This window comes from Pseudomonas sp. MF6747, assembly GCF_963890955.1.
Classification (GTDB): domain Bacteria; phylum Pseudomonadota; class Gammaproteobacteria; order Pseudomonadales; family Pseudomonadaceae; genus Aquipseudomonas.
This window is the reverse complement of sequence record NZ_CAWPSZ010000018.1, coordinates 1-57,671: the sequence shown is the minus strand read 5'-3', so window position 1 is coordinate 57,671 and position 57,671 is coordinate 1. Positions and strand designations below refer to the sequence as shown.

Annotated in this window: 29 protein-coding genes and 2 pseudogenes (1 of these 31 running past the window's edge); 10 read left to right on the top strand and 21 right to left on the bottom strand. The window is 63.8% G+C overall.

All coding sequences use genetic code 11. The features are described from left to right. A protein-coding gene (locus tag AACW30_RS17795; protein WP_106580294.1) for a MurR/RpiR family transcriptional regulator crosses the window boundary here: on the top strand, nucleotides 1-21 show its final stretch. The gene continues 888 nt to the left of window position 1, outside the view; 21 of the gene's 909 nt are visible here — the last part of the coding sequence; its start codon lies beyond the left edge, outside the window; the stop codon is at nucleotides 19-21. A 150-nt stretch (nucleotides 22-171) separates the two neighbouring features. On the opposite strand, the gene AACW30_RS17790 is transcribed toward AACW30_RS17795, so the two are convergent. From AACW30_RS17790 to pdxR, 5 genes are all read right to left on the bottom strand, one after another. After that, complete coding sequence (locus tag AACW30_RS17790) at nucleotides 172-3,282, bottom strand: efflux RND transporter permease subunit (RefSeq protein WP_200625529.1); 3,111 nt, start codon at nucleotides 3,280-3,282, stop codon at nucleotides 172-174. After that, nucleotides 3,279-4,505 (bottom strand): efflux RND transporter periplasmic adaptor subunit, encoded by a 1,227-nt coding sequence (locus AACW30_RS17785; RefSeq protein ID WP_200625528.1) that lies wholly within the window; start codon nucleotides 4,503-4,505, stop codon nucleotides 3,279-3,281. Before AACW30_RS17785 ends, AACW30_RS17790 begins: the two co-directional genes overlap by 4 nt. Then, entirely contained in the window at nucleotides 4,498-5,736 is a 1,239-nt protein-coding gene (locus AACW30_RS17780; protein WP_200625527.1) for a TolC family protein, read from the bottom strand. Before AACW30_RS17780 ends, AACW30_RS17785 begins: the two co-directional genes overlap by 8 nt. Before the next feature lie 96 nt (nucleotides 5,737-5,832). Further along, nucleotides 5,833-6,171 (bottom strand): hypothetical protein, encoded by a 339-nt coding sequence (locus AACW30_RS17775; protein WP_119741656.1) that lies wholly within the window; start codon nucleotides 6,169-6,171, stop codon nucleotides 5,833-5,835. 26 nt (nucleotides 6,172-6,197) lie between these two features. After that, nucleotides 6,198-7,619, bottom strand: coding sequence for a MocR-like pyridoxine biosynthesis transcription factor PdxR (gene pdxR, locus AACW30_RS17770; protein ID WP_200625526.1), 1,422 nt, complete (start codon nucleotides 7,617-7,619; stop codon nucleotides 6,198-6,200). 92 nt (nucleotides 7,620-7,711) lie between these two features. Here pdxR and AACW30_RS17765 point away from each other — a divergent pair, with 92 nt between their 5' ends. Then, on the top strand, nucleotides 7,712-8,923 hold the full coding sequence (locus tag AACW30_RS17765; RefSeq protein WP_200625525.1) for a multidrug effflux MFS transporter: 1,212 nt from the start codon (nucleotides 7,712-7,714) through the stop codon (nucleotides 8,921-8,923). A gap of 102 nt (nucleotides 8,924-9,025) precedes the next feature. Here the strand turns inward: AACW30_RS17765 and AACW30_RS17760 are convergent, their stop codons facing one another. After that, nucleotides 9,026-9,931: a hypothetical protein gene (locus tag AACW30_RS17760; protein ID WP_106580301.1), complete on the bottom strand. Its 906-nt coding sequence runs from the start codon at nucleotides 9,929-9,931 to the stop codon at nucleotides 9,026-9,028. Between the two features lie 323 nt (nucleotides 9,932-10,254). Between AACW30_RS17760 and AACW30_RS17755 the strand changes: the two genes are divergently transcribed. Both AACW30_RS17755 and AACW30_RS17750 read left to right on the top strand, forming a co-directional pair. Beyond that, entirely contained in the window at nucleotides 10,255-10,938 is a 684-nt protein-coding gene (locus AACW30_RS17755; RefSeq protein ID WP_010564812.1) for a response regulator transcription factor, read from the top strand. Beyond that, the gene (locus AACW30_RS17750; protein WP_200625524.1) at nucleotides 10,916-12,310 is read left to right on the top strand and encodes a sensor histidine kinase; all 1,395 of its coding nucleotides are present in this window, start codon (nucleotides 10,916-10,918) and stop codon (nucleotides 12,308-12,310) included. The genes AACW30_RS17755 and AACW30_RS17750 overlap by 23 nt, the downstream gene beginning before the upstream one ends. A 133-nt stretch (nucleotides 12,311-12,443) precedes the next feature. Here the strand turns inward: AACW30_RS17750 and AACW30_RS17745 are convergent, their stop codons facing one another. The 3 genes from AACW30_RS17745 to AACW30_RS17735 are packed head-to-tail and all read right to left on the bottom strand — an operon-like array spanning nucleotide 12,444 to nucleotide 14,707. Next, a complete protein-coding gene (locus AACW30_RS17745) occupies nucleotides 12,444-12,860 on the bottom strand; it encodes an SRPBCC family protein (RefSeq protein ID WP_179607490.1) in 417 nt (138 codons plus the stop codon). Nucleotides 12,861-12,889: 29 nt separating this feature from the next. Further along, entirely contained in the window at nucleotides 12,890-13,687 is a 798-nt protein-coding gene (locus AACW30_RS17740) for an SDR family NAD(P)-dependent oxidoreductase (RefSeq protein ID WP_106580304.1), read from the bottom strand. A gap of 15 nt (nucleotides 13,688-13,702) precedes the next feature. Then, nucleotides 13,703-14,707 (bottom strand): aldo/keto reductase, encoded by a 1,005-nt coding sequence (locus AACW30_RS17735; RefSeq protein ID WP_200625523.1) that lies wholly within the window; start codon nucleotides 14,705-14,707, stop codon nucleotides 13,703-13,705. A gap of 113 nt (nucleotides 14,708-14,820) precedes the next feature. Here AACW30_RS17735 and AACW30_RS17730 point away from each other — a divergent pair. Further along, nucleotides 14,821-15,714: pseudogene (locus tag AACW30_RS17730) on the top strand (LysR substrate-binding domain-containing protein). 105 nt (nucleotides 15,715-15,819) lie between these two features. Here the strand turns inward: AACW30_RS17730 and AACW30_RS17725 are convergent. From AACW30_RS17725 to AACW30_RS17715, 3 genes are read right to left on the bottom strand one after another with little or no spacing between them, the layout of a single operon-like run. Then, complete coding sequence (locus AACW30_RS17725) at nucleotides 15,820-17,115, bottom strand: NAD(P)/FAD-dependent oxidoreductase (protein ID WP_200625522.1); 1,296 nt, start codon at nucleotides 17,113-17,115, stop codon at nucleotides 15,820-15,822. Then, entirely contained in the window at nucleotides 17,112-18,200 is a 1,089-nt protein-coding gene (locus AACW30_RS17720) for a polyamine ABC transporter substrate-binding protein (RefSeq protein WP_200625521.1), read from the bottom strand. The genes AACW30_RS17725 and AACW30_RS17720 overlap by 4 nt, the downstream gene beginning before the upstream one ends. A gap of 23 nt (nucleotides 18,201-18,223) precedes the next feature. Further along, on the bottom strand, nucleotides 18,224-19,582 hold the full coding sequence (locus tag AACW30_RS17715; RefSeq protein ID WP_119741642.1) for a glutamine synthetase family protein: 1,359 nt from the start codon (nucleotides 19,580-19,582) through the stop codon (nucleotides 18,224-18,226). A gap of 139 nt (nucleotides 19,583-19,721) precedes the next feature. On the opposite strand from AACW30_RS17715, the gene AACW30_RS17710 reads away from it, so the two are divergent. Both AACW30_RS17710 and AACW30_RS17705 read left to right on the top strand, forming a co-directional pair. After that, the gene (locus AACW30_RS17710) at nucleotides 19,722-20,618 is read left to right on the top strand and encodes a helix-turn-helix domain-containing protein (protein WP_200625520.1); all 897 of its coding nucleotides are present in this window, start codon (nucleotides 19,722-19,724) and stop codon (nucleotides 20,616-20,618) included. 97 nt (nucleotides 20,619-20,715) lie between these two features. Next, nucleotides 20,716-22,875: a TonB-dependent siderophore receptor gene (locus AACW30_RS17705; RefSeq protein ID WP_200625519.1), complete on the top strand. Its 2,160-nt coding sequence runs from the start codon at nucleotides 20,716-20,718 to the stop codon at nucleotides 22,873-22,875. Here AACW30_RS17705 and AACW30_RS17700 read toward each other — a convergent pair. Further along, entirely contained in the window at nucleotides 22,865-23,995 is a 1,131-nt protein-coding gene (locus AACW30_RS17700; protein ID WP_200625518.1) for an MFS transporter, read from the bottom strand. The two genes, AACW30_RS17705 and AACW30_RS17700, sit on opposite strands and share 11 nt — an antisense overlap. A 97-nt stretch (nucleotides 23,996-24,092) precedes the next feature. Between AACW30_RS17700 and AACW30_RS17695 the strand changes: the two genes are divergently transcribed. Continuing rightward, nucleotides 24,093-24,863, top strand: coding sequence for an AraC family transcriptional regulator (locus AACW30_RS17695; RefSeq protein ID WP_200625517.1), 771 nt, complete (start codon nucleotides 24,093-24,095; stop codon nucleotides 24,861-24,863). Nucleotides 24,864-24,867: 4 nt separating this feature from the next. On the opposite strand, the gene AACW30_RS17690 is transcribed toward AACW30_RS17695, so the two are convergent. Together AACW30_RS17690 and AACW30_RS17685 are read right to left on the bottom strand one after the other, a co-directional pair. Continuing rightward, complete coding sequence (locus tag AACW30_RS17690; RefSeq protein WP_106580314.1) at nucleotides 24,868-25,305, bottom strand: carboxymuconolactone decarboxylase family protein; 438 nt, start codon at nucleotides 25,303-25,305, stop codon at nucleotides 24,868-24,870. A 121-nt stretch (nucleotides 25,306-25,426) separates the two neighbouring features. Then, nucleotides 25,427-25,897 (bottom strand): Lrp/AsnC family transcriptional regulator, encoded by a 471-nt coding sequence (locus tag AACW30_RS17685; RefSeq protein ID WP_106580315.1) that lies wholly within the window; start codon nucleotides 25,895-25,897, stop codon nucleotides 25,427-25,429. 123 nt (nucleotides 25,898-26,020) lie between these two features. On the opposite strand from AACW30_RS17685, the gene AACW30_RS17680 reads away from it, so the two are divergent. Both AACW30_RS17680 and AACW30_RS17675 read left to right on the top strand, forming a co-directional pair. Next, nucleotides 26,021-27,268 carry a methionine gamma-lyase gene (locus tag AACW30_RS17680; protein ID WP_200625516.1) on the top strand — a complete coding sequence of 416 codons (1,248 nt, stop codon included), beginning with the start codon at nucleotides 26,021-26,023 and terminating at the stop codon, nucleotides 27,266-27,268. 232 nt (nucleotides 27,269-27,500) lie between these two features. Next, nucleotides 27,501-28,178, top strand: coding sequence for a response regulator transcription factor (locus AACW30_RS17675; protein ID WP_119741634.1), 678 nt, complete (start codon nucleotides 27,501-27,503; stop codon nucleotides 28,176-28,178). 56 nt (nucleotides 28,179-28,234) lie between these two features. Here the strand turns inward: AACW30_RS17675 and AACW30_RS17670 are convergent, their stop codons facing one another. From AACW30_RS17670 to AACW30_RS17645, 6 genes and pseudogenes are all read right to left on the bottom strand, one after another. Continuing rightward, nucleotides 28,235-30,193, bottom strand: coding sequence for a MacB family efflux pump subunit (locus tag AACW30_RS17670; protein WP_106580317.1), 1,959 nt, complete (start codon nucleotides 30,191-30,193; stop codon nucleotides 28,235-28,237). 3 nt (nucleotides 30,194-30,196) lie between these two features. Then, complete coding sequence (gene macA, locus AACW30_RS17665; RefSeq protein WP_106580318.1) at nucleotides 30,197-31,348, bottom strand: macrolide transporter subunit MacA; 1,152 nt, start codon at nucleotides 31,346-31,348, stop codon at nucleotides 30,197-30,199. Between the two features lie 156 nt (nucleotides 31,349-31,504). Then, nucleotides 31,505-42,829 (bottom strand): annotated as a pseudogene (locus AACW30_RS17660) (amino acid adenylation domain-containing protein). After that, complete coding sequence (locus AACW30_RS17655) at nucleotides 42,826-55,731, bottom strand: non-ribosomal peptide synthetase (RefSeq protein WP_200625515.1); 12,906 nt, start codon at nucleotides 55,729-55,731, stop codon at nucleotides 42,826-42,828. Before AACW30_RS17655 ends, AACW30_RS17660 begins: the two are co-directional and overlap by 4 nt. Before the next feature lie 214 nt (nucleotides 55,732-55,945). Continuing rightward, a complete protein-coding gene (locus AACW30_RS17650) occupies nucleotides 55,946-56,548 on the bottom strand; it encodes a vWA domain-containing protein (RefSeq protein ID WP_234452745.1) in 603 nt (200 codons plus the stop codon). Nucleotides 56,549-56,601: 53 nt separating this feature from the next. After that, nucleotides 56,602-57,600: an ATP-binding protein gene (locus AACW30_RS17645; protein WP_200625513.1), complete on the bottom strand. Its 999-nt coding sequence runs from the start codon at nucleotides 57,598-57,600 to the stop codon at nucleotides 56,602-56,604. Between the last annotated feature and the right edge of the window lie 71 nt (nucleotides 57,601-57,671).

The window sequence follows — 57,671 nt, the reverse complement described above, 5'->3', positions numbered from 1 at the left end:
CAGGTGGGGTTCGACGACTGATCTTCTGGCACGGCAGGTTCCCTGTGGGCGCCGGCTTGTGTGGGAGCGGGCTTGCTCGCGAATACGGTGTGTCAGTATCAGATAGGTTGACTGACACACCGCTTTCGCGAGCAAGTCCGCCCCCACATAAAGCCAGTTCCTGTCGTTTGGTTAGTGTTTGGCTTTGCACCGGCGCATCAGGTGGTAGGCCGCGGGGATGACGAACAGGGAGAGCAACGGCGCGGTGAGCATGCCGCCGATCATTGGCGCGGCGATGCGGCTCATGACTTCGCTGCCAGTGCCGTCGCCCAATAGAATCGGGAGCAAGCCGGCAATGATGACCGCCACGGTCATGGCTTTGGGGCGCACTCGCAGTACGGCGCCTTCGGTGATGGCTGCCAGCAGGTCACCGTCCTTGCGCTCGGCCCAGGCGTTTTTCAGGTAGAGCAGCATGATCACGCCGAACTCCGCCGACACGCCCGCCAACGCGATAAAGCCCACGCCCGTGGCCACCGACAGGTTGAAGCCCAGCCCGTACAGCAACCATACGCCGCCGGTGAGTGCGAACGGCAACGTCCCGAGAATCAACAGCGCCTCATCCGTACGACGGAAGGTCAGGTAGAGCAGCACAAAAATGATCAGCACAGTCGCCGGCACGACCAGTTTCAGACGTTGATTGGCGCGTTCAAGAAATTCGAACTGCCCCGAATAACTGAGGCTCATGCCCGGCTGCAACTGCACTTGCCGGTTGATCGCCTCACGCAGATCCTTCACCACCGACGCCAGGTCACGGTCGCGCACGTCGATGTAGACCCAGCCGGAAGGCCGCGCGTTTTCACTTTTGAGCATTGGCGGCCCGTCACTGATTTTGAGCCTGGCCACCGTGCCAAGCGTGATCTGACTGCCTTGCGGCGTGTAGATCGGCAGGGTTTCCAAGGCCGTTACCGAGTCGCGCCATTCCCGCGGATACCGCAGGCTGATGGGGAAACGCGCCAGGCCTTCCACGGTCTCGCCAATGGTTTCGCCGCCAATCGCCCCTGACACGATCGACTGCACATCGGCAATGTTCAGCCCGTACTGCGCGGCGGCGCCACGGTCGATGTCCACGTCGATGTAGCGCCCGCCAGTCAGCCTTTCAGCCAGCGCCGAACTCACCCCCGGCACACCTTTGGCGACCTTCTCGACAGCCTGGGTCACGGCATCGATCTGCATCAGGCTGGAACCTGCCACCTTCACGCCAATCGGGCTTTTTACCCCGGTGGCGAGCATGTCGATGCGGTTGCGAATCGGCGCAATCCAGATATTGGTCAAGCCTGGCACCTGCACCACGCGGTCCAGCTCTTTCACCAGCTGTTGCGGGGTCATACCGGCGCGCCATTGGTCCCGGGGCTTGAACGCTACAGTGGTCTCGAACATCTCCAGCGGCGCCGGGTCGGTGGCGGTTTCGGCGCGGCCGGCCTTGCCGAACACATGGGCGACTTCCGGCACGCTTTTGATCAGGCGATCGGTGCGTTGCAGCAGTTCGCCCGCCGTCTGCGTCGACAGCCCCGGCAGCGCCGAAGGCATGTAGAGCAAGTCCCCCTCATCCAGCGGCGGCAAAAACTCGCCGCCCAGCTTCGACAGCGGCCACACCACGCTGGCGACCATCAGCAGCGCCACCAGCAAGGTCGCGCGCGGCCAGCGCAGCACCGCTTCAAGGGCCGGTTGATAGAGCTTGATCAACCCGCGATTGAGCGGGTTGCGCTGCTCGTCGGGGATGCGCCCGCGAATCCAGTAGCCCATCAATACCGGGATCAACGTCACCGACAACCCGGCCGCCGCCGCCATGGCGTAGGTCTTGGTGTAGGCCAGCGGGCCGAACAGCCGCCCTTCCTGGGCTTGCAAGGTAAACACCGGGATAAACGACAGGGTGATGATCAGCAGGCAGAAAAACAGCGCCGGCCCGACTTCTACCGCCGCCTGCGTCATCACCGTCCAATGCTCCTCACCTTTGAGGTCGCGTCCGGGATTGGCGTGGTGCCAGGCTTCGATTTTCTTGTGGGCGTTTTCGATCATCACCACGGCCGCATCCACCATCGCGCCGATGGCTATCGCGATACCGCCCAGGGACATGATGTTGGCGTTGATCCCTTGGAAGCGCATGACGATAAACGCGATCAACACGCCCACCGGCAACGAGATGATCGCTACCAGCGAGGAGCGCAGGTGCCACAGGAATATCCCGCACACCAGCGCCACCACCAGGAATTCCTCGAGCAGTTTGTGGCTGAGGTTATCCACGGCGCGGTCGATCAGTGTGCTGCGGTCGTAGGTGGTGACGATCTCTACGCCAGGCGGCAGGCTGCTTTTCAACTGCTCCAGCTTGGTTTTCACCGCAGCAATGGCCTCACGAGCATTTTTACCGCTGCGCAGGATCACCACGCCGCCGACCGCCTCGCCTTCGCCGTCGAGTTCACTGATACCCCGACGCAGGTCCGGGCCGAGTTGAATCGTGGCCACATCGCCGAGGGTCACCGGCACATTGTTGCGGTCGAGACGCAGTGGAATGGCGCGAAAATCATTGAGCGTTTTCAGGTAACCGGACGCGCGCACCATGTATTCGGATTCACCCAGGTTCAGCACCGAGCCACCGGTTTCCTGGTTGGCATTGCCGACAGCGTCCGCCACTTGGGCCTGGGTGATGCCGCGACTGGCCATGGCCAGCGGGTCAAGCTGCACCTGGTATTGCTTGACCTGGCCGCCAATGGTCGCTACCTCCGCCACATTCGGCAGGGTCTTGAGCTCGAACTTGAGGAACCAATCCTGCAAGGCGCGCAATTGCGCCAAGTCGTGCTGGCCGGTGCGGTCAACCAGCGCGTATTGGTAGATCCAGCCAACGCCGGTGGCGTCCGGCCCCAGCGACGGCTTGGCCGACGCCGGCAGCCGTGCCTGCAATTGGCTGAGGTATTCCAACACCCGCGACCGCGCCCAATACAGGTCGGTGCCCTCGTCGAACAGCACGTACACGTAGCTGTCGCCAAAGAAGGAAAAACCACGCACGGTCCTGGCGCCCGGCACCGAGAGCATGGTGGTGGTCATCGGGTAAGTGACCTGGTTTTCCACGATCTGCGGCGCCTGGCCCGGGTACGGCGTGCGGATGATCACCTGCACATCCGAAAGGTCCGGCAACGCGTCGACCGGCGTGTTCTGCAGCGCCCAAATGCCCCATGCGGTGATGAACAGTGTGGCGAGCAACACCAGAAACCGGTTGGCCACCGACCAGCGAATCAAAAGCGCGATCATGGCCGGGCTCCCGGTTGCATGCTCATTTCAGACGTGTCGGACGCTGGCGCTATTAACCCGCGTAAACTGGCTTCAGAGTCCAGCAGAAATTGCCCGGACGCGACCACCTGCTGACCTTCCTGCAAGCCACTGCGGATTACGGTCTGGTCCTGGTTCTCGGCCCCCACCTCGACTTCCAGCGGTCGATAATGCCCGCCCTCCTCGGCCAGCATCACCAGCACACGCTTGCCGGTGCGAATCAGGGCTTCGCTGGGCACCTGCAACACCGCTTGCCCGCTGGTTTGCGCCAGGCGCACCTGGGCGGTCATGCCAGGGCGCAAGCTGCCGTCGCGGTTGGGCAGTTCGACGCGAACCTGCACGGTGCGACTGTCCAGGGCGTTGGACGGCAAGATCGCACTGAGGGTGCCGTTGATGGCCTCGCCCGGCAAACCGGCAAAGTGCGCCACCACGCGTTGCCCCACGGCTAACGCCGCGCCTTGCGCCTGCGGCACGGCGACCTGCAACCACACCTGCTCCAGGCCATTGACCCGCGCCAGGGTTTGCCCGGCTACCACGGTCATGCCGTCGCGCACCTCCAGGGTCTGCAGCGCGCCGCTCAAGGGCGTGGTGACGGTCATCACTGATTGCACCCGGCCACTGCGCTCCATCTGCGAGATCAGCCCGGCAGGCATGCCACTCAGGCGCAGACGCTGGCGGGCGGCCGCCAACAGGCCACTGTCAGCGCTGCGACGCAGCGCAAGGAACTCTTCCTGGGCGGCGGCCCACTCGGGCACCAGGATGTCTGCCAACGGCGCGCCGGCCTTGAGCACATCACCCGGCGCCCGCGCGTACACCCGCTCGACGAAACCACCGGCCCGGGCCTGCACCACTGCCACATCACGCTCGTTGAAGGCCAGAATGCCCGACACATCCAGCGAGGACGTCATCACGCCACGGGTGACTGTGGCCAGGCGCACGCCGATGGTCTGAGCCTGCCGCGGATCGATCTGCAGCGTTGGGGTATCCGCTGCGGCGCCCTCGGCGTAGCGCGGCACCAATTGCATGTCCATGAAAGGCGACTTGCCGGGCTTGTCGAACTTCTGCTGCGGGTACATCGGGTCGTACCAGTACAACGCGTGCCTGTCGTCGCTGACAGGCGCCAAGGTTGCGGGGTGCAACTGCGCCAATCCGTAGCCCGCACCCAGGCCGAGCAACAACACCGCGGCTGCGATTCGATTATTCATGCGTGGGCTCCCCGTAGGCGAAGTACAGCTGCGCGCCGACCAGGGCACGCTGCTCGATGGCATCGATCTGTTTGAAACGGGCTTGAACCAGTTCCCGGCGGGCGCTGACCACGCTGATCAAATCGCCTTTGCCCGCGCGATAACCGGCCAGGCTCAGGGCGACCTTCTCTTCGGCCAGCGGCACGAGGCTGTCCTGACTGCGTTGCACGGCGCGGTCCAGGCGCTGGTAAACCGCCAGGTCGTCATCCAGCCTCTGGGTATGTTCACGGGTGGCAGCTTCGCGTTCGGCATCCAGTTGATCGAGTTCGGCCAGCCTGGCGGCAATGCCCGGGTTCTGGCGGCGACTGGGGAAGATCGGCAGATCAACGCTCAATTGCAGGCTGACCATGTCGCCGTATTCACGGCCGCGGTGCTGGTAGTCCACCTCCCAACTCCAATCCGACGTTTTCTGCGCCTTGGCTTCCTGCAAGCGCGCTTGGGCCTCGCGCGTGCGCGGCACGAAGGCTTGCAGTTCGGGATGCTGATGCAGATTGTGGCTGTAGCCGCGGTTGTCGATGTGCCAGTTGGGCAACTGCCCGCTGGGTGCTTCGTTGGCGGCTGCGCCGACCCAGCGCTTGAGGGCGGCGCGGGCCTGGGCGCGTTGTTGGGTCAATTCGTCTTCGCGCTCGGCCAGCTCGGCGGCTTCCTGTCGGGGGATCACCGTATCGGCGGCCTGCCCGCGGCCACCGGCCAATTGCGCCCGCACACTGTCTTGCAGCAGGCGATTGTTTTGGTAGAAGTCCGCGAACAAGGCCTGCTTGCGCTCCACCGCGTAGGCGCGAATCCACGCCTGCGCCGTGGCCTGGCGCACGTTGAGGCGCTCGATTTGCCCTTCGGCCGCCGTGCGCTGCACCGTGGCATCCGCCAGCTCAACTCGGGCCTTGCGCTTGTCGCGGCTGGGCACCTGTTGCTGGAGGCCGACCATCTGATCGGTCATGTCGTCGCCATACAAGGTGCCGCGATTGGGCCCGCCGACGGGAAAATTCTGCAGGCCTACCAGCAGTTTCGGGTCGGGCAGTTCACCGGCCGGGATGGCGGCTTGCGTTGCCGCTTGCAGCCTGGCCGATTCGGCGCTCAGGGACGGCGCGTTGTTCTGCGCCAGGCGCAGGGCGTCATCCAGGGTCAACGCAGAGGCAAGCGCCGGCCATGTCAGCACGCCCACCACCAGGGCGCGTCTGTAGAGGGAATTCATCGTCAAGATTCCTGATCTGTTGCACTGCGTGCCGCTTTACGCGGCCCACAGCAAGGCCATCCCGAATACGGGATGAAGCTTGAGGTTCAACAGAAATCAGTAACGGGGTGGGCGCCAGACGCCGGACGGCGTGCGGTCGGGGATGAAATCAGAAGAGAGGCTGGCCGTCAGCGGATGGGCCAGGGTCAGCGGTGCCTTGAGCACCGGCATCGACAGTTGCAGCAGGCCGCCGGTCTTGCATTCCTGCCCCGGTTTGCAGGCTTTGCCAGGGTTGGCAGCGTCCTGGCAGCAGTCCGGGGCCATGTCCGACATCATCTGCATGTCGGACATTTTCATCGGGCACGGCTCGGTGCTCGACGGCACACCCGCCATCCCGGTCAGGGGAAGCGTGAGGCTTAACAGCATGACCAGGATTAAACGCAGAAGACGGCTCATGGGGCGCGAGTCTAGCCAAGCGCGGGTTAAGCCGCTATTAACAATTGCGTGAGCATTCGGCCGTGATAGCGAATCTGCGCCAGGGTCAGCGCGGTGTAGCCGATGATCACCGCCGGCGGCAAGCTCGCCGCGACGCAGAACTTGCCCAGTGGCTGCAAGGTCAGCCCGGCGGCGGCGGCGCGGGTGCAAAATTCGGCTTCCTCGACGCCGCTTGGCAGCCACAGCACAAAGTGCAGCCCGGCTTGCTGGCCGCTCACCGGGCATTCATCCGGCAGGCAGCCGAGCAGCACATCGCGGCGCGCCTGATAAGCCTGGCGCGAAGCCCGCAGGTGCCGCACAAACGCGCCGCTGGCGAGAAACTCCACCAGCCCCAACTGATCCGTCGCGCCCACCGAATGCCCGGTGAGTTGCAGGGTGCGCAGCAACGCGGGGCGCAACGCCTTGGGCACCACCATGAAACCCACGCGCAGGCCCGGGAACAGGTTCTTGTTGAAACTGCCGCAGTAGATCACCCGGTCGCCGGAATCCAGGGCTTTGAGCGCCGCCAGTGGTGCGCTGTTGTAGTTGTATTCACTGTCGTAGTCGTCTTCGATCACCCAGGCGTCGGCGCGGGCGGCCCAATCCAGCAGCGCCAGGCGGCGTGACACCGACAGGGTCATGCCCAGCGGCGCCTGATGCGCCGGTGTCACATAGGCCAGGCGCGCCGTGTCGGGGAGCTGCGCGGTATCAAGGCCTTCGGCTGTCACCGGGACCGGCACGACCTGCGCACCGGCCAGGCTGAACAGGCGGCGTGCCGGTGTATAACCGGGGTCTTCCACGCACGCGGTGTCACCGGGTTTGAGCAGCGTGCGCGCAATCAGGTCCAGGCCATGGCGAATACCGGTGGTGACAATGATTTCGTCCGCCTCGCAGTGCATGCCGCGATAACTGCGCACGTAGTCGGCGATCTGTTCACGCAACGCGGGCAAGCCGCCCGGGTGGGCGGCCTCCAATACCCCTGGCCCCGCAGACAGCAAGCCTCGGGAGATGCACCGCGCCCAGGTTTTGAGGTCGAACAGGCTGGCGTCCGGGCGTCGCGCGACAAAAGGGACGTGGCTTTGCACGCCCGCGTCGGGCTGATCCGGTATGGCCGCGCGGCGTGGACGTGCGCTGGGCGCCGGCGCCGCAATGAATTGCTCGGGGATCACCGCGCTGACGCGCGTGCCCGAACCCGCCACGCGCTGCACGTAACCTTCACTGTGCAAGCGCTCGAACGCCGCTTCAAGCGTGCCGCGCGACACCAGCCAGCGTTCGGCCAGGCTGCGGGTCGACGGCAAGCGGCTGCCGGCGGGCAATTGCCGATTGAGGATGGCGGCGCGCAATGCGTCGTAGGCGCCCTGCTGCTTGCCGGCGTCCAGGCTATCGGGGCGCGGCAGGTCCAGGTGGGCGGCGGCTTTTCCTCGGCTCATAGTGGTCCATTGGTTATAGGAACAAGTGGCCCTGAGGATTAAACCACATCCCCGCTAGAGTTCGAACTCGACTCCCTGCGAAGAAGCTTCCCATGACGCAACGCACCCTCTCCTCCGGGTTCTGGCTGGTGCTACTGACCGTACTCATCGGCCTGCCACGTATCACCCTGGACATGCACCTGCCAGCCCTGCCGGCCATGGCCGACGACTTCCACGCCAGCGACAGCCAGTTGCAGCTGACCCTCACGCTGTACGCCCTGGGCTCGGCCATTTCGTTGCTGGTCAGCGGCCCGTTGACCGACCGCTTCGGGCGCCGCCCGGTGCTGCTGAGCGGGTTGTGTGTGTACGCGGTCGCCACCGTGGCCTGCGCGCTGGCCGACAGTATTGGTGTGCTGATCGTCGCCCGCCTGTTCCAGGCACTGGGCGGCTGCTGCACCACGGTCATCGGCCGGGTGATCGTGCGCGATTACTTCGCCCGCGATGAACAGGCACGCCTGCTTGGCCTGATCTCCATGGCCATGGCGATTTCGCCGATGGCCGCACCGGTGCTGGGCAGCCTGATGCTGCCGTTCATCCATTGGCGCGGCCTGTTCATCGTATTGGCCGTGATCGGCGTGGCGCTGTGCCTGGTGGTGTTTCGCCGGCTGCCGGAAACCCTTCCACCGGAAGTCGCCGCCGCGCCGCCGAGCAACCTGCTGCGCCTCTACGGCCAGTTGCTGCGCGACCGTTACTTTCTGCGGTACTCCCTGGCGATCGGCTGCGTGTACAGCACGTATTTCCCATTTATCAGCGAGTCGTCGGCTCTGCTGCAACGCGGCTTTCACTTGTCTGCCACGGCCTACGCGCTGGTGTTTGCCGCGACGATCAGTGGCTACATGCTCGGCGCCAACCTGTTCCGCCGACTCGTGCTGCGCGTTGAAGCCGATCATTTGATCAATGCCGCCATCGGCTTGAATGTACTGGGTTGCGTGATGCTCGCAGGGGCCACGGTCGCCCTGCCGCAGGCCTGGCTGGCGATTGTGCTGCCGATGGTGGTGATGATGGTGTCGGTGGGGATGGTGATTCCGGCCTGCCAGCTGTCGGTGCTGCAGCCTTACGGCGCGATTGCCGGGACGGCGTCGGGGTTGTTCTTCTTTATCCAGATGTTCCTGACGGCCGTGAGCAGTTGGGCCACCGGCTGGCTCTCGGACGGCACCTCGCAACCCCTGGTGATCATGACGTCAGTGGCGAGCGCATTGCTGGTTGCAGGTTGGTGGGCCTTGCAACAAAAAGCCGCGCCTGTGGGTCAGGCGCGGCTTGGGTGAAGCGCGATCAGGATCAGTGCATGAAGATCGCGATCAGAATGATGACCGGGATAGGCACACCGAGGAACCAAAGCAGTAATGAGCGCATGTTGTTCTCCTTGATTAACGAACGTAGTTTTCAGTTTCGACGTACACCACGGCGTCACGACGACGACCGCCGAAGGTGGCAGCGAAACTGGCAAAGAAGGCACCGATCAACAGCGCAATGAAGGTCCACAGCGAGGTGTAGGCAGCCACTTTGGCGGCAGTGTCGGCAGCTTGCTTGGCTTTGACCTTGGCGTCTTCGATGGCTTTGCGGGCATCGCCGTACACCTTGTCGATACGCGCTTCGGCGTCAGCCTGGCTGAGGTTGGTGCGCTGGCTGATCAACTGAGCGAGGTAGGTACGGTCTTCAGGGGCCAGTTGGCCATCGTTGCTCAGGGTGCGAGTGAAGATGCGCGCTACAACGCCATGCACGGCGTCATCGCTGACGGCGGCTGGGCGATCATCGCGAAACAGGCTGTCGACGTAGTAGTCAAAGTCGCCGCTGTTGGCGCCTTTGGCTGCACTGCCGGCTGCCTGAGTCAGGCCACTGGCGGCGCTCGAGGCGACACCGGCGCCGGCTTTAACGCCGCCGCTGACCACACTGCTCACCGAGCCGACGACCAGTACCGCGGTCACCAGCGTAGCGACTGCCCAAGCGAGGAAACCATGGGCGGTGTCGCGAAAGTACACCTCGTCACCGTGCATGTTGGCCCACTTCACACGCAAGCGGCCGGCAATGTAGCCGCCCAGGCCCGAAGCGACGATCTGGGTGAACGCCAGCCAGACAATCGTGGAAATGCCAAGCCCCTTGGCGCTGATACCGCTGTCGGCCCACGGCGACACCGCCGAAAAGCCCAGGCCGAAGCCCAGCAGCACCAGGATAAGCGACAGTGCGGCCGCCGCAGCGGCCCCGGCGAAAATTGCCCCCCAGGAAACCCCAGAGTGCGAGCTCGATTCTTGCAGCGTGGATGACGATGTGATCATTGTTGTTTTGCTCCCGGCAGGAAAAATAGTGTTACAACTCTCAAAAGGGACAGTGCAGGCACCATGCCAGCCGGACAAAAAAATAAACTCGTTATATTTCAACAAGATACAAAAATTGAACTAACTTAAACCATGCAAGTTGCAAGAAATGATCGAAAACAGCGTGCTTTATGCAATCCCCCAACGCCCACGGCCCGTGTGGGCGCTGGCCGGCATGAAAGTTGTGTCAGTTTTGCCAAGATGAAGTTTAATTTAGGAAGCGTTCAGGCATTTCTTGGCAAAATGCCCCCACTTCTAGTGTGAATCGCTCACCAGGTAATCCTATGACCCGTATTTTGACCATCGAGGATGACGCCGTTACAGCCCGCGAGATCGTCGCCGAGCTGAGTAGCCATGGACTGGATGTAGATTGGGTGGACAACGGCCGTGAAGGCCTGGTCCGCGCTGTGAGTGGTGATTACGATCTGATCACCCTCGACCGTATGCTGCCGGAACTCGATGGCCTGGCCATCGTCACGACCCTGCGCACCATTGGGGTATCGACGCCGATCCTGATGATCAGCGCCCTCTCCGATGTCGACGAGCGGGTACGCGGCCTGCGGGCAGGCGGCGATGACTACCTGACCAAGCCGTTTGCGTCCGACGAAATGGCCGCCCGCGTCGAAGTGCTGTTGCGGCGCAAAAGCACGGTCAAGGAGTTCGAAACCGCCCTGCGCGTGGCCGACCTCGAACTGAACCTGATCAGCCGCGAAGCCAGCCGCGCCGATCAGCCGTTGAGCCTGCTGCCCACCGAATACAAACTGCTCGAATTCCTGATGCGCAATACCGGGCAGATCCTCTCGCGAATGATGATCTTCGAAGAAGTCTGGGGTTATCACTTCGACCCGGGCACCAACCTGATCGACGTGCACATCGGTCGCCTGCGCAAAAAAATCGACCCGCCGGGCCTCACGCCGCTGATCCGCACGGTACGAGGTTCCGGTTATGTCATTGCTGAACCCCTCTAAAGGCTGGCGCTCCTCCAGCAGCCGCTTGCTGGCGCTTTACAGTTCGTTGTTCGTGGCCTGGAGCTGCATCCTCATGGGGGTGCTGTATTACGAGGTCTCGGGTTACCTGGGTGACCTGTCGCGTCACTCGCTGATGCAGCGCCAGCACCTGTTTCAACGCTTCGACGGTGAAGAACTGGTGGAAGCCCTCACCACCAGCATGACCTTCGACATGAAAGGCGTGGACGCCTATGGCCTGTTCGATGAGCAGTTTCGCCCTTTGAGCGGGCCGATCCGCGCAGTGCCACCGGACCTGCCGCTGGACGGCAAGATCCACGCCCTGGCCAACTGTGTCGACTCCGACGACCCTAAATTGCCCAAGGACAGCTGCGATGCAGTGGCCACCCACACCGAAGACGGCCGCTGGCTGGTACTCGTGCGCGCCAACGGTTCACTGTTTGGCGTGACCCGGATCATCTGGCATGCGCTGCTGTGGGCACTCTCCCTGACGATTATCCCCGGTGCTGCCGGTTGGCATTTGTTACGCCGTCGCCCGCTGCGGCGCATCCGCGGCATACAGGCCAGCGCCGAGGCCATCGTCGCCGGTGACCTGACGCACCGCCTGCCGTTGTCTGACCGACGCGACGAACTGGACATGCTCGCCGCCATCGTCAACGCCATGCTCGACCGCATCGAGAAGCTGATGAACGAGGTCAAGGGCGTGTGCGACAACATCGCCCACGACCTGCGCACGCCGCTGACGCGCTTGCGCGCGCAGCTTTACCGCATCAAACAAGAGGCAGAGGAAAACTCCGTCTACGCAGTGAAACTGGACGATGCGATTGCCGAAACCGATACGCTGATGGCGCGCTTTCGCGGGCTGTTGCGCATCTCGGAACTGGAAGACCACCAGCGCCGTTCGGGTTTCCTGGTGATGGACCCGCTGCCGCTGTTGCGCGAACTGCATGACTTTTACCTGCCCCTGGCGGAAGAAGGCGAATTGCAGCTGCGCCTCGAAGTACCCGACTCGCTGCCGTGGATCACCGGCGACCGCGCACTGTTGTTCGAAGCCTTGGCCAACCTGTTGAGCAACTCGATCAAGTTCTCGCCACCCAACGGTGAGGTGATGCTGCGTGGCGTCAATGATGCCGGCAGCACGCGTATCGAAGTGCACGACTCCGGCCCGGGCATTCCGGCGGCGGAGCGCGACGCAGTGTTCCAGCGCTTCTACCGCGTGGATGAAAGCGACCAGCAAGGCGGGTTCGGGTTGGGCTTGTCGATTGTGGCGGCGATCATCAACCTGCATGGGTTCAAGTTGGAAGTCGGCAACAGCCAATGCGGGGGTGCATGCCTGCTGCTGGAGTGTCGGCAGCAATTGATGCCTGAAGCCTGAAGAAAACCCCGGTCAAAAAATGTGGGAGCGGGCTTGCTCGCGAATGCAGTGTGTCAGTCAACAGATTCATCGACTGACCCACCGCTTTCGCGAGCAAGCCCGCTCCCACATTGGGCCTGTGGGGCCTGGCAGATCAAGCCGGGAAGTTAGCCCGCAGCGCCTCAAGCCCACCGCTGTACACGCCAGCGAACAACTCCTCCACCGCCGCGTCCGTGGTCCCCGCCGCCGGGGTGAACACGCCGGACCACGTCACTTTCGCCGACGCATCGGTCAACGCCTCAACCTGCAACGTCGCCAGGTAAGCACTCACCGGAAACGGCGACTGCTCGATGGTGTAGCTGTAAGTGCGTGCCACGTTATCAAAGCTCTGCAAGCGCTCGACCACCACACCGCCGTCCGCGGTTTGCAAGTGACGCACACGCCCGCCGTCGCTCGCCTCGCTTTTGACGATAAACGGCAGCCAATCGGGCAGCGTGTTAAAGCCGCCAATCAATTGCCAGACCTGATCGGCCGAAACCGGAACCTCAATCACAGAAGAAGCTGTCGCCACAATAAATACTCCAAAAAAATGACAGGAATTCAGATCGCCATGCTGTCGACAACACCACCGTCGACGCGCAGTGCGGCGCCCGTGGTTGCAGAAGACAAGGGTGAAGCAATGTACGCCACCAGGTTGGCCACTTCATCCACATTTGCCGCGCGCTGGATGATCGACGTGGGCCGCGCATTGCGCACAAACACGTCCGCCTCTTCCCGCGCGCTGCGCCCGGACTTGGCGGTGGCGTCTTTGAGCATCTGCTCCAGGCCGTCGGTAAAGGTCGGCCCCGGCAGCACCGCATTGACCGTCACACCGGTGCCGGCCAGACGCTTCGCCAAACCATGGGAGACCGCCAGGTTGGCACTTTTGGTCACGCCGTAGTTGATCATGTCCGCCGGCGTTGCCACCCCGGACTCCGAAGACAGGAAGATCACCCGCCCCCAGCCCTGCTCAACCATGCCCGGCACATAATGGCGCGCCAGGCGCACGCCGGAGATCACATTGACCTCGTAGAAGCGCGTCCACTCGCTGTCCGGTGCGTCGAAGAAATCCACATCGTTGAAGATGCCCAGGTTGTTGACCAGGATGTCGGCGCGCGGTTCGGCAGCGAACAGTTTATCGGCACCTTCAGCTGTGCCGAGGTCCGCTACCAGCCCGCGCAGGTCAGCGTTCGGCACCGCCTGACGAATGCTCGCCAGGGCGTCGTCGACCTTGCCCGCGTCCCGCCCGATCACCACCACGGTGGCGCCGGATTGCGCCAGCGCCTGGCTGATGCCCAGGCCTATCCCCGCTGTGCTGCCGCTGACGATGGCTACTTTGCCGCTCACATCAATTTTCATGGTTGAATCCTCGGGTTAAAGCGGCAGAGGTGCGCGGGCCGAAATCAACTGTGCGTCGCGCAAGGCCTGCCAGAAGGCTGCCGGAATCTTCTCTGACAACGCCGCGACGTCTTCGGCAATCCGCCCCGGACGACTGGCACCCGGAATCACTGCGGCCACCGCCGGGTGGGCCAGGGAGAATTGCAGCGCTGCGGCTTTCACGCTCACGCCAAACGCCTGGGCAATCGCTTTGATCTGCTCGACCTTGCTGATAATCGCCGGGCTGGCCTTCTGGTATTCGAAGTGCGCACCGCCCGCCAGGATGCCCGAGCTGTAGGGCCCACCGACGACGATTTCGACGTTCTGCGCCAGTGCGGCATCCATCAGGCGTTGCAGGGCACGCTCGTGGTCCAGCAGCGTGTAGCGGCCGGCCAACAGGAAACCGTCGGGCTGCGCTTCGCTCAGGTCCAGGGTCAGCTCGCACGGCTCGACGCGGTTCACGCCCAGGCCCCAGGCCTTGATCACGCCTTCTTCACGCAAGCGGGTCAGCACTTTGAAGGCGCCGGTGCGGGCCTGGTTGAAGTAGTCCAGCCACTGGTCGCCGTAGAAATCCTGGGCGATGTCGTGAATCCACACGATGTCCAGACGGTCGGTCTGCAGGCGCTTCAGGCTGTCTTCGATGGAGCGCAGGGTGGCGTCGGCGCTGTAGTCGTTGAGCATCTTGTTCGGGCGGCCATGTTCGAACACACCGCTTTTTTCGCCGAGGTCGCGGGCGCTTTCTTCGACTTCGTCGAGAATCACCCGGCCGACTTTGGTGCTGAGCACGAAGTCATCGCGGTCGTACTGCGACAGGGCCTGGCCTAGGCGGATTTCCGACAGCCCCGAGCCGTAGAACGGCGCGGTGTCGAAGTAGCGCACGCCGCTGTTCCAGGCGGCCTCGACGGTGGCCTGGGCTTCGTCTTCGGGAATGGCGCGGAACATGTTGCCCAGCGGTGCGGTGCCAAAGCCCAGTTGGCCGGGCAGTTTGTCTTTCAAGCTCATGGTGGATCCTCAATCGGGTTCAGGGTCGCTGTGACCGTTGAGCAGATCCTAGATTGCATAGATCGGACCGTCCAAGACATACTGCGACCAACTTGAGTCCTGCGAGGTCTTACATGATTGATCTGCGCCAATTGCGCTACTTCGAAGTCGTTGCCGAAGAAGAACACGTCGGCCGCGCCGCCGAACGGTTGCACATCTCCCAGTCGCCCTTGAGCCGGCAGATCGCCCAGCTTGAAGAGCGTTTGGGGCTGACCCTGTTCGAACGCAGCCAGCAGCGCATTCGCCTGACGCGCGACGGCCAGACGTTTCTGGCCGAAACCAAGGCGCTGTTGACCCATGCCAATCGCCTGGAATCCCTGGGCAAACGCCTGGGCCGCGGTGAAGAAGGCGGTTTGTGCATCGGCTATATCGAAAACGCCATGCACGCCGGTGTGCTGCCCAACGCCTTGCGCGTGTTGAGAGACGACCGCCCCACCGTGCATATCAAGCTGTACAACTTGCCGTCGCTCGAACAACTCGAAGGCCTGCGCCAGCGCAGCCTGGATATCGCCCTGGTCAGCGAGCCACCGGCCGCCGATGACCCGGACCTGACCGCGTTGCAAGTGCTGGACGACCCCATGCTGCTGGCCCTGCCTGAGCATCATCCGCTGGCCAAACACAACGAACTGCTGCCCGAACATCTGGCCGATCAGGAATGGATTGGCGTGCAACGCAAAGCCGGCGCTAACCCTGCCGATGATTTCGTCGCGGCCTGCATTCGGGCCGGTTTTACCCCGCAAATCCCGATGGAAGCCAGCGAGCCGTTCACCGCATTGGGCCTGGTGGCCTCGGGCTAGGGCGTGGCGATGGTGCAAAAAGGCTTGAGCCGCAATGCCCCGCCCGGCGTGGTGTTGCGCGAGCTGCCGTGGATGACCTACACCACACCGTTGTGGGCGGCGTGGCATCGGGTCAACCTGCGCCCGCTGGTGGAAACCTTCCGCAAAGTGCTCACCGAACCCGAAGGCTGACAATGCCTTAAAGGTGGGAGCGGGCTTGCTCGCGAACGCGGTGGGTCAGCAGCACATGCATCGCCTGACACCCTGTTTTCGCGAGCAAGCCCGCTCCCACCCGGGTCAGCCAAACCTCTCGCGCAGGCGCAACCACAACATCCCCAGCGCCAGCAGCGGCGAGCGCAAGGCCTTGCCGCCCGGAAACGTCATGTGCGGCACCTGGCTGAAAATATCCAGGCCCTGGCTGTGGCCCGCATGAATGGCTTCGGCCAAAAGCGTTGCACACCAGTGGGTCACGTTCAGTCCATGCCCGGAATAGCCCTGGGCATAGAACACATTCGGGTGCTGCTTGAGCCGCCCGACTTGCGCAAAGCGGTTGGCGGTAATGCCGATCTTGCCGCCCCACTGGAACTCGATGGCGGTGCCCGCCAACTGCGGGAATACCTTGAGCATCTTGGGCTGCATATACGCGGCGATGTCCACCGGATCACGCCCGGAGTAATGGCACGCACCGCCGAACAACAGTCGGCGGTCGGCGGAAAGTCGGTAGTAGTCCAGCCCGACTTTCTGGTCACACAGCGCCAGGTTCTGCGGGATCAATTGCTTGGCGACTGCCTCGGACAACGGCTCGGTGGCGATAATGTAGCTGCCCGCCGGCAGTACCTTGCCGCTCAAACGCGGTTCCAGTTCATCCAGGTGCGCATTGCACGCCAGCACCAGGTGGGCGGCGCGCACCGTGCCAGCGGCGCAGCGCACTTGCACGGTGTCGCCGTGGATCAGTTCGACGACCTGGGTGCGCTCGAAAATCCGCACCCCCAGCGACTCGGCCACCTGCGCCTCGCCGAGCACCAGATTCAGCGGGTGCAGGTGGCCAGAGCCCATGTCCACCAAGCCACCGGCATAGACTGTCGAACCGACCACCTGCTGCATGTCCTGCGCTTCGACCAGCCGAGTTTCATGGGCATACCCAAACGCCGCCAGGCTCTGCTGCTCGCCCTTGAACGCAGCGAATTGCGCCGTGGTATTTGCCAGTTCGCAAAAGCCCCAGCGCAGATCGCAGTCAATGCGGTGCTGACGAATGCGCTCGCCTACCAGCGCCACCGAATCAATCCCGGCCCGCTCCAGGTAACGCACGCCCTCCTCGCCTACGTACCTGGCGAACCCCGACACGTCATGGCCGATGCCACGAATCAACTGCCCGCCATTGCGCCCGCTGGCGCCCCAGCCGATGCGCCGAGCCTCCAGCAGAATCACCGAGAGCCCGCGCTGGGACAGCTCGATGGCCGTGTTGACCCCGGTAAAACCGCCGCCGATCACGCATACATCGGCGCTCAGGTCGGTGCCCAGCGATGGACGCTCAGGCATGGCATTGGCCGAAGCACGGTAATAGGACCGGGCGTGGTCACTGGATGAAATCATTTGTTGGTCTTCACTTTGCTCCAGGCGCGGGTCATCAGGCGCATGGTCGCCGGGGTCGGCGTGGTGGAAATGTAGAGTTTGTCGAGCACTTCCTGCGACGGGTACACCTCAGGGTTGTTCACCAGTTCCGGCGCCATGAACGGCTTGGCAGCGGGGTTGGCATTGGCGTAGCCGACCGAGGCACTGACCTTGGCGATCACTTCGGGGTCGAGCAAATAGTTGATGAACGCGTGGGCTTCTTTCGGGTTGGTGGCATCGGCCGGAATCGCCAGCAAGTCGAACCACAGGTTTGAGCCTTCCTTGGGAATTGAGTAGGCGATGTTCACTCCGTTTTTGGCTTCCTTGGCGCGGTTGGCGGCCTGGAACACGTCGCCGGAATACCCGAAGGCCACGCAGATATCGCCGTTGGCCAGATCCGAGATGTACTTGGAGGAATGGAAGTACGTGATGTACGGGCGCAGTGTCAGCAGCTTGGCTTCGGCCTGTTTGTAGTCCTCGGGGTTCTCGCTGCGCGGGTCCTTGCCCATGTAATTGAGGATCGCCGGGAACAGCTCGTCCGCCGAATCGAGGAAGGCGACGCCGCACTCGTGGAGTTTTTTGATGTTCTCGGGTTCGAACAGCACCGCCCATGAATCGATATGGTCGATGCCCAGCACTTGCTTGACCTTGTCGACGTTGTAGCCGATGCCATTGGTGCCCCACAGGTAGGGCACCGAATGCGCATTGCCCGGGTCGTTTTTCTCCAGCAGCTTGAGCAGTTTGGGGTCGAGGTTCTTGAAGTTCGGCAGCTGCGAGCGGTCGAGCTTGAGGAACGCGCCGGCCTTCACCTGGCGCGCCAGGAAGTGGTTGGACGGCACCACCACGTCATAGCCGGTGCGCCCCGCCAGCAACTTGCCCTCCAGGGTTTCGTTGGAATCGAACACGTCGTAGACCACTTTGATCCCGGTCTTGGCCTGGAAATCAGCCAAGGTGGTCTCACCGATGTAGTCGGTCCAGTTATAGACGCTGACCGTCGGCGCGGCTTGGCTGGCACTGCTGAACGCGGCCACCAGGGCCAGCGGGAGAAGCTTTTTCACAAGACGCATATCGACACCCCTTTTGAGTTTTTTTAGACGCTCAACAGCAGGAACTCACGTTCCCAGGAACTGATCACCCGCTTGAAATTCTCATGTTCGGCGCGTTTGACTGCCACGTAGCCGCGCACGAACTTCTCGCCCAGGTATTGCTTGACCGTGTCGCAATCCTCCATCCGCGCCAGCGCGTCTTCGAGGGTGAACGGCAGGCGCAGGTTGCGGCGCTCGTAGGCGCGGCCTTCCACCGGGGCGCTGGGCTCGATCTTTTCGATCATGCCCAGGTAGCCGCACAACAAGCTGGCGGCAATTGCCAGGTACGGGTTGGCGTCCGCGCCCGGCAAACGGTTCTCCACGCGCATTGCCTCGGGGCTGGAAGTGGGCACGCGCAGGCCGACGGTGCGGTTTTCTTCGCCCCACTCCACGTTGACCGGCGCCGAGGTGTCCGGCAGGAAGCGGCGGAACGAATTCACGTTCGGCGCGAACATCGGCAGCAGCTTTGGGATGTACGTCTGCAACCCGCCGATGTGGTGCAAGAACAGCTGGCTCATCGTGCCGTCGGCATCGACAAACACCGGTTTGCCGGTGGCGATGTCCACCACGCTCTGGTGCAGGTGCATGGCGCTGCCGGGCTCGTCGGCTACCGGTTTGGCCATGAAGGTGGCGGCCACGTTGTGCTTGAGCGCGGCTTCTCGCAGGGTGCGTTTGAACACGGTGATCTGGTCGGCCAGATGCAGGGCATCGCCGTGGCGGAAGTTGATTTCCATCTGCGCCGGGCCGTCTTCGTGGATCAGCGTGTCGAGGTCCAGGCCCTGCAGCTCGCACCAGTCGTAGACGTCTTCGAACAGCGGATCGAATTCGTTGGCGGCGTCGATGGAAAATGACTGGCGGCCGGTTTCGGCGCGACCGGAGCGGCCCACCGGGGTTTTCAACGGCAGGTCCGGGTCCTCGCAGCGCTGGGTCAGGTAGAACTCCATTTCCGGCGCCACAATCGGCTGCCAGCCTTGCTCGGTATACAGCTGCAGCACCTTTTTCAGCACATTGCGCGGCGACAGCTCAATCGGGTTGCCCTGCTTGTCATAGGTGTCGTGGATCACAATCGCGGTGGGCTCGATAGCCCACGGCACCACGTACGTGGCGTTGGACACCGGGCGGCAGATCATGTCGATGTCGGCCGGGTCGAGCAGGTCGTAATAGATATCGTCGTCGACAAAGTCCCCGGTCACCGTTTGCAGCAACACACTTTCCGGCAGGCGCATGCCTCGCTCATGCAGGAACTTGTTGGTGGGCGCAATCTTGCCGCGTGCGATGCCAGTCAAATCACTGATCACGCATTCGACTTCGGTAATCTTGTGTTCTTTCAGCCAGGCGGACAGCTGATCGAAGGGGGCGTTCATAAGGACCTCGTCATGGGTTGGGTGCATGCGCCGGCTTGTACTCGCGGCGCATTGAGGTCTATCTTGATGCCGCCGCCCTGCGGCATCTATCCACTTTGCACCAACCACAACGCACCAATAGAGTGCGCCCAGGTTACCCATGACACAGGCAACAGCTTTGCGCGTACAGGCTTTCACTACCGGTGATGTGGCCGCTCAATGCAGTGCGACACCCGGTTGGGTGCAGCATTATCAGCAGATGTCCCCGGGGCATTTTGCCGGGCAGATCCGTTACCTCGACCTGCAAGGCGTGCAGGTGTACGAAGAGTGCATGAACACGCGCGTGGAGCAAAACTTCAACGCGCCGCCCGGTGCATTGGCGTTCTGTTTCGATGGCAGCGACAACGCGCTGTACCTGCTCAATGGCGAAAGCCGCAACACCTGGATCACCCCGGAAAACTACCGCGAAGTGGCCGTGGTGTTCGGCCCGCAGTTCGTGCAGCGCCATGGCCTGGATGTGGCCAAACTCGAAGGCCTGTTCATGGCCCCGCTGACCTGTCAGCAGAACGCGCTGTTCACCCGTTGGCTCAGCGGCACCCTGACGCGGTTGTCCGCCACACTCGACCCGATCAGCCGCGATGCCCTCACCCAGCAGTTGCTCGACGATTGCCTGTTCATCCTCGACAACGCCTGCGTGTGCCTGGACCGCGGCTCATTGCAGCGACGCAGCGAAGAACGCCTGCTGATGGCGCGCATCGGCGAGTGGGCAGCGGATGCGCCGGATGAGACCGTCAACTTGCTGGAGTTGGCGCAAATCGCCGGTGTGCCGCTGCGCCAGTTACAGCAAGGCTTCAAGACCTACACCGGAATGAGCCCGGCGCAGTGGTTGCGTCTGCGTCGCTTGAACGGGGCGCGGCGCGAGCTGTTAACCGCAGCCGACACCACCGTGGCCGAAGTCGCGATGAACTGGTCGTTCTGGCATTTGGGGCGGTTTTCGAATAGCTACCGCGCATTGTTCAAGGAACTGCCCAGTGAAACCCTGAAGCGCTCCAGCTGAAAGATGGGACGACAGAACCGTTCTCAGTAACTTGTAAAACCCCGCACTTCCCCCTAGCTTATGCGCCCCCCGTCCTGCGCTATAAGGCCCTGCCTCCATGGTTTTGCGTTTTCGTCCTGCCGTTCACTCACGTTTCGCCCTCGGCCTGCTGCTCAGCGGCGGCATCGGTAGCAGCCTGGCGGCTGAAATAGAGCTGCCGGCGGTGAACGTCCAGGGCCAGGACGAGTCCGGCTACCGCAGTGAAACCGCATCGGTCGGCGGCTTCGATGAGGCGCCGTTGCTGGACACCCCGGCCTCGATCACGGTGATCAACGCCGCGCTGATCAAGGACCAGCAAGCGCGCCTGCTCAGCGAAGTGCTGCGCAACGATGCCTCGGTCGGCGACAGCTATGCACCGATTGGTTATTACGAAAACTTCGTGGTGCGCGGCTTCTCGCTCAATGCGGCAAGCAGCTACAAGATCAATGGGCGTACCATCACTGGCGAGCAGAACGTCGCCCTCGAAAACAAACAGCAAGTGGAAGTGCTCAAGGGCCTGGCCGGTTTGCAGAGCGGCATTGCCGAGCCCAGCGGAGTGATCAACTACGTGACCAAACGCCCGCAAGACGTGCGCTCGGTCACGGTGTCCACCGACGATCGCGGCAGCGGTTACATCGCCACCGATGTCGGCGGCTGGTTCGGCAGCGAGCAGCAGTTTGGCCTGCGCGCCAACGTGGCCCATGAAGACCTCAACAGCTATGTGGAGCACGCCAATGGCCAGCGCGATTTCGTGTCCCTGGCGTTCGACTGGACTATTAGCCCCGACGCCGTGCTGCAACTGGATGCGGAATACCAGAACAAGCAACAGCGTTCGGTGCCCGGCTATCAGTTGCTGGGCGGCACCGAGGTGCCCCACGATGCCTCGCCGAAAAAACTGCTGGGGCACCAGAGTGGTTCCAAACAAGTGGGCATCGACTCGCTGAACCTCAATGGCAAGTTCGAATACCGTTTCAGCGATCAATGGAAAGGCACTCTCAGCGCCGCGCGCAGCAAGGTGGTGATTGATGACTACAGCGCGTTTGCCTGGGGCTGTTATGGCTCGACCAGCTGTAGTTCATCGAGCGTGCCCAACCATTTCAGCCCCGAAGGCAACTACGACGTCTACGACTATCGCAGCCCCGACGACACCCGCCGCGACGATGAAGTGCAGGCGGCGATGACCGGGCTGTTCGACACCGCAGGCATCGGCCATGAGCTGACCTTGGGCACCAGCGCGTTTCGCCGGGTGATCGACAAGCGCAAATCGGTCAATGAGTACATTGGCACCAGCAACATCGACACCGACTCACCGACATTCACGCCCACTGACGTGCCGCTCAATGATAGCCACCGCAACCTCGACAGCCGCCAGTACGGGCTGTTCGTCACCGACCGCATCCGTTTCAACGAGCAATGGCAAACCATTCTTGGCGGCCGTGAAGTGCGCCTGGATGAAAAAGCCTATGACGATAATGGCAACCAGGCTCGCCACACCCAGCAATACGTGTTCCTTCCTCAAGCTTCGTTGATTTACAAACCAGTGGAAAACATCTCGCTGTACACCAGCTACAGCAAAGGCCTGTCGCTGGGCGGCACGGCGCCTTGGTTCGCTGAAAACGCCGACGAAACTCTGGCTCCAACCGTGTCACGGCAAATCGAAGCCGGCGTGAAATACGACTGGCGCCGAATTAGCTTCGCCGCCGCCGTATTCCAGACTCATCAGGCCTATCAGTACGCCAAACCGGAAGATGGCAAGTTCACCTACGTGCAACAAGGCCAACAGAAAAATACCGGCCTGGAACTCTCCGCCAACGGCTGGGCCACCGACCGCCTGCAAATCGCAACCAGCGTGGCGGCGATTCGCGCGCGCGTGAGCAACAGCGGCACGCCGGAATACGAGGGCCACCAGGCAATCAACGTGCCCACGCTGCGCGCCAGCGTGTACGCCGACTACGCGTTGCCGTGGGTGAACGGTCTGGCGCTGCTCGGCGGTGTGCAATACAGCGCCAAGAAATACGCCAACCGCACCGGCAATGTTGAGGTAGGGGATTATGCAGTGGTCAATGTCGGTAGCCGCTACACCACCAAAGTCGACGGCTATGAAACCGTGTTTCGCCTGAGCGTCGACAACCTGTTCGACAAGCGTTACTGGCGCGACGCCGGCGAATACATGGGCGATGACTACCTGTTCCAGGGCGCGCCGCTGACGGCGCGCCTGAGTGCTTCGGTCAACTTCTGAACACTCGCGGCGCTGCCAGACACAGCGCCGCGAAGCCACAGATCAACAGGCTCCAGCCCAGGTTCTGGGCCCAGGCCACCAGCCCAAGCCCGGCGCCGATCATCAAGTAATACAGCAAGCCGAACACTGCGGCGGCCGTGCCAAGCCGGTCGGGATAGCGCACCAGTGCGGCACCCAGCACATTCGGGATTGCCATGCCGAATGCCAGCACCACCAACAGCATCGGCCATACAAACAGCCAGCTGCCTTGCAGCAGCACGACGAGCAAGCCCCCCAGTGCCGCCAGGCCGGCGGCGGTCAGCACCAACTGCTCACCGTTCATGCCACGCTTGAGCAATCGCTTGTTCAGCCACGCCCCAAGCCCCGAACCCAGCGCCAGCAGCACGCCGCTGTAACCGAATTGGGCAGCGGACAAACCCAGCCGCGCAAAGATAAACGGCCCCACGCTGTAATAGCCGAACAGCGCAATATTGAACGCCACCACCAGGCCGACCGAGCGCCAGATTCCTGCGTCCCTGAGCATCAGGCCCAGCGTTTCGGGCAGCGACGCCGTCGACACTGAGGCAGGACGCGTCTCGGGCAAGGCCCACAGGCACCAGCCCCACAACGTCAGCGCCGCCAGCAGCAACCCGGCCAGCATGCCGCGATAACCGAAGTACTGCACCAGCGTCGCGCCACTGAACAAACCCAGCGCAGGACTCGCAGCCAGGGCGATGCCCATTATCGAAAACACCTGGGCCAACTGCGCACCGTGGAAACGATCGCGCAGCACGGTCTGCGTCACCACCGAGCCGACCGCCGCACCGAACGCCGCCAGCGCCTGGGCCAGTAACAAGGCATTGAACGTGGTCACACTCAAGGCCAATACCGACGCCGCCACGTATAAGGCCAATCCGGCCAACATCACCGGCCGCCGCCCCCAGCGATCACACAGCCGGCCCCACACCACCACCCCGAATGCGAACGCCAGGAAATACACCGACAGGGTCTGCCCTGCCCGTTCGGGGCCCACCGTAAACGCTTCGCCGATATCACCCAGTGCCGGGCTGTAAAGGGTCTGGGCCAATTGCGGAAACATCAGCAACGCCACGGTCAGCACCAGCAGGTTTTGAACTTTCATTGACGACTCCCTCGTATGAACAACGCGAGGAGTTTAAGGACCGGCAACTGGGGTATTATCCAAACTTCGCCATTTTATCGATCAAATCGGACAACCTATGGCCTGGCTTGCCGCCGACGCGTCTTTCGACCCCGACCGCCTCCCGGCGCCGGTCATCGGCATCGCCGCGCTGCTCGGCGACCACGACTCCGGCCTGCATCGCCACCAGCGCGGGCAACTATTGTTTACCCAACAGGGTTGCACCCGCATCACCCTCGACAACCAACTGTGCCTGCTGCCGCCCTCCCGCGCGGCATGGATCCCCTGCGGTGTGCCCCATCGCGCGGTGATGCACAAAACCGTGGATTACCGTTCGGTCTACCTGAGCCCGGCATTGGCTGATCAGTTGCCCAGACAGGTGCGGGTCATCGAAGTCAGCGCCTTGCTGCGGGCGGTGCTGGAGCCCATGGCAATGGCGCCGTTCGAGACCGATTGGCACGCCGGTCGGCATGCCCACCTACTGGGGTTGTGCCTGGATGAAATCCAGCAAGCCGCCGAGCAACCGATGCTCCTGCCCTTGCCGCAGGACAAGCGCCTGGCCCCGTTGCTGGCCGATCTCGACAGGTTGCCACCAACGCTGCAAGCGCTGGAAAAACAAATTGGCGCCAGCACCAAGACCATCGGCCGGATTTTCCTGCGGGAAACCGGCCTCGGGTATCAGCAATGGCGCCAGCAGTGGCGCTTGATGCGGGTCATCGAACTGCTCGCCACCGGGCGCAGCCTGGGTTACTGCGCTTTCGCGCTGGGCTTTGCCAGTGACAGTGCGTTGATCGCCTTTTTCAAGGGCATGACCGGCACCACGCCACGTGGGTATTTCAAATCAAGCTGAAGGCTTACTTGGGCATCTTGCGAAAGCCCACGGCCAAGCGGTTCCAGCTGTTGATGGTGGCGATGGCAACGCTCAAATCGACCTGCTCCTGAGCGCTGAACTCGGCGGCCAGCGCGTTGTAGTCTTCGTCTGCGGCGTGGGTCTGGCTGATCAGGGTGAGGCTTTCGGCCCAGGCCAGGGCGGCACGCTCACGTGGGGTGAAAAACGGCGTTTCACGCCAGGCCGACACGGTGTACAAGCGGCGCTCGGTTTCGCCGCCCTTGCGGGCATCGGCGGTGTGCATGTCGAGGCAGAAGGCGCAGCCGTTGATTTGCGAGACGCGCAGGCGCACCAGTTCCAGCAGCGGGAGTTCCAGAGACAGTTTGCCGACAGCGGCTTCCAGGGCGAGCATGGCTTTCATGGCATCCGGGGAAGCGGTGTAGAAATCGGTACGGGTTTGCATGGTGATACTCCAGAACGGTGGGGATTGATGGCTAGAGTAGTCACCGTGAGTGCCTGGAGAAATATCCAATTGCGGGGAAGATTGGGTGGCCAATGTGGCGCCCGTGCGGGAAGGTAAACGATCACCCCGGCAACGGAATCACCCGCAGCCGCCTGACCGACTTGTACGAAAAACTCGAATAGATCTCCTTGACGCAAGGCAACGTTTGCAACACCTCGCGCGCAAACTCCCCGAACGACTCGAGGTCCTTGGCCACCACCTCAAGCAAAAAGTCATAACGCCCGGACACGTTATGGCACGCCACAATCTCGGGAATTTCCAACAGCCGCTGCTCAAATGCGCGGGCGATTTCCTGGGTATGACTTTCCATCATGATGCTCACAAACGCGGTCACCCCATACCCCAGCGCCTTGGGCGACAGGATCGCCTGGTAGCCGCTGATCACCCCGCTCTCTTCCAGGCTGCGCACCCTGCGCCAACACGGCGAGGTGGTCAGCGCCACCCGGTCAGCCAGCTCGGCCACCGTCAGCCGGGCATTGCCTTGCAGCGCGTTTAAAAGTGCTTTATCGGTGCGATCCAGACTCACGGGCATAATGTGCCTCTATTCATTGTTTTTATCGACGTTTCGACCCTTAACCCGCGCATTACCAGCAAACTTTGCAACGTTCATCTTTGGTTATGAGCATAGCATCGTAGGAAATAAGGAGCGTGCGACATGAACAATAAACACACTGCATTCGGCTTTTCCACTCGCGCCATCCACCACGGCTATGACCCCAAGGACCACCACGGCGCCCTGGTGCCGCCGATCTATCTGTCTGCCACGTTTGCATTCCCCACGGTCGAATACGGCGCTGCCTGCTTTGCCGGTGAAGCCAGCGGCCACTTCTATACGCGCATCTCCAACCCGACCCTGGCGCTGCTGGAGTCGCGCATGGCCACCCTGGAAAACGGCGAGGCCGCCGTGGCGTTCAGTTCCGGCATGGGCGCGATTGCCGCGACGTTCTGGACCCTGTTGCGTCCCGGCGATGAGGTGATTGTCAGCCAGACCCTCTACGGCTGCACGTTCGCCCTGCTGCACCATGGCATCGGCGAATTCGGCATCAAGGTGCGCCACGTCGACCTGACCGACCTGGCGGCCTTGCGCGCGGCGCTTTGCCCCGCGACCCGCATGATCTACTGCGAGACGCCGGCCAACCCCAACTTGCGCCTGGTGGACATTGCGGCGGTCGCCGCGCTTGCCCACCAGCAGCCCAACGTTACCGTGGTGGTCGACAACACCTACTGCACGCCCTACCTGCAACGGCCTCTGGAACTGGGCGCCGACGTGGTGGTGCACTCGGCGACCAAGTACCTCAGTGGCCATGGCGATATCACCGCCGGTATCGCCGTGAGCAACCAGGCCCTGGCGCAGCGCATTCGCCTGCAAGGCCTCAAGGACCTGACCGGCGCGGTGATGTCACCGCAGGATGCGTCGTTGCTGATGCGCGGCCTCAAGACATTGGCCCTGCGCATGGACCGCCATTGCAGCAATGCCCTGGCGGTGGCCGAGGCGCTGCAGGCACACCCGGCCGTGCAGTGGGTGACCTACCCCGGGTTGCGCTCTTTCCCACAATACGAATTGGCGGCGCGGCAGATGAAGCAGTCCGGCGGCATGATCGCCTTTGAACTCAAGGGCGGCATTGCAAGCGGACGCCGGTTCATGAACTCCCTCAACGTGTTCACCCGTGCGGTCAGCCTGGGCGATGCCGAATCACTGGCCCAGCACCCGGCCAGCATGACCCATTCCACCTACACGCCCGAAGAACGTGCGCAACACGGCATCAGCGAAGGCCTTGTGCGTTTATCGGTCGGGCTGGAGGACATCGCCGACCTCCTGGAGGATGTCCATCAAGCCCTGGCCAAGTGCACCCGCACCGTCGCACCCCGCCAGGCCTTGGTAGAAGAGCACAGCGTGAAATAAGCCTTGGGCACCCACCAACGCTTTCCTACAAACGGTGGTCGGACTGGTCTGACCATCGTTATGCGTTTTTAATCTGATTTTTTCCAGATTGGATCCCCATGCTTTCGCCAGGCTGTACTAGCATAGGTTCTCGACGGGTGCATTATCACTGCAGGTTATTCACCCTGGTTACCTTCTTAAATCCCGTCGCGATAAGGCTGAATACCTGCACTCGAAACTCATGGACGAATTGATGAACTCACACCTGTTCCCACATATAGGCAAGGTCATCGCCAGCACCGGCAGTCGCCATTTCCCACGCATGCTGCATGACCTCATCCTGACTCAACTGGCAGTGGACGCCACCCATATCACGCAATTGCGGGTCAGTGCCGAAGGCCACACCCGCCGCAGGATCAGCCCGGTCTACACCGATTCGGTAGCCGCATTGGGTGAAGAACAACCCGCCGCTCAACTGCACCTCACGCGCCGCAGGGACGATGTGCGCTATGTGCTGTCGGTGTACCGCTCGCACCAGTCAGAAAGCTTTTCGCCGCAGGAACGCAGCATGCTGCAGGACTTCTCCACGCTGCTGCTGCCCATGGTCGAAAAACACATCACCGCGATCCAGCCTTGCCGCCCGACTAGCGAACCGCTGATGCCGGAAAACCAGGGCATCGAAACCCTGCGCCGGCGCATTGAAGAACGCCTGGTGCAATCGGGCCTGACGCTTTCCAACCGCGAACTCGAAGTGTGCGTCGGCCTGCTGGCCGGGCGTACCGCACCGCAATTGGCAGAGCAACTGGCACTCAAGGTCAACACCATCGAGAGCTACCTCAAACGCGCGGCGATCAAGCTGGGCATCAGCGGGCGGCATTCGTTGTTGCGGTGGATGTACGCGACCGAGGAAGGCACGCTCACCACCCTGTGAATCACCCGAAAACCTGTGGGAGCTGGCGTGCCTGCTCCCACATTTGACCGCTGCCGTCAGTCCCTGGCCAACGCCTCAATCGGGTCCAGCCGCGCCGCATTCCTGGCCGGGACAAAGCCAAACACAATGCCGATCAGGGTCGAACACGCAAACGCGGTAATGATCGAGCCCAGGGAAAACACCATTTCCCATTCCTTCACAAACAATGAAAACAGATAGCCGATCGCAAAGGACAACGAGATCCCGATCATCCCGCCGATCAAACACACCATCACCGCCTCCACCAGAAACTGCTGGCGGATGTCCGACTGGCGCGCGCCCACGGCCATACGAATACCAATCTCGCGCGTCCGCTCGGTCACCGACACCAACATGATGTTCATCACCCCGATACCGCCCACCAGCAGCGAAATCACCGCGATCAGCGACAACAGCAGCGCCAGCGAGCGGCTGGTTTTCTGCACCGTTTGCATGATGCTGTCGAGGTTATTGGTGAAAAAATCCTTGGTGCCGTGACGTTGCAGCATGAGTTTATTGACGTTTTCTTCCACCACTTTGCTCGGCTGGCCGTCCTTGATGCGCACGGTGATGCTATCCAGATGGCGCTGGCCCAACAGACGCCCCGCCGCCGTCTCATAAGGCACCCACACGTTCAGCGCCTTGCTGGCGGCAAACATGTTTTTGTTGTCGGCCGTCACACCAATCACCGTGCACGGCAGATTGCCGACCAGGATCACCTGGCCCAACGGGTCCACATTCGGTCCGAACAAGCGATGTCGGGTGTTGTGGTCGATCACCACCACCTGGGCCTGGCGCCGCGCGTCGCTTTCGCTGAAGGCAATCCCGGCTTCCAGCTTCAATCCCTTCACTTTGAAGTAGCGGTCGCTGACGCCATTGACCTGCGCATCCAGGTCGATATTGCCAAAGCGCAGCAGCAGGTTGCGGCCCACCACCGGCGTGGCGCTGTCGACGTAATACAGCTGGTTCAACGCCTCCACGTCCGAGGGCATCAATGTTTCGATGGCGGAGGCGCGGCTGTCACCAAAACTGGTGCCGGAAAAGATATCGATGGTGTTGCTGCCAATCGCCTGGATGTCCTTGAGCACGTAACGCTTGGCGCCCTCACCAATGGCCGAGATCGACACCACCGAGGTGATGCCGATGACAATCCCGAGCATCGTCAGCAGGGTGCGCATGCGATGGGAAATCAACGCCACCCAGGCCATGTTGAATGCCTCCTTGAACAACCCAAGGCTCGCCACCAGACGCCGTGCACCGCTGCGCCGGGTCTCGATGGGCGCCTCAGCGGGCACCTCCAGGCCGACGCTGTCGTTGGCCTTGTCGCTGACAATCTCACCGTCACACACCTCGACAATGCGCTGGGCATTGGCGGCCACCTTGGGGTCGTGGGTGACGATAATCACTGTGTGCCCGGCGGCGTGCAGCTCGGCGAGGATGCGCATCACCTCCTTGCCGCTGTGGGTGTCGAGGGCGCCGGTGGGTTCGTCGGCGAGAATCACTTCACCGCCGTTCATCAACGCGCGGGCGATACTCACGCGCTGTTGCTGGCCGCCGGAAAGCTGGCTCGGCCGGTGGCTGGTATGCCCCGCCAGGCCCAGGCGGGTGAGCAAATCCCGCGCGCGGCTGTGGCGTTGCGTCTCTGGCGTGCCGGCGTAGATCGCCGGCATTTCCACGTTGTGCAAGGCGCTCAGGTGCGCGAGCAAGTGGTAGCGCTGGAAGATAAAACCGAAGTAATCGCGGCGCAGTTCCGCCAGTTGTTCATCGCCGAGCGAGCGGGTTTCGATGCCATTGATTTTGTAGCTGCCGGCGGTGGCGTAGTCCAGGCCGCCGAGGATGTTCATCAGCGTGGATTTACCCGAGCCCGAGGCGCCGATGATCGCGACCATTTCTCCGGCATGGATGGTCAAGTCGATGCCCTTGAGCGCGATGAATTCGCGCTCGCCGGCCATGAAACTGCGGGTGATGCCCTTGAGTTCCAACAGTGGCTGGGTCATGCGTCAGTTCCCCGCCGCAACAGGCGATGCGTCACCGATCACGACCTTATCGCCCTCGACCAGGCCGTCCAGAATCTGCACTTTGACGTTGTTGTTGATCCCGGTCTTCACATCCCGCGACACGGCTTTGCCCTTGGCATCCAGCACGCGCAGCGGGTAGCTGCCATCAGCGTTGCGCGAGCCGAGTGCCGCCACCGGCACCATCAGCGCGGCCTGGGCGGTGTCGAGCACGATACGCACCTGAGCGGTCATGGCGATGCGCAGGCGATGGTCAGGGTTGGGCACGTCGAACAGCGCGTTGTAGAACACCGCGGTGTTCTGCTTGGGCGTGCCGGCGGTCTGGGTTTCGAGGAAGTTCTGCGGCGCCGGTTCGGTCCCGCGCAGCTTGGCGTAGTAGCGCTTGTCGGCCTCGCCGAGGATGGTGAAATACACCTGCTGGCCCGGGCTGATGTGGATCACATCCGCCTCGGACACCTGCGCCTTGACGGTCATGGTGTCCAGGTCCGCCAGCTTGAGCAGCACCGGCGCCAGCTGGTTGGCGATCACGGTCTGGCCTTCCTGGGTGACGATGCCGACCACATCCCCGTCAATGGGCGCGACGATGCGGGTATAGGCCAGGTTGACCTTGGCGGTGTCGATCTGGATGTGCGCGCTCTTGATCTGCGCATCCAGGGACAGCAGGTTGGCTTGCTGCACCTGGAAGGTGGATTCCGCGTCTTCAAAATCCTGACGCGACACCGACTCGTCGATCTGCAAGCCTTTGTAGCGCTCGTAGACAGACTTGGCCTGCTTGAGCTGCGCCGCCGTGGCGCGGCGCTGGGCCTGCAGGTTCTCTTCATCGACCTGGGCTTTACGCAGCGTGTTTTGCAGGATCAGCGGGTCGATTTCGGCGAGCCATTGGCCTTTTTTGACCTTGTCACCGACCTTCACCTTGAGCGACTTCAACTGCCCCGAAACCTGGGCGCCGACGTCAACCTGTTTGATGCCTTCGAGCACGCCCGTGGCCAACACGGCATTTTCGATATCACCCCGTTCAGCCGTGGCGGTGAGGTATTGCGGTGTGTCGGCGGGCGCTTGCACCGTGTACACGACAAGGCCGATGGCAACCGCCAGTACCGCGAGCATTCCGAGTTTGCGAAACGTTGACTTATCCATAAATGACCATAAAAAGATGAAGAGGGTCTGAAGCGAAAACGGCCTGGCGTGGCCGCTGGATTACCTGTGGTTGCTGAGTGTCTGGCGCCCTACGCCGGGCTGATACGCCGCTGTCGCAGGCAAGCCAGCTCCCACTTTCAGATCGGTGTATGCCGCTCACGACACCACCTCCCCAATCACCACACCCTCAAGCCACCACCGCGCCAACCCCTGAACATTCGGCGTTTTAAGCAACGTAAAGTGGTTCCCCGGCCCATACCAAACTTCCAGCCCGCTGCCCTGCCGTCGCCACCCCTCAATCATCAGGCTCTGTTCGCGCTGATTGCCCGCCGCATCCAGCGAAGGGTCCTCAGCCAACACCAACCGTACCACCCCGTTGTAACGCTGATGCGGCTGATACACCGTGCGCAACGCCGCGGCATAAGTGCGCGCCGGTCCGTCCATGGCATCCACCGCAGAGCGCCCCGGCAACAGTCCAACGCCCACCATTGCCGCATGCAGCCATTGCCGCTGCGCCACTTCATCACGCCCGGCAAAGTCCACACGGTCGATACCCAACGACTTGCCGGCGGCCAGCTGCATCGCCTCGATCAATCGCAACATCGCCGCCGTGGTGGTGTAAGGGCGCCCGGCGCCGCCCGGCGCTTCGCTGTCAATCACCGTCAACGACGCCACCTCACGGCCCATTGCCTGCAACCGCAGCGCCATCTCCAACGCGATCCAGCCACCAAACGAGTGCCCCACCAAGTGCACCGGCCCTTGCGGACACTCCTGTGCAAGCGCCGCCAGATAACACTGCGCCGCCGCTTCGACCTGGCTATGCGGCACCGCCTGGCCATCGAGCCCGCGCGGCTGCAAGCCGAACAGCGGCCAGTCACGCCCCAGCGCTTCGCTCAACCCCACATACCCGGTGACGCTATCGCCCGCACCCGGCACGCAGAACACCGGCGCATACCCTGCCCGCCCACTCTGAATGCGCAGCAGCGGTTGATGCGCCCCCTGCGCCACCGGCGAACACACGGCCAACGCCTCGCTCATCGCCCGCCCCAGCGCCTGAATATGCGGCGCCTGCATCATGCTCTGGTGATCGCCTGGCACCTCCACCCGGCGCAACTGCCCAGGCGCCAACGCATCCTCCCACCCCAGCGAAACACTGCGCCGCGACAACTCGGTGGGCCGCTCTTGCGCGCTGAACAAATGCACCGCGACCGGCAACGGGAACAGGCTGTAATGCGCCAGCGCATGCCCATGCCCGACCTCCCGTTCGATAAAACTCAAGAGGTCCGCGTCCGCAGCCGCTGCCATTTGCGCGTATAGCAAACCTTGATCGCGACAGCGTTGCAGCAGACCCGCAAAGTCCAGCTGTCCAATGCCCGCCTCCAAGTATTCAAGGCTCGCCAGCTCATCCACACCTCCCTGTGCTTTCCAATACGCCGTGCACTGCAGCAACAAATGCCGTTTGAGCGCATCCGGCCCGCTCCAGCGCGCCTTGCCCTGATCGGTCATGCGCGGCACATAGCTGTCGATCAAGCCGAGGAAGGCCACCGCCTCATCCAGCCCGAGTAATTGCATCGCCACTTCATAGGCCAGCACGCCGCCAAACGACCAGCCCGCGAGCCGATAGGGCCCGTGGGGCTGGATGCCCCGAATCAACCCGACCAGGCGCGCGGCCAGGCCTTCCATGGTGTTCAGATGCGCTTCGCCAAGCGCCGCGCCCGGCAGGCCATAAATGGGATAGTCGCCGGGCAGGTGTTGGCCCAGCGCCGGGAAGTACACGTCCATGCCACTGAACTCATGCAGCAGAAACAGCGGCGGCTGCGAACCGCTGCTGCGCACGGTAATCACCGACGTCTCGCGCGCCGGCGCCTGCGTGCGCTGTTGCAGCATCGCCGCGACGCCAGCCACGCTGGCATGCTGGAACAGCTCGGCCAGGGACACCTGCAACCCGGCCTCTTCCATCAGGTTGACTAGCCGGATTGCCAGCAACGAATGCCCGCCCAGCTCGAAGAAGCTGTCATGTCGCCCAACCTGCTCCAGCTTCAAGACTTCGGCCCACAGGTTGGCCAGTTGCTGTTCCAGCGCATCGCCAGGCGCTTCGAAATCACGGCGATTCAACGCGTCCAGCGCCGGAACCGGCAAGGCTTTGCGGTCGATCTTGCCATTGGCCGTCAGTGGCAAATGCGCCAGCGGTACATAGGCCGATGGCAGCATGTAGTCCGGCAGCTGGCCTTGCAGGTGCGCCCGCACGCTGTCGAGGTCAACAGGTGCATCAGCCCAGGTGAAGTAAGCCGCCAGGCGCTTGTCACCCGGCACGTCCTCACGCGCCAGCACCACCACGTCCTGAATACCTGCAAAGGTCGCCAGGCGCGCTTCGATCTCACCCAGCTCAATGCGAAAACCACGGATTTTCACCTGGTCGTCATTGCGTCCGATGCATTCCAGCAAACCCTCCTGGGTCCAGCGACCAAGGTCACCGGTGCGGTACATCAAGGCACCGGCGTTGAAGGGGTCGTCGACAAACTTTTCAGCGGTCAACTCAGGGCGGTTCAAATACCCCCTGGCCACGCCATCGCCGCCGATGCAGATCTCACCGGTCACCCCCACCGGCACCGGCTGCAACCAGGCATCCAGCACGTGAATATGCGTGTTGGAAATCGGCCGGCCGACGGGCACGCTGTCGGCGTCATCGGCAATCGCCTGCACTTCATGGGTGGTGGCATAGGTGGTGGTTTCCGTCGGCCCGTAGCAATGCACCAAACGCAGCCCTGGCGCCTGCGCCAACAGGCTGCGGAACGCCGCCGGGTCGGCGCGCTCGCCGCCGCAGAGCAACATGCGCAAGCCGGCCAGCGCTCGCGGAATCAGCTGCACGTACTGGTTGAACAGCGCCGTGGTGACGAACAGCACAGTCGCGCCGTGCAGCGCACTGCCGAACGCGGCCGGGTCGAGCAAAGTCGCGCGGTCGATCACCTGCACCTGCCCGCCGTTGAGCAACGCGCCCCACACGTCCATGGTGCTGGCGTCGAACGCCGGGTTGGAGGCGAAGGCAATGCGGTCCGCCGCATTGAAGTCGGCGTAGCCGTTGTTGAGCACCAGCCGCGTGATACCGCGATGCGGCACCAACACGCCCTTGGGCGTACCCGTGGAGCCGGAGGTGTACATGATGTACGCCACACTGTCCGAGGCTTGTGACAGGTCCGGGTTGTGGCTCGGTTGCGGGTCAAGAGTCAGGGTGTCCAGGTCCAGACGCCGGGCGGCGTAATCGATGGACGCGTCGCTGCGGGTCAGCAGCCAGCTCGCGCCGCTGTCCTGCAGCATAAAGCCCTGGCGCTCGGCCGGCGCGTGGATATCCAGCGGCACATAGGCTGCCGCGCATTTGAGAACCGCCAGTTGGCTGACCAGCAGATCGAGCGAGCGCGGCAGCAGGATCGCCACGTTATCGGCGGGACGCACGCCCAGGCTCAGCAGGTGATGGGCCAGGCGATTGGCGCGGGTGTTCAATTGGCCGTAGCTCACTGCCTGCTCGCCATGCAACGCCGCCACCGCGTCAGGCCGCGCCTGCGCCTGGGCTTCGAACAGGCGCTGTACCGTGTGCTCGCGGGGGAATGCACGCGCGGTGGCGTTGAACACCGCCAGCTGTTGGCGTTCGGCGCTGGGCAGTATCGGCAGGCGGCTGATGGCGATTTCAAGGTTGTGCTCCAGCGCATGCGCCACGTGTTCGAGTGCCTGGTGCAGGTAGCCACACAAACGTCGGGCACCCCGCCCCATGGCATGCACGCTGAACCCGTCGCCGAGGTCATCGACACTCACTGACAGCCCGTAAGTGGTGTGTTCCTCGGCCTTGAGCAACTCGATGCCCTGCCAGGCCTGCGCCACGCCGCCGGTTTGCGCCGCGCTGTGGCGGTAGTTGAACAGCACGCTGAACAGCGGCGTCGCCACCGGCACTGCGCTGCAACGCTGGGCCAGCGCCAGCGGCGCGTGCTCATGGCCGAGCAGTTGGGTCAGGCGAGCATGAGTCGCACGCAACGCCGTACGCACCGAGTGCTCACCCAGATCGACCCGCAGCGGCAAGGTGTTGATAAACACGCCCATGGCGCGCTCGGCGCCTTCGCCGCCCTGCAGACGGCCGAGCATCACGGTACCGAACACCACACGCTCGCGCCCGCTGACCTTGCCCAGCACATGGGCCCAGGCCAGGTGCATCAGGCTGGCGGCGCTCACGCCCGCTTGACGGGCCTGGGTGCGCAGGCGCTGGCTCAACTGAGGGTCGATGGTCAGATGCGCCTTTTCATCGACACCCAGGTTTTCGACCTCGGTGGGCTCGTCGATCTCAGCGAGCATGTCGCGGAAAAACGCCTCGTGATCGTTAACCGCCAAACGGGTCTGGGCCACGTAATTGCGGTACGGCACTGCAGCGCCCAACGCCGCGTCGCGACCCAACAGAAACGCCTGCATTTCGTGCTGCAGGATGTCCAGCGCGATGTGGTCCATCACCAGGTGATGAAACAGCAAGGTCGCCACCACGCGCTGCGGTTCCTGCACGTAAACCAGGCGCATCAGCGGCGCTTGAGCCAGGTCGAGACGCGACGGCAACGGCCCTGTTTCGACGCTTAACGAGGCTTCGCGCCAAACCACCTGCACCGGTTCATGAAGGCCATCCCAATGGAATGAGGAACGCAGCACATCATGCCGCTGGATCACCGCCTGCAACGCCTGGGCAAAAGCCTGCAAGCGCACCCGGCTGTCGAACGCAAACTGCGCCTGCTGCAGGTACGCATCGCCTTCGAGTACGGCGCGGTGGTGATAGAGAATGCCGGCCTGCAACGGCGCCAGCGGGTAGATGTCCTGCACATTGGCCGCCCCGCCGGGGATGCGGGCGACAATGCGCTCGATGGCCGGCTGATCCAGCTGGATCAGGGGCAGCATGTCCGGCGTAATGTGCGTGCAGCCGGGTGCGATGCCATTGGCCGGCACCGCCACTTCACGCCCGCTGCCCAGCGCCGCCGCCAAGGCCGACAAGGTCGGCTGGCCAAACAGCACCTTCACATCCGCCGACAACCCGAGGCGGCGCATGCGCCCCATCAGGCTTACGGCCAGCAACGAGTGCCCGCCCAACTCGAAGAAGTTGTCGTGACGGCCCACACGCTCCACGTTGAGCAGCTCGGCCCACAGGCTGGCCAGGGCAATTTCGGTATCACCCTGGGGCGCCTCGTACTCGCGCACCACCACCGACTCCAGGCCTGGCTCCGGCAAGGCTTTGCGGTCGAGCTTGCCGTTGGGGCTCAGTGGCAAGGCGTCGAGATGGACGAAAATCGCCGGCACCATAAACTCCGGCAAATGGTGCAGCAGATGGCTGCGCAGCACGTCGATTTCGCAGTGCGCACCGGTGTAGTAAGCCACCAGGCGTTGCTCGCGGGCGATGACGGCCGCTTCATTGATCGACGGATACTCGGTCAGGCGGGCCTGGATCTCGCCCAGCTCGATGCGTAAACCGCGGATCTTCACTTGGTCATCATTGCGGCCCAAATATTCGATATTACCGTCCGGCAAGTAGCGCCCGACGTCACCGGTGCGGTACATGCGTCCGCGGGTAAAGGGATCATTCAGGAAGCGCTCGGCCGTCAGCTCAGGCCGATTCAGATAACCACGCGCCACTTGCACGCCACCGATGAACAACTCGCCGACCACCCCCAACGGCACCGGCTGCAACTGGCTGTCGAGCAGGTACATGCGCGTGTTGGCAATGGGTTTGCCGATTGGCGTGTTGTCCGGCGTCACTGCGCCCGCGCAATTCCACGCCGTGACATCCACCGCCGCTTCGGTCGGGCCATACAGGTTATGCAATTCACTGCCCGGCAACTGCTGCTTGAAGCGCCGCACCAGGCTGCCCGGCAGAGCTTCGCCGCTGCACATCACACGCACCAGCCCCGCCGCCTGGCGCACATCGCCATGGGCCAGGAACACATCCAGCATCGACGGCACAAAGTGCAGCGTGGTGATCTGCTCAGCCTCGATCACATCGCACAGGTACTCAGGCTCTTTATGCCCGCCAGGGTGCGCCATCACCAACCGTGCGCCCGTCAACAGCGGCCAGAAGAATTCCCACACCGACACGTCGAAGCTGAACGGGGTTTTCTGCAGCACCGAGTCCTGCGCCTTGAGGCCATATTCGTCCTGCATCCACAGCAGGCGGTTGACCACCCCGGCGTGTTCGTTGATCACGCCCTTGGGCTGGCCGGTTGAACCGGAGGTGTAGATCACATACGCCGTCACGCCCACTGCCTTCGGGTTATCCAGCGGCTGGTGCTGCCAGCAAGGGTGGTCCAGATCGACCACCGGCACCGCACCCAGCAACTCACGCGTAGAGCCTTGAGCCAACACCACTGCCGGCGCGCTGTCCTGCAGCATGTAGGCAATACGCTCCAGCGGGTAGGCCGGGTCCAATGGCACATACGCGGCGCCCGCCTTGAGGATGGCGTACAGGCCCACGACCATTTCCAGGCTGCGCTCCACGCAAATGGCCACGCGCGAATCCGGCTGCACACCCAGCGCCAGCAAGTGATGGGCCAACTGATTGGCCTGCCCATTCAACTCGGCATAAGTCAGCTGCCGTTCGCCGGCCTTGACTGCAATCGCGTCCGGGGTGCGCTTGACCTGCGCCTCGAACATCCCGTGCAGGGTCTGGTCGAGGTTGTAATTGACCTCGGTGGCGTTGAAATCAAACAGCAGGTGCTGACGCTCACGCTCATCGACCAGCGACGCATGCTCAAGCACCGCCTGGTCGTTTTCGACCATCGCCTGCAACACGCGGGTGAAGTAGCCGACGTAACGCTGCACGGTCGACTCATCAAACAGCGCCACCGCATATTCCAGCGCGCCAAGAATGCTGCCCTGCACTTCGCCAAGGTTCAGCGACAGGTCGAATTTGGCAAAGTGGCTGTTTTCGACGATGCCTTCCAGAGCCAGGTCGCCCAATGCGAGGGTCGGTGCGCTGCTGTCCTGCCAGGTCAACAGGGTTTGGAACAACGGGCTGTGGGCCAGGCTGCGCGGCGGCCGGGTGATTTCCACCACCTGTTCGAACGGCAGGTCCTGATGGGCCTGGGCTTCCAGCGTCAATGCCTTGACCCGCGCCAGCAGCGCCTCGGTGCTCAACTCGCCCGAGGTGTCGATGCGCACTGCCAGCGTGTTGACGAACAGGCCGATCAGCCCTTCAACCTCGCTGCGCGTGCGGTTGGCCACCGGCGAACCGATCACCAGATCGTGTTGCCCGGACAGCCGCGCCAGCAGCGAGGCCCAGGCACTCATCAAGGTCATGTACAGCGTGGTGCCGTGGCGTTGGCTCAAGGCCTTGAGCCCGGCGGTGAGGCGTTCATCCAGGCGCACTTCGACGCTGCTGCCGGCGTAATCCTGCTGCGCCGGGCGCGGGCGGTCGGTGGGCAACGTCAGCAAGGCTGGCGCGCCTGCCAGCGCCTGCTGCCAATAGCTGCTCTGGCGCTGCAGCACGTCGCCGCTCAGCCACAGGCGTTGCCACACGGCGAAGTCAGCGTACTGGATCGCCAGCGGGGGCAACGGGTCGGGCAGGCCGTGACTGAAGGCTTGGTACAGCGCCATCAGCTCGCGGGTCAGCACGCCCATCGACCAACCGTCGGAGACGATGTGGTGCAAAGTCAGCAACAGCACATGGTGATCGTCGGCCATCACCACCAGCCGCCCGCGCAGCAGCGGGCCGCGCTCCAGGTCGAATGGCGCCGAGGCTTCGCCGTGAATCAAGGCATCCAGCGCCTGCTGGGGTTGCGGGTGGCGGCGCAGGTCCTGCACTTGCAGCGGCAGCACGTCTTCGGCCGGCACAATCAGCACCTGGGCGTCGTCGCCGTGTTGAGCAAAGCGGCTGCGCAGGGTTTCGTGGCGCGCCACAATCCGCGCCAGCGCCCGTTGCAGCGCCTCGACATGCAACTGCCCACGCAGGCGCAGGCCGATGGGGATGTTATAGGCGGTGTTGGCGCCTTCCATCAGTGCCAGAAACCACAGGCGCTGCTGGGCGAACGACAGTGGCACGGGTTCATCGCGGCTGGCCGGGAGAATATCCGGCAACGTGCTGCGCCCCGATTGGGCCAGGACTTCGGCGACCGCCGCCAGCTCGGCATTGGCAAACAGGTCGCCAAGGATCAGCTCGACACCCAGACGCTGGCGCACCTGGGAAACCATGCGCATTGCCAGCAACGAATGCCCGCCCAATTCAAAGAAATGGTCGCGACGCCCGACGCGCGCCACGTGCAGTACATCGGCCCAGATCTGCGCCAGCACGCTTTCGATCTCGCCCTAGGGCGCCTCGTACTCGCGGGTAAACACCGCAGCCATGTCCGGCGCGGGCAAGGCCTTGCGGTCGAGTTTGCCGTTGGCGGTGAGCGGCAATGCCTCGAGCTTCACGTAGGCAACCGGGACCATGTAGTCCGGCAGCTGCGCCACCAGATGGGCGCGGATATTGCCAACCGCCAACGGCGCGAACGACGGGTTTTCAGTGAAATACGCCACCAGCCGGTCCTCACGGACCAGCACCACCGCTTCCTGAATACCCGGCAATTGGTTGAGCTGGGTTTCGATCTCGCCCAGTTCAATGCGCACGCCACGGATCTTCACCTGGTCGTCGTTACGCCCCAGGTACTCGAGATTGCCGTCCGGCAGCCAGCGCGCCAGGTCGCCGGTGCGGTACATGCGCCCAGCGTTGAACGGGTCTTGCACGAAGCGCTCGGCCGTCAGCTCAGGGCGGTTCAGGTAACCGCGCGCTACGCCTTTGCCGCCCACGTACAGCTCGCCGGCAACCCCCAGCGGCACCGGCCGTTGCTGCTCATCCAGCAAGTACACCGTGGCATTCGCAACAGGCTTGCCGATATGCAGCGGCCGGCCCGTCTCCACCTTGCCGGACGTGGCGACCACCGTGGCCTCGGTAGGCCCGTAGTTATTGATCAACTCAAAACGCTGGGTCCGCGCGAACTGGCGCAGGCGATCACCGCCGATCAGCAAGGTGCGCAAGGTCGGGTGTTCGATCTGTTGGCTGAAGGCGTACTCGGCCACCGGCGTGGGCAAAAAGCACACGTCCAACGGCTGCGCGCACCACCACGCGAGCAAGGCGTCGATGTCTTCGGTGCCGTCATGGGCCGGCGGCAGGTGCAGGGTCGCGCCGACACACAGCGCCGGCCACACTTCCCAGGCCATCGCATCAAAGCCGAAACCGGCGACACTGGCGGTGTGGCGCCCGGCACATAGGTCAAAGGCGCGGCAATGCCAGTCCACCAGGTTGGCCACGGTGTGGTGTTCGACCATCACGCCTTTGGGCAGGCCAGTGGAACCGGAGGTGTAGATCACATAGGCGAGGTTGGAGGGCGTGACATCGACCGTGGGGTTGCTCGCCGAATGATGCTGCCAGGTAAAGCGGTCCAGGTTGATCACCGGCACTGGCAGCGCGGGCAGTCGGTCCAGCAGCCCCTGCTGCGTCAGCACCGCCACCGGCGCGCTGTCGGTGAGCAAATAATTGAGGCGCTCGGCCGGGTGGGACGGGTCCACCGGCACATAGCAGGCGCCGGCCTTGAGGATCGCCAGCAACCCGGCCAGGGTATCCAGGCCACGGCGGGCGACGATCGCCACGCGGTCGTCGGGCTTGACCCCCAGCGCCAGCAGGTGATGGGCCAACAGGTTGGCTTGCTGGTTCAGCTCGGCGTAGGTCAGTTGGCGGCCTTGCTGCACGGCGGCGATGGCCTCGGGCGTGCAGGCCGCCTGAGCTTCGATACGCCCGTGCAACGTGGTGCCTTGAGGGAAGTCGGCGTGGGTCGCGTTGAACTGCTCCAGCACTTGTTGTTGTTCGGCGGCGGGCACGACCGAGACTTGATTGAGCGGTGTCTGTGGCGCCTGCTCCAGCGCAGTCACGAGGTTTTCCAGCGCGGTTTGCAGGTAGGCGCAGACGCGCTGCGGGTCCACCTGGGTGCTGGCGAGCAAGCTCAAGGCAAAGCCTTCGCCGAGGTCATCCACGCTCAGGGTCAGCGGGTAGTTGGTGCGTTCTTCGGCGCTGAGCGCCGCGATACCTTGCCAGGCCGACACGGCAGCGGCGCTGGCGGCCGGGGCACTGTGGCGGTAATTGAGCAACGCGCTGAACAGCGGCGTCGGCGCGACCACGCCGCTGCAGCGCTGGGCCAGGGCCAACGCGGCGTGTTCGTGGCGCAGCAAGGTGGTCAGCCGCGCGTGGGTGGCCTTGACCCCGGCGCGCACGTCCTCGGCGCCCACGTCCACGCGAAACGGCAGCGTGTTGATGAAAATGCCCAGTGCCCGATCGGTGTCATGGCTGCCCTGCATGCGGCCCATCAATACGGTGCCAAACACCACGTGCTCTTTACCGGCCAGTACACCCAGCACCTGTGCCCAGCCCATATGGAACAGGCTGGCGGCGCTCACCCCCAGTTGCCGGGCCTGCGCACGCAGGCGCTGGCCCAGCTGTGCTGCCAGCGGCAGGCTGACTTCGGCAATCCCGCGGGCATCGCCTTGCACGTCTTGCAGGCCAAATGGCAAGGTCGGCTCGCTGATGTCGCCGAGCATCTGGCGGAAGAAGCTTTCGTGCTCCTGCTCGCTGATCCCCAACCGCGCCTGCGCCACATAGTTGCGAAACGGCACCGCCTGGCCCAGCGCTGCGCCCTGCCCCAGCAGGCACGCCTGCATTTCATGGCACACCACTTCCAGGGCGCTGTGGTCGAGGGCCATGTGGTGAAACAGCAAGGTGGCGACGATGCGCTGATTGGCCGGATCTTCGGCACGCACCAGGCGCAGCAGCGGCGCCTTAGTCACGTCGAGGCGATAGTGGCGGGCATCGAACAACGCGTGCAACTGCGCGGCGATATCGCCGTCAGCCGGGTCCAGCGCCAACACCTGCACCGGCAGTTGCGCCTGGCGCCAGACCACTTGCGACGGTTCCTGCAACCCGTCCCAGACCACGCCGGTGCGCAGGATGTCGTGGCGGTTCATCACGCTTTGCAGGGCGTGGGCGAAGGCCTCAAAACGCGCCAGGCTGTCGAACGCAAACTGCGACTGCATCACGTACGGGTCGCCCTGCTCGGCGCTGACATGATGGAACAGAATGCCTTCCTGCAACGGCGCCAGCGGGTAGATATCCTGGATATTCGCCACGCCGCCATCAACTGTGGCGACGATGCGGTCGATCTCGTCCTGGCTCAGGGTCGACAGGGTCAGCATGGCCGGCGTGATGCGCTCGGCGCCCGCCGGGATGCCATTGGCCGGCACCGTCACTTCACCGGCCTTGGTCGGCGAATACTCACCGGCCTTGATCAACTCGATCAACGCCGGCTTGTACTCGCGCAACGCGGCAAGAATCGCCGGGTCGCTCAGCGCCTGTTTATTGCCCTGCACCGACAACTGTTCGCCCTTGAGCGCCAGTTGCACATCCTTGGTTTTCAGCGTCGCCAACAGCTCAGAAATGCTCACAGGACGATCTCCATTCGTTCGGTTATGGCGGCGTAGCCGGCCAGCGTCGGCTGTTCGAACAACGCCCGCACATCGGCTTCCAGGCCTTCCTGGCGCAGGCGTCCGATCAAGCTCACGGCCAGCAGCGAGTGCCCGCCCAGTTCAAAGAAGTTGTCATGGCGCCCGACCCGCTCGACGTTGAGCAACTCGGCCCACAGCCTGGCCAGGAGGATCTCGGTATCACCCTCTGGCGCCGCGTACTCGCGCACGATCAGCGCGTCCATGCCCGGCGCAGGCAAGGCCTTGCGGTCGAGCTTGCCGTTGGGGCTCAGCGGCAGCGCGTCAAGGTGCATGAACAGCGCGGGCACCATGAAGTCCGGCAGGTGCTGCAGCAGGTGCGCGCGCAGTTGCTCGATGTCGGTGGGTACGCCGGTGTAGTAAGCGACCAGCCGGTCTTCGCGGGCCACCACCGCAGCCTCGTTGACCTGCGCATGTTCGAGCAGTCGCGCCTGGATTTCCCCCAGCTCGATGCGCAGGCCGCGGATTTTCACCTGGTCATCGTTGCGGCCCAGGTACTCGATATTGCCGTCGGGCAAGTAGCGGCCAACGTCGCCGGTGCGGTACAGGCGCCCATGGGTGAAGGGGTCCTTGAGGAAGCGTTCGGCAGTCAGCTCGGGGCGATTCAAGTAGCCACGCGCCACTTGCACGCCGCCGATAAACAGCTCGCCGACCACGCCCAACGGCACCGGCTGCAATTGCGGATCCAGCAGGTACATGCGCGTGTTGGCAATCGGTTTGCCGATCGGCGTGTTGTCCGGCACCTCGGGACGCGCGCAGTTCCAGGCGGTCACGTCCACGGCCGCTTCGGTGGGGCCGTACAGGTTGTACAGGCCGATGCCCGGCAGTTGCTGCTTGAAGCGCCGCACCAGGCTGCCCGGCAAGGCTTCGCCGCTGCACATTACCCGCACCAGGCCGGCCGCCTGGCTGACATCGCCGTGGGCCAGGAACACATCAAGCATCGAGGGCACAAAATGCAGCGTGGTGATCTGTTCGGCCTCGATCACTTCGCACAGGTACTCAGGCTCTTTATGGCCACCCGGGCGCGCCATGACCAGGCGTGCGCCGGTGAACAGCGGCCAGAAGAACTCCCACACCGACACGTCGAAGCTGAACGGGGTTTTCTGCAGCACGCTATCACTGGCCTTGAGACCGTATGCGTCCTGCATCCACAGCAGGCGGTTGACCACCCCGGCGTGCTCGTTGATCACGCCTTTTGGCTGGCCGGTGGAGCCGGACGTGTAGATCACATAGGCCTGGTGCCGGGCGGTAAGGCCCGGCACGTGGGGGTTGCCAGCGGGTTGGTGCTGCCAGGCGGCGTGGTCCAGGTTGATCACCGGCACCTCACCCAGCAACACGCGGGTGGTGTCTTGCGCGAGCACCACCACCGGCGCGCTGTCTTGCAGCATGTAGGCCAGGCGCTCGCGAGGATAGGCCGGGTCCAACGGCACATAGCCGCCGCCGGCCTTGAGGATCGCAAACAGGCCGATGACCATGTCCAGGCCGCGCTCCACGCAGATGCCTACGCGCGAATCCGGCTGCACGCCCCTTTCAAGCAAGTGATGGGCCAGGCGGTTGGCGCGCTCGTTGAGCGCGCTGTAGGTCAGTTGCTGATCGCCGGACTTGACCGCCACGGCCTGCGGCGTGCGCTCGACCTGGGCTTCGAACAGGCCGTGCAGGGTTTGGTCGAGGTTGTAGTTGACGTCGGTGGCGTTGAATTCCACCAGCAGTTTTTGCCGTTCCTCACTGCCCACAATCGGCAGACGATTGAGCGGTTGATGCGGCGCCTGCTCGAGGGCTTCAACCAGCCCTGACAAAGCGGTCTGCATGTAAGCGCACACGCGTTGCGCGTCGATTTGCGCCAGCGCGGTGACGTCATAACCATCGCCCAGGTCATCCACGTTCAGGGTCAGCGGGTAGTTGGTGCGCCCGTCGTTGACCAGCGTCTGCATGCCTTCCCAGGCCTGCTGCGCCTCGGCCGACCGCGTGGCGGCGCCGCGATGGCGGTAGTTGAGCATTGAGCTGAACAACGGCGCCGGGGCTGCTACGCCGCTGCAGCGCTGGGCCAGCGCCAGCGACGCGTGTTCGTGCCCCAGCAGCGCGGTAAGCCGTGCATGGGTGGCCCGCACCGCAGCGCGCGCACCTTGTGCGTCGATGTCCAGGCGCAGCGGCAAGGTATTGATGAACACCCCCAGCGCGCGGTCGGCGCCCTCGCCGCCTTGCATGCGACCCACCAGCACCGTGCCGAACACCACGCTGTGGCGACCCGAGGTGGCCGCCAGTACCTGGCCCCACGCCAGGTGGAACAGGCTCGCCGTGCTTACCCCCAGCAAGCGCGCCTGGGCGCGCAGCCGGCGGTTGAGGTCAGTGTCCAGGCGCAAGCGGTGTTCTTGGATCGCGTTGCCATCGCCGCGCACATCCTGCAAGCCGAACGGCAAGGTCGGTTCATCGACGTCACCGAGCATCTGGCGAAAGAACGCTTCATGTTCCTGTTCGCTTACGCCCAGACGCGCCTGGGCCACGTAGTTGCGGTACGGCATCGGCGCCGCTGTTGGCGCGGCGTGGCCAAGCAAGTGGCCCTGCATTTCGCGCAGCACCACGTCGAATGCGGTGTGGTCGAGGGCGATGTGGTGATAGAGCAACACCACCACCACACGCTGGTTGGCCGGGTCCTGGGCGTACTTGAGGCTGATCAACGGCGCCTGGCTGAGCGTCAGGCGATAACGTCGCGCATCGAAACGCTGATGCAGGCCGGCCAGTACATCACCTTGCAGGTGCAGCTCTTCACGCGGCAGTTCAGCCTTGCGCCACACCACTTGCAGCGGTTGCGCCAGGCCTTCCCAGACCACGCCGGTGCGCAGGATGTCATGGCGGTCGATGACCTGTTGCAGCGCCTGGGCGAAGGCGTTCAGGCGCTCAATGCTGTCGAACGCCAGGTGCGATTGCAGCAGGTACGGGTCGCCCTGCTCGGCGGTGATGTGGTGGTAGAGAATGCCCTCCTGCAACGGCGCCAGCGGGTAGATATCCTGCACATTGGCAGCGCCGCCGGGAACGCGGCTGACGACGTCGTCGAGGGTTGAGGGGTCGAGTTCCACCAACGGCAACATGTCCGGGGTGATGCGCTGGCAGCCGGCGGTGATGCGGTTGGCCGGCACCTGCACTTCGCGGCCACTGCCCACGGCGGTGGCCAACGCCGCAAGGGTGGGCTGGCTGAACAGCACCCGCACGTCAGCACTGAGGCCGACCTGGCGCATGCGTTCGATCAGGCTGACCGCCAACAACGAATGGCCGCCCAATTCGAAGAAGTGGTCATGCCGGCCGACTTGCTCCACCTGCAACACCTCGGCCCAGATCCGCGCCAGGGTGGTTTCCACCGCGCCTTCCGGCGCTGCGTAATCGCGGCTCGGCAACGCGGCTTGGTCGGGTTGCGGCAAGGCCTTGCGGTCCAGCTTGCCGTTGGCGGTCAGGGGCAGCGTGTCGAGCCTGACGTAGGCTGCTGGCACCAGCGCGTCGGGCAGCTGTTGCTGCAGTTGCGCACGCACGGTTTCAATCGCCAGCGGCCAATGTTCGGTGAACCAGGCCACCAGACGCCCCTCGCGCACCAGCACCACGGCTTCGCGGATACCGTCCAGCGCGGCCAGGCGGCTTTCGATTTCGCCGAGTTCGACGCGCACACCGCGCACTTTGACCTGGTCGTCGTTACGGCCCAGGTACTCGATATTGCCGTCGGGCAGCCAGCGCACCAGATCACCGGTGCGGTACATGCGCCCAGGGTTGAACGGGTCCTGCAGGAAGCGTTCGGCGCTCATCTGCGGGCGGTTCAAATACCCCCGCGCCACGCCACGGCCGCCCACATACAGCTCACCGGCGACACCCACCGGCACCGGGCGCAACTGCGCGTCGAGCACGTACACGCTGGCATTGGCGATGGGCCGGCCGATATGCAACGCCTGCCCGGCGCGCACGCGGCCGGAGGTGGCGACCACCGTGGCCTCGGTAGGCCCGTAATTGTTGATGACCGCAAAGCGCCGCTCCTGGGTGAATTGACGCAGGCGATCACCGCCGATCAACAGGATGCGCAAGGTCGGGTGGTGCAGGTTCTGACTGAAGGCGTACTCGGCCACTGGCGTGGGCAGGAAGCTGACGTCCAGTGGCTGCGCCAGCCACCAGGCGAGCAATTCGTCGATGTTTTCATTGCCGACCTTCGCAGGCGGCACGTGCAAGGTCGCGCCTGCACAGAGTGCCGGCCAGACCTCCCAGGCCATCGCGTCAAAGCCAAACCCGGCGACGCTGCTGGTGTGGCTGCGCGCGTCCAGGCCGAAGGCCTCGCAATGCCAATGCACCAGGTTTTCCACGGTGCGGTGTTCGACCATCACGCCTTTGGGCTGGCCGGTGGAGCCGGAGGTGTAGATCACGTAAGCCAGGTGCGCCGGGGTCAGGCCGGCCAGCTGCGGGTTGCTGACGGCGTGGTGCCGCAAGCACTCGTCGAACAGGTCGACAGTGGCCTGCGTGCCCAGCAGGTCACGGGTGCTTGCCTCGGCCAAGACCGCTACCGGCGTGCTGTCCTGCAACAGGTAGGCGATACGTTCGGCGGGGTAAGCCGGGTCGATAGGGACGTAGCCGGCGCCGGCCTTGAGAATGCCCAGCAGCCCGACCAGCATCTGCGGGCCACGGCGACAGCAGATCGCGACGCGGTCGTCCGGCTGCACGCCGAGTGTCAACAGGTGGTGGGCCACCTGGTTGGCGCGTTGATTGAGCTGCTGATAGGTCAGGACTTCGCCGTCCTGCTGCACGGCAATCGCGTGAGGCTGACGTTCGACCTGGGCTTCGAAGGCGCCGTGCACGGTGTGCCCGGTCGGGAAGTCTGCGGCCGTTGCGTTGAATTCGCGCAGCAGGGTTTCGTACTCTGCCGGCGCCAGCACTGGCAATTGATTAAGCGGGGTGCTCACCGAGCGTTCCAACGCCGCCACCAACTGCTCCACGGCGCCGTGCATGTAGCCACACAAGCGCTGGGCGCCGATCTGCGGCAGTGCCAGCACGCTCAGGCCAAAGCCTGTGCCGAAGTCATCGACGCTGAGGGTCAGCGGGTAATTGCTGCGTTCCTCACCGCCCAGCAGTTGCACGCCTTCCCAGATGCCATGGCCATCGCGGGCCATTTCGCCGGGGGTGCTGTGACGGTAATTGAGCAAGGCGCTGAACAACGGCACGGCCGTCGGTACGCCGCTGCAACGCTGGGCGAGGGCCAACGACGCATGCTCGTGCCCCAGCAGCGCGCTCAAGCGGGCATGAGTCGCCTTGACGGCCGCCGCAGCAGCGCACGCCACATCGACGCGCAACGGTAAGGTGTTGATGAACATGCCCAACGCACGGTCAGCGCCCTCACCCGCCTGCATACGCCCCATCAGCACCGTGCCGAATACCACCTCCTCACGCCCGGACACCAGCCCCAGCACTTGCGCCCACGCCAGGTGCATCAGGCTGGCCGCACTCACCCCCAGCACCCGCGCCTGTTCACGCACCCGCATTGCCAACGCGGCGTCCAGCGGCTGTTCGGCTTCTTCGATAGCGCGGCCGTCGCCCTGCACGTCCTGCACGCCAAAGGGCAAGGTCGGCTCATCGACATCGGCGAGCATGTCGCAAAAGAACTGCTCGTGTTCCGCCACGCTGACACCAAGGCGCGCCTGGGCCACGTAGTTGCGAAACGGTGCAGCGTCAGGCAGTGCCTCGGCCTGGTTGAACAGGAACGCACGCATCTCCTGGCCGACCACTTCCATGGCGGTATGGTCGAGCGCCAGGTGATGGAACAACAGGATTGCCGCGACCCGATTATTCGCCGGGTCCTGGGCATAGACCATGCGCAGCAGCGGCGCCTGGGTGATGTCCAGGCGATAGTGGCGGGCATCGAAACGTTCGTGCAGTTGCTCGATGACGCCGCCCTCAGCCGGGTCCAGAACAACCTCTTGCACCACCAGCCGGGCCTCGCGCCAGACCACTTGCACCGGGCTGTCCAGACCTTCCCAGACCACGCCGGTGCGCAGGATATCGTGACGGGCCGCCACCTGTTGCAGCGCGCCCATGAAGGCGTGCAAACGCTCAAGGCTGTCAAACGCCATGCGCGACTGCAGCAGGTACGGGTCGCCCTGCTCGGCGCTGATATGGTGATAAAGAATACCTTCCTGCAGCGGCGCGAGCGGGTAGATATCCTGCACATTGGCCGCGCCACCCGGCACCGTGGCGACGATGCGCTCGATCGCTGCCTGGTCGAGTTGCACCAGGGTCAGCATCGACGGCGTTATCTGGGCGCAGCCGGCTGGAATGCCATTGGCCGGCACCTCGACCTCACGCCCGCTGCCGACTGCCGCTGCCAGCGCCGCCAGGCTTGGCTGGCTGAACAGCACACGCACATCCGCGCTCAGGCCCACCTGACGCATGCGCTCAATCAGGCTCACCGCCAGCAAGGAATGCCCGCCCAACTCGAAGAAATGGTCATGCCGGCCGACACGCTCAAGCTTGAGCACGTCCTGCCAGATCTGCGCCAGCAAGGTTTCCACCTCGCCCTCCGGCGCCTCGTAACCGCGGCTGAGCAGCGCGCTCTGATCGGGCACGGGCAGGCCCTTGCGGTCGAGCTTGCCGTTGGCGGTCAGTGGCAACAGTGCCAGCCACACGTAGGCCGACGGCACCATGTAGTCCGGCAACCGGCCTTGCAGATGAGCGCGCAGTGCCTGGATGTCCAAGGGCGCCTGGGCGGTGTAATACGCCACCAGGCGCTTGTCGCCCGGCTCGTCTTCGCGGGCCAGCACCACTGCGTCTTTTACGCCGGGAAACGCGGCCAGGCAGGTTTCGATTTCGCCCGGCTCGATACGAAAACCGCGGATCTTGACTTGCAGGTCGTTACGCCCCTGGTACAGCAAGGTAGCGTCGGCCTGCCAGCTGGCCAGGTCGCCGGTGCGGTACAGCAGGCCTTCGCCGAAGGGGTTGGGGATGAATTTTTCTGCCGTCAATTGCGGCTGGTTCAAATACCCGTTGGCCACACCGGCGCCGCCGATATACAGCTCGCCAACCACACCCAGCGGCAGCGGTTGCTGGCGCGCGTCGAGCACGTAGGCCTGGGCATTCGCGATGGGGCGACCAATCGGGATACTGCCCGCACCCGGCGCGGTGATTTCAAAGGTGGTGGAGAACGTGGTGGCCTCGGTTGGGCCATAGCCATTGAGCAGGTGCTGGGGTTTGCCGTGCTGGAGCACACGGCCGATCACCTGCGGGTCGAGCACATCGCCGCCGACGATCAGGTAGCGCAGTTGGCGGAACACCGGCAGCAACGCATCGGCGTATTGATGGAACAGGCCTGCGGTCATCCACAACACGCTGACGGCTTGCTCCTGCAACAGCGAGGCAAACGCCGCCTGGGACAGCAGCACCGCATGCTCGACCACCACCACACAACCGCCGTTGAGCAACGGCGCCCACACGTCGAGGGTGCTGGCATCGAAGGCCGGGTTAGAGGCGAATGCCACGCGGTCGCGCTCATTGAAATCGGCATAGCCGTTGTTCAGCACCAGGCGCGAGATCGCGCGGTGCGGCACTTGCACGCCTTTGGGGGCACCGGTGGAGCCGGAGGTGTACATGATGTACGCCACGCTTTGCGCCGACTGGGCCAGGTCGGGGTTGCGCGGCGACTGCGCGTCCAGGTTCAGGTCGGCCAGGGTATTGAGCACGCGGTGCGCACCGCTGTCCTGCACCATGAAAGCCTGGCGCTCGACCGGCGCATTGACGTCCAGCGGCACATACACCGCCGCGCACTTGAGGATCGCCAGTTGGCACACGAGTAAATCCAGCGAGCGCGGCAGTGCGATCGCCACGCTTTCGCCCGGCTGCACGCCCTGGCTGATCAGGTGGTGGGCCAAGCGGTTGGCACGGCGATTGAGGTCGCGATAACTCAACGACAGCGCGCCCTGCACCGCCGCCACAGCGTCGGGACGGGCCAGCGCCTGAGCTTCGAACAGTTGGTGCACCGTGAGCTGCGACGGGTAGTCACGCGCGGTGGCGTTGAACGCCACCAACAGTTGGTGGCGTTCGGCAGCCGGCAGGATCGACACGGCCTGCAAGGGTGTGGTCGGGGCTTGTTGCAGCGCGGTCACCAGATGGCTCAACGCGGTGAGCATGTAGGCGCCCACGCGCTGTACATCCAGGCTGTTCACGCCCTGCACGGTCAGGGAAAACCCGCTGCCCAGGTCATCGACGTTGAGCACCAGCGGATAGTTGCTGCGTTCTTGCGAACTGAGAATCTCGATCCCGGACGCGGCAAACGGGCTGTCTCCCGGGGCTTCGCCCGGCGCGCTGTGGCGGTAATTGAGCAGCGTGCTGAACAGCGGCAACGAACCCGGTACGCCGCTGCAACGCTGTGCCAGCGACAGCGAGGCATGCTCATGCCCAAGCAACTGCGCCAGGCGCGCGTGGGTGGCGCGCACGCCGGCTTGCACACTGACGGCGCCGAGGCTGACGCGCAGCGGCAAGGTATTGATGAACATCCCCAGCGCACGGTCGGCACCTTCGCCGCCCTGCATACGGCCCAGCAACACGGTACCGAACACCACGTCCTGCTGGCCGGAGACCTGGGCCAACACCTGGGCCCAGGCCAGGTGCACCAGGCTTGCGGTGCTCACGCCAAGTTGTCGCGCCTGTTCGCGCAGGCCGTGACTGAGCGCCGGCTCCAGTGGCACGTGCGCGTCGACGATGCCGCTGCCGTCGCCATTCACGTCCTGCAAACCGAACGCCAGCGTCGGCTCGTCGATATCGCCCAGCATGTCGCTGAAGAAGGCTTCGTGTTGCGCCTGCGTCACCCCCAAGCGCGCCTGGGCCACGTAGTTGCGGTACTGCACCGCGTCCGGCAGCTGCACGCTGGTGCCGGCGAGGCTGGCGCTCATTTCTTCGACCAGCACTTGCAAGGCGGTGTGGTCGAGCAGGATGTGGTGCAGCAGCAGAATGCCGACGTAACCGCCCTGCTGCTCGGCGTAGCCAAAGTGCATCAGTGAAGCGCGCGACAGGTCGAGGCGATAATGGCGTGGATCGAAGCGTTGTTGCAGTAGCGCCAGGGCATCAAGGCCGTGCGCGTCAATGCGCTCAACCGCCAAGGGCGCCTGACGCAGCACCACCTGCACCGGTTCATCCAGGCCTTCCCAGACAATCCCGGTGCGCAGGATGTCGTTGCGTTCAATCACGCTGTGCAGCGCCTGGATAAACGCATCCACCGCCGCCTGGTCGGCAAAGCGCAACTGCACCTGCAACACGTAGGGGTCGCCCTCGGTGGTTGCCAGGTGGTGGTAAAGAATGCCGGCCTGCAACGGCGCCAGACCGTAGATGTCCTGCACGTTGGCAATGCCGCCAGGCACGCTTTCGAGGATGTGATCGATAGCGGCCTGGTCCAGGGCCACCAGAGGCAGCATGTCCGGTGTGATGCGATCGCAGGGGTCGACGATCAGGTTGGCCGGCACCTGCACCTCCTGCTGCCCGCCCACCGCCGCGGCCAGTACAGCCAACGTGGGTTGGCCGAACAGCACGCGCACATCACAGCTCAAGTCCACTTGGCGCATGCGTTCGATCAGCTTGACCGCCAGCAGCGAGTGGCCGCCGAGTTCGAAGAAATTATCGTCGCGGCCGACCTTGTCGAGCTTCAACAACTGCTGCCAGATACTGGCGATGGCGGCTTCAACCGCACCTTGCGGGGCGGCATAGTCACGCCGCGCCAGCGCGTCGGCGTCCGGTGCGGGCAAGGCCTTGCGGTCGAGTTTGCCGTTGGTGGTCAGCGGGAATTGATCCAGCCGTACGAAGGCGCTGGGCACCATGTACTCGGCCAGGCTGAGCAGCAGGTGATCACGCAGCTCGGCAGCCCCAAGTTCACGTTCGGCGATCACGTAGGCCACCAGGCGTTTGTCGCCCGGTGCGTCTTCACGGGCAATCACCACCGCATCACGCACGCCGTCGGCGGTGACCAGGCGCGCCTGGATTTCACCCAGCTCGATACGGAAACCACGGATCTTCACCTGGTCGTCGTTGCGGCCCAGGTACTCGACACTGCCGTCGGGCAGCAGGCGGCCGAGGTCACCGGTCTTGTACATGCGCAGGCCGGTGGCCGGGTCGGCCAGGAAACGCTCGGCATTGAGCGCGTCACGGTTGAGGTAACCCCGCGCCACCCCGGCGCCGCCGACGTACAGCTCGCCAACCACACCAAACGGCAACGGCTCGCGACGCTCATCCAGCACGTACAGCTGCAGGTCGGGAATGCGCACGCCAATCGGGCTGACCCCGACCAACTGCGCGTCCGCGGCCTCCAGCGCGCGATAGGTCACGTGCACGGTGGTTTCGGTGATGCCGTACATGTTGACCAGTTGCGTACCGGCGTTGATGGCGCGGGCGTACCACGGCTTGAGCATGCCGGGCTCAAGGGCTTCGCCGCCGAAAATGACCTGACGCAAGGAGTGCGACTGGGCGCTTTGGGCCGCAATCAACTGGCGGAACGCGCTGGGCGTCTGGTTGAGAATGCTCACGCCCGCGTCGCAGATCAGCGCGTAGCACTCATCCGGCGAACGGCTGACCAGTTGCGGCACGATCAGCAATTGGCCGCCGTGCATCAGCGCGCCCCAGATTTCCCACACCGAGAAATCGAACGCGAAGGAATGGAACAGCGCCCATACATCATTGCGGTTGAAACCGAACCAGTGGTCAGTGGCGGTGAACAGCCGTGCGACCTGGCGATGTTCGATCATCACGCCTTTAGGCAGACCGGTAGAGCCTGAGGTGTAGATCACGTAGGCCAGGTTCGCCGGGCTGAGGGAGATGCGCGGGTTGACGATGGATTCGCCGCGCAGGCTGTTGAGGTCGATCTGCGCCAGCTCGCCCACCAAGTGGCGGGTGTTGGCTTGCACCAGCACGGCCAGCGGTTCGCTGTCAGCCAGGGTGTAGGCGATGCGCTCCAGCGGGTAGGCCGGGTCAATCGGCACATAACCGGCGCCGGCCTTGAGGATGCCCAACAGACCGATGATCATCTCGGGGCCACGTTCAACGCAGATCGCCACGCGGTCATCCGGGCGCACACCCTGCGCAAGCAAACGGTGGGCGACCTGGTTGGCGCGTTCATTGAGTTGGCGATAGGTCAGGCGCTGAGTGTCGAAGCGCACGGCGATGGCTTCGGGACGGGCGGCGGCATGGGTTTCGACTTGCTGATGGATCAGGGCGGTGTCGGCGTAGTGCGCGGGGCTTTGATTGAGGCGGTGCAGCAGGTGGTGGCGCTCGGTGTCAGGCAGGATGTTCAGGCCGCTCAGCGGCTGATCCGGTCGCTGCTCCAACGCATCGGCCAGGCTGTGCAGCGCGGTGTGCAGGTAAGCCGCAACACGTTGTGCGCCGATGACGGCATCGACCATCACCGTCAGTGCAAAGTCTTCGCCCAGGTCATCCACGTTGACGGTCAGCGGGTAGTTGGTGCGCTCCTGGGCGCCGAGCACCTGGATGCCTTCGGCCACGTCGATGACAGCGGCCATATCGGTAGCGGCGCTATGACGGTAATTGAGCATGGCGCTGAACAGCGGCGACGGCGCCGCCACACCACTGCAACGCTGAGCCAGGGCCAGGGACGCATGTTCGTGGTTGAGCAAAGCCGTCAGACGCGCATGGGTGGCCTTGACCCCGGCGCGCACGCCCTGCTCGCCCACATCCACGCGTAACGGCAAGGTATTGATGAACATGCCCAGGGCCCGCTCACCGCCTTCGCCGGCGCCCATACGGCCAAGCATTACCGTGCCGAACACCACCGCGTCACGACCGGACACCACGCCCAATACACGCGCCAATGCCAGGTGCATCATGCTCGCCATGCTCACGCCCAATGGTCGCGCCAGGCTGCGCAGACGCCGGCTGAGGGCGCTGTCCACGGGGATGCGTGCCTCGTCGATGCCCTGCCCATCACCTTGCACATCCTGCAAGCCGAAGGGCAAGGTCGGCTCATCGATATCGGCCAGCATTTCGCGGAAGAACGCCTCGTGCGCCTGCTCGCTGACGCCGTGGCGCACCTGGGCGATGTAGCCGCGAAACGCGACCGGCGCACCCGCCTGGGCTTGCTCGCCGGCCAGGTACAACTGGATTTCATGGCGCACCACATCAAGGGCGGTGTGGTCGAGGATGGTGTGGTGGAACAGCAGCATCGCCACCACCCGACTGTTGGCCGGGTCGTCGGCAAACACCAGGCGCAGCAGCGGCGCCTGGCCAAGGTCCATGCGGTAGGCGCGTGCGTCGTAGCGCGCGAGCAATTGGGCCAGGGCGTCGCCGCCCTTGAAGTACGCTTCTTCGCACACCAGGTTTGCCTTGCGCCACACCACTTGCAGCGGCTCGTCGAGGCGCTCCCACGCCATGGAGGTGCGCAGGATATCGTGACGGTCGATGACCCATTGCAACGCTTGCGCAAAGGCGTTCAGGCGTGCGCGGCTGTCGAACACAAACTGCGCGTGCAGCACGTAAGGGTCGCCCTGCTGCGCCGAAAGGTGATGGTAAAGCATGCCTTCCTGCAGCGGCGCCAGCGGGTAGATGTCCTGCACATTCGCCGCGCCGCCGGGGATGGCCGCGACGATACGGTCGATGGCCGGCTGGTCGAGGCTGACCAGCGGCAGCATGTCCGGGGTAATCCGGTAGGCCGGGCTCAGCCAGTCGCCGCCCTGCTCGGCCACCCACTCAAGCAAGCGCGGCTTGTGCGCGATCAGTTGATCCCACAGCGCATCATCCAGCGCTTCGTCGTCGCCCAGGATGATCAGGTCGCCTTCTTCCAGTTGCAGACGGATCGCGTGGGTGGAAATCGCTGCCAATAATTCGCTGAACTGCATGGGGGTAACCTGCCTGATAAGTCACGGTGAAGGAGAAAGTCCGTTTTCAGCTGCCGTTAGGATCGGGTGTGCTGGGCGCCTGATAAAAAGCAGGCGCAGCCGCAAGCCTGAAGAGGCTTCCGGCAGGCTTGGAAAATTAAGGGATTTGGCAGGCGGGGGGTGACATGGGAAGCGGGGACAAGCGGAAATCGGCCAGAGTTCAGTTTTATTGACGCTACAGACTGTCGATATGCCGATAGTCCAGGTTCAGCGCCAGCGCCAGCTGTGCTGCTCGCCCAAGTGTGATCGGGCCGCGCTCGATATCCACCAGCAGCCCCGGGCAATCGAGCGCTGGCAAACCGGCAATATCCTTGAGCCGGCCATCGGTGATCACCAGCAGACGCTGTCGCTCGGCGGGGTAACGCTGGCGTCGCGCCTGCAGCCAATGCCCCGCCTCGGACAGCGCCGCCAGCAACGGCGTGCCGCCACCCGCGCCGAGTTGCGCCAGCCATCCGGTCAAGCCTTTGGCGGCCTTCAAGCCCTGCACTTGCCAGGTGGGCGACGGCCCGCTGGCCGTGAGTAATGCCATGCGCGCGCGTTGGCGGTAGGCATCGTCGAACAGCTGCGCCAGCAGGCCTTTGGCGTCGCTCAACGCACCATGGCGCCGCGTGGAGGCCGAGGCATCGACGATCACCAGCCACAACTCGTGGGCCGCGCGGGTGCGCAGGTGGTAGCGCACATCCTCACGGTAGTGCGGCCGCCCGCCGAGCAAGGTGCCCGGCCAGTTGATCGTGCCGTGTTTTGCGCTGCGCGCCTTGCCGTGCCTGCCGTTGTCCAGTCGCCCCGCCTTGGGCCGGGCATCCGCCCCCGCGTCAGGACGAGGGCGAATGCCTAAGGCTTTTTTGGCCAGGCAGGGACTTCCCGGCGTGCGCCCGTGGGCAAGGCTGGCGCGGGCATGTCGCCCCACTGGCCCTGGCCGGGTGAAGAGTCGGAAGGTTTGGGAGCCTGGCCTTGATTGGGCGGGCTCGCCGGTGGGGATTGCTCTTGCCGCCGATGGCGCAAGGCAAACTCGGCCACGGCTTCGATGTCTTGCTCGGCGATGGCGCTCGCGCCACGCCAGGCGGCATGGGCGCGTGCGCCGCGCAACCACACCAGGTCCGCGCGCAGGCCGTCGACACCGGCGGCGAAACAGCGCTCGGTGATCTGCGCCAGGGATTGGTCATCCAGCTCAATGCTGGCGAGCCGCGCCCGCGCCTGCGTGCAGCGCTCACGCAAGGCGCCTTGCTGCTCGGCCCATTGGGCGCAGAACGCGGCGGGATCGCTGTCGAAATCCAGGCGCCGACGAATGATTTGCCCACGCTCGGCGGGCAGGGTTTGCCCGCTCAACGCCACGTTGAAGCCGAAGCGGTCGAGCAGTTGCGGGCGCAACTCGCCCTCCTCCGGGTTCATGGTGCCGATCAGCACGAAGCGCGCCGAATGCCGATGCGAGATGCCATCGCGCTCGATCAGGTTGGTGCCGCTGGCGGCGACGTCCAGCAGCAGGTCCACCAGGTGATCGGCGAGCAAATTGACTTCATCGACGTACAGCACACCGCCGTCGGCCTTGGCCAGTACGCCAGGGGAAAACTGCGCGCGGCCTTCGCCCAATGCGGCGTCCAGGTCCAGCGTGCCGACCAGGCGTTCTTCGGTGGCGCCCAACGGCAGAGTGACGAACTGGCCGCTGGCGAGCAGGTCCGCCAGACCACGCGCCAGCGTCGACTTGGCCATGCCGCGCGGGCCTTCGATCAGCACGCCGCCGATTTTCGGGTCGATGGCGGTCAGGCACAGCGCCAGTTTCAGTTCATCGGCGCCGACCACGGCGGACAGCGGGAAATGTGGAATGTCGGTCATGCAAGTTCTCGTTAAATTCTGCGGCACAGGCAATCCCCTGAGGTGGCCGGGCTTATCGTGGCTAGCGCTCG

Excerpts from the sequence above, each read along its gene's own strand:
- AACW30_RS17790 (WP_200625529.1), bottom strand. The coding sequence starts at position 3,282 with ATGATCGCGCTTTTGATTCGCTGGTCGGTGGCCAACCGGTTTCTGGTG.
- AACW30_RS17785 (WP_200625528.1), bottom strand. The coding sequence starts at position 4,505 with ATGAATAATCGAATCGCAGCCGCGGTGTTGTTGCTCGGCCTGGGTGCG.
- AACW30_RS17780 (WP_200625527.1), bottom strand. The coding sequence starts at position 5,736 with ATGAATTCCCTCTACAGACGCGCCCTGGTGGTGGGCGTGCTGACATGG.
- AACW30_RS17775 (WP_119741656.1), bottom strand. The coding sequence starts at position 6,171 with ATGAGCCGTCTTCTGCGTTTAATCCTGGTCATGCTGTTAAGCCTCACG.
- pdxR (WP_200625526.1), bottom strand. The coding sequence starts at position 7,619 with ATGAGCCGAGGAAAAGCCGCCGCCCACCTGGACCTGCCGCGCCCCGAT.
- AACW30_RS17765 (WP_200625525.1), top strand. The coding sequence starts at position 7,712 with ATGACGCAACGCACCCTCTCCTCCGGGTTCTGGCTGGTGCTACTGACC.
- AACW30_RS17760 (WP_106580301.1), bottom strand. The coding sequence starts at position 9,931 with ATGATCACATCGTCATCCACGCTGCAAGAATCGAGCTCGCACTCTGGG.
- AACW30_RS17755 (WP_010564812.1), top strand. The coding sequence starts at position 10,255 with ATGACCCGTATTTTGACCATCGAGGATGACGCCGTTACAGCCCGCGAG.
- AACW30_RS17750 (WP_200625524.1), top strand. The coding sequence starts at position 10,916 with ATGTCATTGCTGAACCCCTCTAAAGGCTGGCGCTCCTCCAGCAGCCGC.
- AACW30_RS17740 (WP_106580304.1), bottom strand. The coding sequence starts at position 13,687 with ATGAAAATTGATGTGAGCGGCAAAGTAGCCATCGTCAGCGGCAGCACA.
- AACW30_RS17735 (WP_200625523.1), bottom strand. The coding sequence starts at position 14,707 with ATGAGCTTGAAAGACAAACTGCCCGGCCAACTGGGCTTTGGCACCGCA.
- AACW30_RS17725 (WP_200625522.1), bottom strand. The coding sequence starts at position 17,115 with ATGATTTCATCCAGTGACCACGCCCGGTCCTATTACCGTGCTTCGGCC.
- AACW30_RS17720 (WP_200625521.1), bottom strand. The coding sequence starts at position 18,200 with ATGCGTCTTGTGAAAAAGCTTCTCCCGCTGGCCCTGGTGGCCGCGTTC.
- AACW30_RS17715 (WP_119741642.1), bottom strand. The coding sequence starts at position 19,582 with ATGAACGCCCCCTTCGATCAGCTGTCCGCCTGGCTGAAAGAACACAAG.
- AACW30_RS17710 (WP_200625520.1), top strand. The coding sequence starts at position 19,722 with ATGACACAGGCAACAGCTTTGCGCGTACAGGCTTTCACTACCGGTGAT.
- AACW30_RS17705 (WP_200625519.1), top strand. The coding sequence starts at position 20,716 with ATGGTTTTGCGTTTTCGTCCTGCCGTTCACTCACGTTTCGCCCTCGGC.
- AACW30_RS17700 (WP_200625518.1), bottom strand. The coding sequence starts at position 23,995 with ATGAAAGTTCAAAACCTGCTGGTGCTGACCGTGGCGTTGCTGATGTTT.
- AACW30_RS17695 (WP_200625517.1), top strand. The coding sequence starts at position 24,093 with ATGGCCTGGCTTGCCGCCGACGCGTCTTTCGACCCCGACCGCCTCCCG.
- AACW30_RS17690 (WP_106580314.1), bottom strand. The coding sequence starts at position 25,305 with ATGCAAACCCGTACCGATTTCTACACCGCTTCCCCGGATGCCATGAAA.
- AACW30_RS17685 (WP_106580315.1), bottom strand. The coding sequence starts at position 25,897 with ATGCCCGTGAGTCTGGATCGCACCGATAAAGCACTTTTAAACGCGCTG.
- AACW30_RS17680 (WP_200625516.1), top strand. The coding sequence starts at position 26,021 with ATGAACAATAAACACACTGCATTCGGCTTTTCCACTCGCGCCATCCAC.
- AACW30_RS17675 (WP_119741634.1), top strand. The coding sequence starts at position 27,501 with ATGAACTCACACCTGTTCCCACATATAGGCAAGGTCATCGCCAGCACC.
- AACW30_RS17670 (WP_106580317.1), bottom strand. The coding sequence starts at position 30,193 with ATGACCCAGCCACTGTTGGAACTCAAGGGCATCACCCGCAGTTTCATG.
- macA (WP_106580318.1), bottom strand. The coding sequence starts at position 31,348 with ATGGATAAGTCAACGTTTCGCAAACTCGGAATGCTCGCGGTACTGGCG.
- AACW30_RS17655 (WP_200625515.1), bottom strand. The coding sequence starts at position 55,731 with ATGCAGTTCAGCGAATTATTGGCAGCGATTTCCACCCACGCGATCCGT.
- AACW30_RS17645 (WP_200625513.1), bottom strand. The coding sequence starts at position 57,600 with ATGACCGACATTCCACATTTCCCGCTGTCCGCCGTGGTCGGCGCCGAT.